Source organism: Bradyrhizobium sp. RT6a (assembly GCF_040547675.1).
Lineage (GTDB): Bacteria > Pseudomonadota > Alphaproteobacteria > Rhizobiales > Xanthobacteraceae > Bradyrhizobium.
On the sequence record NZ_JBEPQC010000004.1, the window covers coordinates 245,779 to 301,882 of the forward strand.

Annotated in this window: 50 protein-coding genes and 1 tRNA gene (2 of these 51 running past the window's edge); 26 read left to right on the top strand and 25 right to left on the bottom strand. The window is 64.2% G+C overall.

Annotation, left to right across the window (positions count from 1 at the left end; translation table 11 throughout):
• Nucleotides 1–190, bottom strand: the start of a protein-coding gene (locus ABIC03_RS22945; protein WP_354061277.1) for an MAPEG family protein. 209 nt of this gene lie to the left of the window's left edge; only the first 190 of its 399 coding nucleotides appear in the window; it begins with the start codon at nt 188–190; the stop codon falls past the left edge of the window.
• Nucleotides 191–270: 80 nt separating this feature from the next.
• Between ABIC03_RS22945 and hemH the strand changes: the two genes are divergently transcribed.
• From hemH to ABIC03_RS22965, 4 genes are all read left to right on the top strand, one after another.
• Nucleotides 271–1,308, top strand: a complete 1,038-nt coding sequence (gene hemH / locus ABIC03_RS22950; protein ID WP_354061279.1) for a ferrochelatase — start codon at nt 271–273, stop codon at nt 1,306–1,308.
• A 25-nt stretch (nt 1,309–1,333) separates the two neighbouring features.
• The gene (locus tag ABIC03_RS22955) at nt 1,334–2,308 is read left to right on the top strand and encodes an ABC transporter substrate-binding protein (RefSeq protein WP_354061281.1); all 975 of its coding nucleotides are present in this window, start codon (nt 1,334–1,336) and stop codon (nt 2,306–2,308) included.
• A 274-nt stretch (nt 2,309–2,582) separates the two neighbouring features.
• Nucleotides 2,583–3,584, top strand: a complete 1,002-nt coding sequence (locus ABIC03_RS22960) for an SPFH domain-containing protein (RefSeq protein ID WP_354061283.1) — start codon at nt 2,583–2,585, stop codon at nt 3,582–3,584.
• Nucleotides 3,585–3,654: 70 nt separating this feature from the next.
• The gene (locus ABIC03_RS22965; RefSeq protein ID WP_354061285.1) at nt 3,655–4,098 is read left to right on the top strand and encodes an NfeD family protein; all 444 of its coding nucleotides are present in this window, start codon (nt 3,655–3,657) and stop codon (nt 4,096–4,098) included.
• A 29-nt stretch (nt 4,099–4,127) separates the two neighbouring features.
• Here ABIC03_RS22965 and ABIC03_RS22970 read toward each other — a convergent pair whose 3' ends face one another.
• Nucleotides 4,128–4,466 carry a winged helix-turn-helix transcriptional regulator gene (locus ABIC03_RS22970; RefSeq protein WP_354061287.1) on the bottom strand — a complete coding sequence of 113 codons (339 nt, stop codon included), beginning with the start codon at nt 4,464–4,466 and terminating at the stop codon, nt 4,128–4,130.
• Nucleotides 4,467–4,538: 72 nt separating this feature from the next.
• Here ABIC03_RS22970 and ABIC03_RS22975 point away from each other — a divergent pair, with 72 nt between their 5' ends.
• Complete coding sequence (locus ABIC03_RS22975) at nt 4,539–5,096, top strand: carboxymuconolactone decarboxylase family protein (RefSeq protein WP_275171004.1); 558 nt, start codon at nt 4,539–4,541, stop codon at nt 5,094–5,096.
• 101 nt (nt 5,097–5,197) lie between these two features.
• On the opposite strand, the gene ABIC03_RS22980 is transcribed toward ABIC03_RS22975, so the two are convergent.
• Complete coding sequence (locus ABIC03_RS22980; RefSeq protein ID WP_354061289.1) at nt 5,198–6,205, bottom strand: KpsF/GutQ family sugar-phosphate isomerase; 1,008 nt, start codon at nt 6,203–6,205, stop codon at nt 5,198–5,200.
• Nucleotides 6,206–6,395: 190 nt separating this feature from the next.
• On the opposite strand from ABIC03_RS22980, the gene ABIC03_RS22985 reads away from it, so the two are divergent.
• The gene (locus tag ABIC03_RS22985) at nt 6,396–8,165 is read left to right on the top strand and encodes an outer membrane beta-barrel protein (protein ID WP_354061291.1); all 1,770 of its coding nucleotides are present in this window, start codon (nt 6,396–6,398) and stop codon (nt 8,163–8,165) included.
• 213 nt (nt 8,166–8,378) lie between these two features.
• Here ABIC03_RS22985 and ABIC03_RS22990 read toward each other — a convergent pair whose 3' ends face one another.
• Together ABIC03_RS22990 and gltB are read right to left on the bottom strand one after the other, a co-directional pair.
• Nucleotides 8,379–9,830: a glutamate synthase subunit beta gene (locus ABIC03_RS22990; RefSeq protein ID WP_354061293.1), complete on the bottom strand. Its 1,452-nt coding sequence runs from the start codon at nt 9,828–9,830 to the stop codon at nt 8,379–8,381.
• A gap of 143 nt (nt 9,831–9,973) precedes the next feature.
• Nucleotides 9,974–14,707, bottom strand: coding sequence for a glutamate synthase large subunit (gene gltB, locus ABIC03_RS22995; protein WP_354061295.1), 4,734 nt, complete (start codon nt 14,705–14,707; stop codon nt 9,974–9,976).
• Between the two features lie 492 nt (nt 14,708–15,199).
• Between gltB and ABIC03_RS23000 the strand changes: the two genes are divergently transcribed.
• A complete protein-coding gene (locus ABIC03_RS23000) occupies nt 15,200–15,955 on the top strand; it encodes a hypothetical protein (RefSeq protein ID WP_354061297.1) in 756 nt (251 codons plus the stop codon).
• Between the two features lie 241 nt (nt 15,956–16,196).
• Here the strand turns inward: ABIC03_RS23000 and ABIC03_RS23005 are convergent, their stop codons facing one another.
• Together ABIC03_RS23005 and ABIC03_RS23010 are read right to left on the bottom strand one after the other, a co-directional pair.
• Nucleotides 16,197–16,967, bottom strand: a complete 771-nt coding sequence (locus ABIC03_RS23005; protein ID WP_354061299.1) for an alpha/beta fold hydrolase — start codon at nt 16,965–16,967, stop codon at nt 16,197–16,199.
• A 319-nt stretch (nt 16,968–17,286) separates the two neighbouring features.
• Nucleotides 17,287–17,748, bottom strand: a complete 462-nt coding sequence (locus ABIC03_RS23010) for an Hsp20 family protein (protein ID WP_007597127.1) — start codon at nt 17,746–17,748, stop codon at nt 17,287–17,289.
• Between the two features lie 220 nt (nt 17,749–17,968).
• Here ABIC03_RS23010 and ABIC03_RS23015 point away from each other — a divergent pair, with 220 nt between their 5' ends.
• A complete protein-coding gene (locus ABIC03_RS23015) occupies nt 17,969–18,916 on the top strand; it encodes an alpha/beta fold hydrolase (protein ID WP_354061301.1) in 948 nt (315 codons plus the stop codon).
• A gap of 135 nt (nt 18,917–19,051) precedes the next feature.
• Here ABIC03_RS23015 and ABIC03_RS23020 read toward each other — a convergent pair whose 3' ends face one another.
• Together ABIC03_RS23020 and ABIC03_RS23025 are read right to left on the bottom strand one after the other, a co-directional pair.
• Nucleotides 19,052–21,817, bottom strand: a complete 2,766-nt coding sequence (locus tag ABIC03_RS23020) for a di-heme-cytochrome C peroxidase (RefSeq protein ID WP_354061303.1) — start codon at nt 21,815–21,817, stop codon at nt 19,052–19,054.
• A 175-nt stretch (nt 21,818–21,992) separates the two neighbouring features.
• Nucleotides 21,993–23,789: an adenylate/guanylate cyclase domain-containing protein gene (locus ABIC03_RS23025; protein ID WP_354061305.1), complete on the bottom strand. Its 1,797-nt coding sequence runs from the start codon at nt 23,787–23,789 to the stop codon at nt 21,993–21,995.
• A gap of 244 nt (nt 23,790–24,033) precedes the next feature.
• On the opposite strand from ABIC03_RS23025, the gene ABIC03_RS23030 reads away from it, so the two are divergent.
• Complete coding sequence (locus tag ABIC03_RS23030) at nt 24,034–24,666, top strand: LysE family translocator (protein ID WP_354061307.1); 633 nt, start codon at nt 24,034–24,036, stop codon at nt 24,664–24,666.
• Between the two features lie 6 nt (nt 24,667–24,672).
• On the opposite strand, the gene ABIC03_RS23035 is transcribed toward ABIC03_RS23030, so the two are convergent.
• A complete protein-coding gene (locus ABIC03_RS23035; RefSeq protein ID WP_354061309.1) occupies nt 24,673–25,425 on the bottom strand; it encodes a sulfite exporter TauE/SafE family protein in 753 nt (250 codons plus the stop codon).
• An 88-nt stretch (nt 25,426–25,513) separates the two neighbouring features.
• Here ABIC03_RS23035 and ABIC03_RS23040 point away from each other — a divergent pair, with 88 nt between their 5' ends.
• Nucleotides 25,514–26,404, top strand: coding sequence for a LysR substrate-binding domain-containing protein (locus ABIC03_RS23040; RefSeq protein ID WP_018453344.1), 891 nt, complete (start codon nt 25,514–25,516; stop codon nt 26,402–26,404).
• A gap of 42 nt (nt 26,405–26,446) precedes the next feature.
• On the opposite strand, the gene ABIC03_RS23045 is transcribed toward ABIC03_RS23040, so the two are convergent.
• The 3 genes from ABIC03_RS23045 to ABIC03_RS23055 all read right to left on the bottom strand — a co-directional run bounded on the left by ABIC03_RS23045 (nt 26,447) and on the right by ABIC03_RS23055 (nt 29,639).
• Nucleotides 26,447–27,412: a Bug family tripartite tricarboxylate transporter substrate binding protein gene (locus ABIC03_RS23045; protein ID WP_354061312.1), complete on the bottom strand. Its 966-nt coding sequence runs from the start codon at nt 27,410–27,412 to the stop codon at nt 26,447–26,449.
• A gap of 17 nt (nt 27,413–27,429) precedes the next feature.
• Entirely contained in the window at nt 27,430–28,212 is a 783-nt protein-coding gene (hisN, locus tag ABIC03_RS23050; RefSeq protein WP_354061314.1) for a histidinol-phosphatase, read from the bottom strand.
• 536 nt (nt 28,213–28,748) lie between these two features.
• Nucleotides 28,749–29,639: an N-formylglutamate amidohydrolase gene (locus ABIC03_RS23055; protein WP_354061316.1), complete on the bottom strand. Its 891-nt coding sequence runs from the start codon at nt 29,637–29,639 to the stop codon at nt 28,749–28,751.
• Nucleotides 29,640–30,038: 399 nt separating this feature from the next.
• On the opposite strand from ABIC03_RS23055, the gene cpdR reads away from it, so the two are divergent.
• From cpdR to ABIC03_RS23080, 5 genes are all read left to right on the top strand, one after another.
• Nucleotides 30,039–30,398 (top strand): cell cycle two-component system response regulator CpdR, encoded by a 360-nt coding sequence (gene cpdR / locus ABIC03_RS23060; protein ID WP_007597092.1) that lies wholly within the window; start codon nt 30,039–30,041, stop codon nt 30,396–30,398.
• A gap of 74 nt (nt 30,399–30,472) precedes the next feature.
• Nucleotides 30,473–30,547: transfer RNA gene (locus ABIC03_RS23065), tRNA-Val, on the top strand.
• Between the two features lie 226 nt (nt 30,548–30,773).
• Nucleotides 30,774–31,247: an L-2-amino-thiazoline-4-carboxylic acid hydrolase gene (locus ABIC03_RS23070; protein WP_354061318.1), complete on the top strand. Its 474-nt coding sequence runs from the start codon at nt 30,774–30,776 to the stop codon at nt 31,245–31,247.
• A gap of 10 nt (nt 31,248–31,257) precedes the next feature.
• On the top strand, nt 31,258–31,503 hold the full coding sequence (locus tag ABIC03_RS23075) for a hypothetical protein (RefSeq protein ID WP_354061320.1): 246 nt from the start codon (nt 31,258–31,260) through the stop codon (nt 31,501–31,503).
• Between the two features lie 232 nt (nt 31,504–31,735).
• Nucleotides 31,736–32,158, top strand: a complete 423-nt coding sequence (locus tag ABIC03_RS23080; protein WP_354061322.1) for a RidA family protein — start codon at nt 31,736–31,738, stop codon at nt 32,156–32,158.
• A 69-nt stretch (nt 32,159–32,227) separates the two neighbouring features.
• Here the strand turns inward: ABIC03_RS23080 and ABIC03_RS23085 are convergent, their stop codons facing one another.
• The gene (locus ABIC03_RS23085; protein ID WP_354061324.1) at nt 32,228–33,319 is read right to left on the bottom strand and encodes an enolase C-terminal domain-like protein; all 1,092 of its coding nucleotides are present in this window, start codon (nt 33,317–33,319) and stop codon (nt 32,228–32,230) included.
• 178 nt (nt 33,320–33,497) lie between these two features.
• On the opposite strand from ABIC03_RS23085, the gene ABIC03_RS23090 reads away from it, so the two are divergent.
• Entirely contained in the window at nt 33,498–35,060 is a 1,563-nt protein-coding gene (locus ABIC03_RS23090; protein WP_354061326.1) for an adenylate/guanylate cyclase domain-containing protein, read from the top strand.
• A 218-nt stretch (nt 35,061–35,278) separates the two neighbouring features.
• Here the strand turns inward: ABIC03_RS23090 and ABIC03_RS23095 are convergent, their stop codons facing one another.
• The 4 genes from ABIC03_RS23095 to ABIC03_RS23110 all read right to left on the bottom strand — a co-directional run bounded on the left by ABIC03_RS23095 (nt 35,279) and on the right by ABIC03_RS23110 (nt 39,270).
• On the bottom strand, nt 35,279–36,502 hold the full coding sequence (locus ABIC03_RS23095) for an ABC transporter substrate-binding protein (protein WP_354062007.1): 1,224 nt from the start codon (nt 36,500–36,502) through the stop codon (nt 35,279–35,281).
• 406 nt (nt 36,503–36,908) lie between these two features.
• Nucleotides 36,909–37,838, bottom strand: a complete 930-nt coding sequence (locus ABIC03_RS23100; protein WP_275171027.1) for an alpha/beta hydrolase — start codon at nt 37,836–37,838, stop codon at nt 36,909–36,911.
• 136 nt (nt 37,839–37,974) lie between these two features.
• Nucleotides 37,975–38,469 (bottom strand): hypothetical protein, encoded by a 495-nt coding sequence (locus ABIC03_RS23105; RefSeq protein ID WP_354061328.1) that lies wholly within the window; start codon nt 38,467–38,469, stop codon nt 37,975–37,977.
• A 231-nt stretch (nt 38,470–38,700) separates the two neighbouring features.
• On the bottom strand, nt 38,701–39,270 hold the full coding sequence (locus ABIC03_RS23110; protein ID WP_354061330.1) for an alpha-ketoglutarate-dependent dioxygenase AlkB: 570 nt from the start codon (nt 39,268–39,270) through the stop codon (nt 38,701–38,703).
• A 78-nt stretch (nt 39,271–39,348) separates the two neighbouring features.
• On the opposite strand from ABIC03_RS23110, the gene ABIC03_RS23115 reads away from it, so the two are divergent.
• Nucleotides 39,349–39,489, top strand: a complete 141-nt coding sequence (locus ABIC03_RS23115; protein ID WP_007597071.1) for a hypothetical protein — start codon at nt 39,349–39,351, stop codon at nt 39,487–39,489.
• Here ABIC03_RS23115 and ABIC03_RS23120 read toward each other — a convergent pair.
• Genes ABIC03_RS23120 through ABIC03_RS23130 form a run of 3 tightly spaced genes read right to left on the bottom strand, consistent with a single transcriptional unit; the run spans nt 39,486 to nt 43,283 of the window.
• The gene (locus ABIC03_RS23120) at nt 39,486–41,072 is read right to left on the bottom strand and encodes an ATP-binding protein (protein ID WP_354061333.1); all 1,587 of its coding nucleotides are present in this window, start codon (nt 41,070–41,072) and stop codon (nt 39,486–39,488) included. The genes ABIC03_RS23115 and ABIC03_RS23120 overlap by 4 nt on opposite strands.
• Complete coding sequence (locus tag ABIC03_RS23125; RefSeq protein ID WP_354061335.1) at nt 41,069–41,773, bottom strand: response regulator; 705 nt, start codon at nt 41,771–41,773, stop codon at nt 41,069–41,071. Before ABIC03_RS23125 ends, ABIC03_RS23120 begins: the two co-directional genes overlap by 4 nt.
• Before the next feature lie 19 nt (nt 41,774–41,792).
• Entirely contained in the window at nt 41,793–43,283 is a 1,491-nt protein-coding gene (locus ABIC03_RS23130; RefSeq protein WP_354061337.1) for a DUF4153 domain-containing protein, read from the bottom strand.
• Between the two features lie 187 nt (nt 43,284–43,470).
• Between ABIC03_RS23130 and ABIC03_RS23135 the strand changes: the two genes are divergently transcribed.
• Entirely contained in the window at nt 43,471–44,814 is a 1,344-nt protein-coding gene (locus ABIC03_RS23135; protein ID WP_354061339.1) for a glycoside hydrolase family 3 N-terminal domain-containing protein, read from the top strand.
• Here ABIC03_RS23135 and ABIC03_RS23140 read toward each other — a convergent pair.
• From ABIC03_RS23140 to ABIC03_RS23150, 3 genes are all read right to left on the bottom strand, one after another.
• Complete coding sequence (locus ABIC03_RS23140; RefSeq protein WP_354061341.1) at nt 44,811–46,430, bottom strand: ABC transporter substrate-binding protein; 1,620 nt, start codon at nt 46,428–46,430, stop codon at nt 44,811–44,813. The two genes, ABIC03_RS23135 and ABIC03_RS23140, sit on opposite strands and share 4 nt — an antisense overlap.
• Nucleotides 46,431–46,525: 95 nt before the next feature.
• Complete coding sequence (gene hydA / locus ABIC03_RS23145; protein WP_354061343.1) at nt 46,526–47,980, bottom strand: dihydropyrimidinase; 1,455 nt, start codon at nt 47,978–47,980, stop codon at nt 46,526–46,528.
• A 111-nt stretch (nt 47,981–48,091) separates the two neighbouring features.
• Nucleotides 48,092–48,697: a TetR/AcrR family transcriptional regulator gene (locus ABIC03_RS23150; RefSeq protein WP_354061345.1), complete on the bottom strand. Its 606-nt coding sequence runs from the start codon at nt 48,695–48,697 to the stop codon at nt 48,092–48,094.
• A 102-nt stretch (nt 48,698–48,799) separates the two neighbouring features.
• On the opposite strand from ABIC03_RS23150, the gene ABIC03_RS23155 reads away from it, so the two are divergent.
• From ABIC03_RS23155 to ABIC03_RS23180, 6 genes are all read left to right on the top strand, one after another.
• Nucleotides 48,800–49,495, top strand: coding sequence for a PspA/IM30 family protein (locus tag ABIC03_RS23155; RefSeq protein WP_354061347.1), 696 nt, complete (start codon nt 48,800–48,802; stop codon nt 49,493–49,495).
• A gap of 36 nt (nt 49,496–49,531) precedes the next feature.
• Entirely contained in the window at nt 49,532–49,807 is a 276-nt protein-coding gene (locus tag ABIC03_RS23160) for a YiaA/YiaB family inner membrane protein (RefSeq protein WP_007615098.1), read from the top strand.
• Nucleotides 49,808–50,034: 227 nt separating this feature from the next.
• Nucleotides 50,035–51,099 (top strand): amidohydrolase family protein, encoded by a 1,065-nt coding sequence (locus ABIC03_RS23165; protein ID WP_354061349.1) that lies wholly within the window; start codon nt 50,035–50,037, stop codon nt 51,097–51,099.
• A 15-nt stretch (nt 51,100–51,114) separates the two neighbouring features.
• A complete protein-coding gene (locus ABIC03_RS23170) occupies nt 51,115–52,227 on the top strand; it encodes an amidohydrolase family protein (RefSeq protein ID WP_354061351.1) in 1,113 nt (370 codons plus the stop codon).
• Between the two features lie 15 nt (nt 52,228–52,242).
• Nucleotides 52,243–52,656: a Rieske (2Fe-2S) protein gene (locus ABIC03_RS23175; RefSeq protein WP_354061353.1), complete on the top strand. Its 414-nt coding sequence runs from the start codon at nt 52,243–52,245 to the stop codon at nt 52,654–52,656.
• A 71-nt stretch (nt 52,657–52,727) separates the two neighbouring features.
• On the top strand, nt 52,728–52,934 hold the full coding sequence (locus ABIC03_RS23180) for a hypothetical protein (RefSeq protein WP_007615092.1): 207 nt from the start codon (nt 52,728–52,730) through the stop codon (nt 52,932–52,934).
• A gap of 41 nt (nt 52,935–52,975) precedes the next feature.
• Here ABIC03_RS23180 and ABIC03_RS23185 read toward each other — a convergent pair whose 3' ends face one another.
• Entirely contained in the window at nt 52,976–53,821 is an 846-nt protein-coding gene (locus ABIC03_RS23185; RefSeq protein ID WP_354061355.1) for an SDR family NAD(P)-dependent oxidoreductase, read from the bottom strand.
• Nucleotides 53,822–54,016: 195 nt separating this feature from the next.
• Here ABIC03_RS23185 and ABIC03_RS23190 point away from each other — a divergent pair, with 195 nt between their 5' ends.
• Nucleotides 54,017–55,513 (top strand): aldehyde dehydrogenase family protein, encoded by a 1,497-nt coding sequence (locus tag ABIC03_RS23190; protein ID WP_354061357.1) that lies wholly within the window; start codon nt 54,017–54,019, stop codon nt 55,511–55,513.
• A gap of 204 nt (nt 55,514–55,717) precedes the next feature.
• A protein-coding gene (locus ABIC03_RS23195) for an outer membrane protein (protein ID WP_354061359.1) crosses the window boundary here: on the top strand, nt 55,718–56,104 show its start. It continues 477 nt past the right edge of the window; only the first 387 of its 864 coding nucleotides appear in the window; the start codon lies at nt 55,718–55,720; its stop codon lies beyond the right edge, outside the window.

Sequence of the window (56,104 nt, forward strand, 5' to 3'; positions counted from 1 at the left end):
CGAAGAACGGAAAGGTCTCGATGCCGTTCTGGTGCGCGCCGAGCGCGCGCTGCGCGATGGCGTCTTCGAAGAAGACGGGGTCGCGCGGCCGCGAATTGTCGAAGCCGCGAAATCTGATCCATTTGATCGAGACGATCGTTAAGAGATAGAGCAGCAGTGCCCCGAAAACGCACCATTCCGCCAGCGTCATGGTTCTTCCCCCTGCGCACGGACCCTAGCGAAACCGGCCCAATCTTGACAAGTTCGGAACAACGCGCGACGCAACGGATCATGATGACAACCGCCCCCACCCAGACCGCGATGCCGGCCACGCAGCCCGCCCCCTCGCGCGTCGGCGTGCTCCTGGTCAATCTCGGCACGCCCGATACCGCCGACGCGCGCGGCGTGCGGGTCTATTTGAAGGAATTCCTCTCGGACGCCCGCGTCATCGAGGATCAGGGCTTGATCTGGAAGGTGGTGCTGAACGGCATCATCCTGCGCACCCGCCCCCGCGCCAAGGCGCGCGACTATCTCAAGATCTGGAACACCCAGAAGAACGAGTCGCCGCTCAAGACCATCACGCGCTCGCAGAGCGACAAGCTTGCGGCCGCATTGTCGGACCGCGACCAGGTCGTAGTGGATTGGGCGATGCGCTACGGTAATCCATCGATCAAATCGGGCATCGATGCCCTGATTGCGAAGGGCTGTGATCGCATCCTTGCCGTACCCCTCTATCCGCAATATTCCGCCGCGACGTCGGCCACCGTCTGCGACGAGGTGTTTCGCGTGTTTGCGCGGCTGCGCGCGCAGCCGACGCTGCGGGTGACGCCGCCTTATTACGAGGACGAAGCCTATATCGAGGCGCTCGCCACCTCGATCGAGACGCATCTGGCGAGCCTGCCGTTCAAGCCGGAGCTGATCGTCGCCTCCTTCCACGGCATGCCGAAGGCCTACGTCGACAAGGGGGACCCGTATCAGAGCCAGTGCGTCGCGACCACCGAGGCGCTGCGGCGCCGGCTCGGCATGGACGAGACGAAACTGCTGCTGACCTTCCAGTCGCGCTTCGGATTCGACGAGTGGCTGCAGCCCTACACCGACAAGACCATGGAGCGTCTGGCGAAAGAGGGCGTGCGCCGCATCGCGGTGATCACGCCGGGCTTTTCCGCCGACTGCCTCGAGACGCTGGAGGAGATCGCGCAGGAGAATGCCGAGATCTTCGAGCACAATGGCGGCGAGCAGTTTTCCGCGATCCCCTGCCTCAACGACAGCGACCCCGGCATGAACGTGATCCGAACGCTGGTGCTCCGCGAGCTCCGGGGCTGGATATAGTGGGCCTGGATCTGAGGAGCGCCCCTTGAACCGCCGCGAGGTTCTGGCGCTTCTTGGGGTGACCGCGGCGCTGCCGGCCTCAGTGCTGGCGCAAACGAATGCGACGCGCCGGCTCGGCGTGCTCTCGGTCACTGCGGCCGACGACGCGATCGGTCAGACGCGTAGCGCGATCTTGGTCGAGGAGCTTGCCGGCCACGGCTGGAAGGAGCACGACAACCTCAAGATCGATTGGCGTAATGGAGGCGGCGATCGCGCACGAATCGCGCAATTCGCCGATGAGCTGATCGCGCTCAAGCCCGACATCTTGCTCGCGGTCGGCACGCCCTCGGTGGAAGAGCTGCGCCGGCGCACGACGACGATCCCGATCGTTTTCGCCGTCGTCACCGATCCTGTCAGCCAGGGCTTTGTCCAGAATCTCGCTCATCCCGGCGGCAATGTCACCGGCTTCACCGATTACGACGGCCCGCTGGCCGGCAAATGGCTGGAGATGCTGACGCAGGTCACGCCAAGACCGTCCCGTGTGTTCGTGGTCTACAATCCCGCCACCGCCCCGTTCGCGCCCCTGATGCTGGGTACGATTGAGGACGCTGGCCGCGCGCTCGATGTGACGGTAGAGTCCGCGCCGGTGCATGACACGGCCTCGATCGTCGCCCTGGCTTCGCGGAAAGACGGCGGCCTGCTGGTGCTGCCGGACTTTTTCACCATGTCCAACCGTGCGCTTCTCCTGGCGGCCATCAATGAAGCGCGTGTGCCGGCAGTGTTCTGGAGCCGTACCTTCGTCGACGAGGGTGGCTTGATGTCCTACAGCACCGACAGCGCCGAGCAGCTCCGCCGCGCCGCCTCCTATATCGATCGCATTCTGAAGGGTGCGCGGGCGGCCGACTTGCCGGTCCAGAATCCGACCACGTTCGAGCTGACGATCAACTTGAAGACGGCCAAGGCGATCGGCGTCACGCTTCCGCCAAGCCTGCTCGCAACCGCGAACGAGGTCATCGAGTAGGATTTGGCTGCGACCGCCGGCATGGACGGATTCGTTAACGTCGTCGCTAGGTCTGCGCCGGCACGCTTTCAAGAGCGCGTCGCAAATACATAATCGCGACCATTCCTTCTCCCGGCGTCTTGTGTAGAATCCTGCCGATGCCGAAATCATCCACGACCGCTGAACACTGAATCCTTTACTGAACCCTTTACTGAACCCTTGGGGTCGTGATCCCGACCAATGACAGCGCGGAAAAGGGTCTTTTCCCGGCAATCTTTTCCGCCTTGGAGGAAATATGAGCGGTTTCGACATTTTCGCGATTGTGCTGGTTTTGCTCGTCATCGTCACGTTGGTTGCCGGCGTGAAAACGGTGCCGCAGGGCTATGACTGGACCATCGAGCGGTTCGGCAAATACACCCAGACGCTGAGCCCCGGGCTCAATCTGATCGTGCCCTATTTCGATCGCGTCGGACGCAAGATCAACATGATGGAGCAGGTCATCGACATTCCCGAGCAGGAGGTGATCACCAAGGACAACGCCACCGTGACGGTCGACGGCGTCGCCTTCTTTCAGGTGTTCGACGCCGCCAAGGCGAGCTACGAGGTCTCCAACCTGACCCAGGCCGTCACCGTGTTGACCATGACCAACATCCGTTCGGTGATGGGCTCGATGGATCTCGATCAGGTGTTGTCGCACCGTGACGAAATCAACGAGCGCCTGCTGCGTGTGGTCGATGCCGCCGTCTCGCCCTGGGGCCTCAAGGTCAATCGTATCGAGATCAAGGATATCGTGCCGCCGGCGGACCTCGTCGAAGCCATGGGCCGACAGATGAAGGCCGAGCGCGTCAAACGCGCCGACATCCTTCAGGCCGAAGGTGCACGCCAGTCCGAGATCCTGCGCGCCGAGGGTGCCAAGCAGGGCCAAATTCTCCAGGCGGAAGGTCGCCGCGAGGCCGCCTTCCGCGACGCCGAAGCACGCGAGCGGTCGGCGGAAGCCGAGGCCAAGGCGACGCAGATGGTCAGCGAAGCGATCTCCAAGGGCGACGTCGCGGCGCTGAACTATTTTATCGCCGACAAATATATCAAGGCGTTCGGGCAACTGGCTGAGTCGCCGAACCAGAAGGTCATCATGCTTCCGGTCGAAGCGATGAGCATGCTGGGCTCGCTCGCCGGCATCGGCGAGATCGCCAAGGCGACGTTCGGCGAAAGCGCAGCGTCCGCGGCCGCTGCCGCCCGCCGCGGCTCGGTGCCGTCGTCCAGTCCGACGCCGCCGGCGGTGCCGCCGCGGCAGGGGTAAAGCGCATGCCCCGGAAAAGTGGACACCGGTTTTCCGACAAGGGCATGCGTCATTTCAAAGAGGTCGTGTCATGACCGACATGTTCGTATCGCTCGGCACCTGGAACTGGCTGATCTTCGGCTTCGTCCTGATGGCGCTGGAGGTGCTGGCGCCGGGAATCTTCCTGTTCTGGCTCGGGCTCGCCGCGTTGCTGGTCGGGCTGATCTCGTTCGGAGTAGCGATATCCTGGCAGATCCAGCTCGTGATGTTCGCGATCTTCGCTGCCGCCGCGGTGCCGGTGTGGCGCCGCCTCGCCCGTCCGAAGTCTGATGCGAGCGCGAGCCCATTCCTCAACAAGCGCGCGGATGCGCTGCTCGGCCGCGAGTTCACGCTGGAGAAGCCGATCGTCGACGGCAACGGCACCATGCGTATCGGCGACACGGTCTGGCGCGTCGCTGGTCCGGATACGCCGGCGGGCACGCGTGTGAAGGTGGTGCAGGTGGACGGTGCGAATCTGACGGTTGCGGCGGCGTAGACGAGCTTGCCGGGACGGCATCGCCAGACTTACGCGCCGCTCTTGCTGCGCCACCTCTCCGCAAACCGGTGCAGCGGCATGAACGTCTCGCACAATTCTCGCCCGAGCGCCGTCAGCCCGTAACCGCTGGCTTCGCCGAGTTCCACGAATCCGGCCTCGCGCAAATCGTCCAACCGCGCCTGCAGCACCGTCGGCGAGGCCTCGTCGCAGGCGGTTCGCAATGCGCGCGAGGTGAGGGGGGCGTCGCGCAATTCCCACAGGATTCGCAGGCTCCAGCGTCGCCCCAGGATGTCGAGCAGCGCCATGATCGGTCGCCCGGAGCGCGAGCCACGGACGTTGCGCGATCTGGGGGAGGTCTGTTTCGCCATCGCGGCCCTCTTGCACACTGCTACAAATAATGTAGCGTATTGCTACAATAAATGTAGCAAAGGAGACGGCCAATGTCCCAGGCCCCGCCGCGCATTGCCCCGCTCACCCCGCCTTATCCCCCGGAGATTCAGGCGCAGTTCGACCGCATCATGCGCGGTGCGCCGCCGCTGCTGCTGTTCCGGGTAATGGCGGGCCATACCCGCGCCTGGAACAAGTTTCGCGCCGGCGGCCTGCTCGATCCCGGCCCGCTGTCGTTGCGCCAGCGCGAGATCGTCATCGACCGCACCTGCGCGCTGAACAAATGCGAATATGAATGGGGCGTGCACGTCGCGATCTTTGCCGTGCCGGCGGGGCTCAGCGAGCCGGAGGTGCGTGCGACGGTGCAGGGCGATGCGACGTCGCCGTGCTGGTCCCCGGCCGAGCAGGCGCTGATCGCCGCCGTCGACGCGCTGCATCACCGTGCGACGTTTGACGACGCCGAGTTCGCCGCGCTGTCGGCGCATTACGACGAGGCGCAGATCCTTGAGATTATGCTGCTGTGCGGCTTCTACCGCACGGTCTCGTACCTGGCGAACGGGCTGAGATTGCCGCTGGAGGAGACGGCGGCGCGGTTTCCGGCGCCGCTCTAGCCGCCGTCATTGCGAGCGTAGCGAAGCAATCCAGAATCTTTCCGCGGAGGCAGTCTGGATTGCTTCGCTGCGCTCGCAACGACGAAAGAGAAAGGGACGCGCTACGCCACGCCCGCCCGCAGCAGATCGTGCAGATGCACGATGCCAACCACCTTGTCCGCCTCGGTCACGACCAGCGTCGTGATCTTGCGGGTGTTGAGCACCTCGATCATCTCGGTGGCGAGCATCGAGGGCGGCACTGTCTTCGGCTGCCTGGTCATGACGTCGTCGACCGACGCCGTCAGCAGGTCCGGCCGCATGTGGCGGCGCAGGTCACCGTCGGTGATGATGCCGACAGCCTCGGCCGCATCGTTGACGATGCAGACGCAGCCGAGGCCCTTGGCCGACATCTCCATCACCGCATCCGACATCTTGGTGCCGAGCGGCTTGATGGGAATCTCCGCGCCGGTGCGCATGTAGTCGCGGACGAACTTCAGCATCGCCCCTAACTTGCCGCCGGGGTGGAAATGCGCGAACTCCAGCGCGGTGAAGCCGCGGCCTTCGAGCAGCGCGATCGCGATGGCATCGCCGATCGCGACCTGCATCATCGTCGAGGTCGTCGGTGCCAGATTGTGCGGGCAGGCCTCGCGCGCCTTCGGCAGCTCGAGGACGATGTCGGCCGCTTGTCCAAGCGAGGACGCCGCGTTCGACGTCACCGCGATCATCGGGATCGCGAACCGCGCGGAATAGTTCACCAGAGTCTTCATCTCCGGCTGCTCGCCGGACCAGGACAGCGCCATGATGACGTCGTCGGTGGTGATCATGCCGAGATCGCCATGGGCGGCTTCGGCGGTGTGGACGAAGAAGGCGGGCGTGCCGGTCGAGGCCAGCGTCGCCGCGATCTTCCGGCCCATATGGCCCGACTTGCCGAGCCCGGTGACGATGACGCGGCCCTTCGCGTTGCGGATCAGATCGACCGCCTGGGCGAAGCTGGCGCCAAGCGGGCCGCGCAGGGCGGCGGCGAGCGCGTTGATGCCGCCGCTCTCCGTTTCCAGCGTGCGGAGTGCGGATTCGACGCTGTCGGGAATGGGGCCGGATGATTGGGTCATCAGCGGTTTCGAACTCGGCATGTTCTGGTCCAGGGAGGAGGGGCGTTCGCCCGTTGCGCCTGCTTAGCACGCCACGGTCTTGCATGCGACGAGGGCGGCCCGACCCTCAACCGGTCGTTAACCATAATTGTTTTAACTCCATTAACGATGGTTCCCGCCGATCGGTGGGGGCAATCGCGAAAGTGTTTGATTTCGTTGGAGTTCTTCCATCGTGGGGTCGTCTCCAGGCAGGAGCCGGAGCAAACGCGCGCATTTCCTGCGCGCGGCTTTGCCGTGCTTTGCGCTGATGGTCCTTGGAAGCGCCCCCGTGGCGGCCCAGAGCCTCACCCCCGACCTGTTCAGTCCCAACCGGGGTGGCTTCGCCTCGCCCGACACGCTGCCGACGCGCCGCACCGCGGGCGTGCCGCAGGCGCCGTCGGATGCGCTGCCGGCGCTGCCCGATCCCAACGCCGAGTTGCGCAAGCGCCAGCAGACGCCGGCGCGCCCTGGCCAAAACCCGACCAACCAGAACCCGACCGGCCAGGTCCCGACCTATGGCCTGCCTGCCGCCAATGGTGCGAGCAGCTCCGGCTACGACTCGCTGAACCGAAAGCGGCAGCAGCCGAAGCTCTATCCGGGTCAGCCCAAGCCGAAGCGCCCTGCCGGTCCCGGCTCGCGGGCACCGACTACAACGCCGGCGCCATCCACGCTCGGCCCGCCGAAGATCGCGCCGCCGCCGTCCGCCTCCGCAAACAAGGCGCCGGTGCCGCCGGCGCTGGCCGGCAACGTGCCCGGCCAGCCGCTGCGCCGCCGCCTCAAGCTCGACGAGGATGCGTTCGGCGCGGTCGGCGACTATGCCGGCAGCTTCCTGATCAAGGGCGGGCTCGAGCTCTCCACCGGCTACGACACCAACCCGGCGCGCCTAAACAAGCCAGTCGGCTCGCCGGCCTATGTCGTCGCGCCCGATCTGCTCGTGGCGTCCGACTGGGAGCGCCACGCACTGGTCGCGGATCTGCGCGGCTCGTTCTCCGGCTACACCAACAACATGCCGGCGACGATCGACGGCTTTGCCTCGCCTTCGCCGGTCGAGGTTGACCGCCCCGACTTCACCGGCCATGTCGACGGCCGCATCGACGTCAATCGCGATCTCAAGCTGACCACGCAGCTGCGCCTGCGGCTCGCCACGGACAATCCCGGCAGCCCGAACGTGCAGGCCGGCCTGCAAAAATATCCTGTTTACGCCGCCTATGGCACGACCGTCGGCTTCGACCAGAGCTTCAACCGCTTCCAGGTCGCGGCCGGCGCCACCGTGGACCGCACTGCCTATACCAACTCAAAGCTGACCGACGGATCGACCTTCAGCAACGACGATCGCGACTTCAACCAGTATGGCGGCGTCGGACGGTTCTCCTACGATCTCAAGCCGGGCCTGAAGCCGTTCGTCGAGATCCAGGGCGACACCCGCGTGCACGACCGGGCCGCCGACCGCAACGGCTATTTCCGCGATTCGAACGGCGGCTACGCCAAGGTCGGCACGTCCTTCGAGTTCTCGCGCATTCTCATCGGCGAGGTCTCGGTCGGCTACTCCGCGCGCAACTATGTCGATCCGCGCCTCAGCCAGCTCGCGGGCTTCCTGACCTCGGGCTCACTGATCTGGAATGCAAGCGGCCTGACCACCGTGAAATTCGCCACCGACACGCAGATCGCCGAGACCACCGTCCCCGGCTCCTCCGGCGTGCTGGTGCACACCTACGCCGCCGAAGTCGATCACGATTTCCGTCGCTGGCTAACGGCAGTGGGCAAATTCACCTACGGCACCTACGACTACCAGGGCCAGAATCGCAACGACAAGACCTACTCGTTCGAAAGCAATCTGATCTACAAGCTCAACCGCAACATCTGGATCAAGGGCACGCTCCGCCACGACATCCTGGATTCGAACCAGCCGGGGTCAAGCTCGCAGGGCACGGTGGTGATGCTGGGGGTGAGGCTGCAGAATTAGCGCGCATGGTCGTTGCGATTGGCGAAGCCAAGCCCGAGGTGTCGTCCTGGCGAAAGCCAGGACCCATTACCCCAGGGAGTAGTTTGGCGAAGACTCGTCGTTTGGTATTGCGACCGGCCAACGATCGAGGGATCACGCGGTATGGGTCCTGGCTTTCGCCAGGACGACAGCGGATTTATTGTCTGCCTTCGAGCTTGGGCGGCTCGCGCCGACTCAGCGCGGCAGATCCGTCTTTCCCATCAGGAACGTATCGATCGACCGGGCGCACAGCCGGCCCTCGCGGATGGCCCAGACCACCAGTGATTGGCCGCGGCGCATGTCGCCTGCCGTGAACACGTTCGGGCGCGAGGTCTGGTAGTCGAGCGTGTTGGCCTTGACGTTGCCGCGCGGGTCGAGCTCGACCGAGAGCATCTTGAGCAGGCCTTCGTGCACGGGATGGACGAAGCCCATCGCGAGCAGGACGAGATCGGCGTCGAGCTCGAACTCGGTGCCGGCGATCGCCTTGAACTTGTCGTCGACGCGCACGCAGTGCAGCTTCTTGACCTTGCCGTTCTCGCCCGTGAACTTCTGCGTCAACACGGCGAATTCGCGGATCGCGCCTTCGGCCTGGCTCGAGGACGTCCGCATCTTCAGCGGCCAGTTCGGCCAGGTCAGTCCCTTGTTCTCGTGCTCCGGCGGTGCGGGCATGATCTCGAGCTGGGTCACCGAGAGCGCGCCCTGGCGCAGCGAGGTGCCGATGCAGTCGGATCCGGTGTCGCCGCCGCCGATGACGACGACATGCTTGCCGCCGGCCAAAATCTCCTGGACGCCGTTCAACGGTTCATTGGACACGCGGCGGTTCTGCTGCGGCAGGAAGTCCATGGCGTAGTGGATGCCGGCAAGGTCGCGGCCGGGGATCGGCAGGTCGCGCGGGGCTTCGGCGCCGCCGGTCAGCGCCACGGCGTCGTACTCGTTGAGCATCTCGCGCGGATCGACATTGCCGTCAGCGCCGACATGGCTGTTGTAGTGGAAGGTGACGCCTTCGCCTTCCATCTGCGTGACGCGGCGGTCGATGACGTTCTTTTCCATCTTGAAGTCGGGGATCCCGTAGCGCAGCAGGCCGCCGGCCTTGGCGAACTTCTCGAACAGATGCACGTCGTGGCCGGCGCGCGCGAGCTGCTGCGCGCAGGCCATGCCGGCCGGACCCGAGCCGATCACCGCGACCTTCTTACCGGTCTTCACGGCCGCCACTTCCGGCTTCAGCCAGCCATTGTCCCAGGCGCGGTCGACGATCGCGCATTCGATGGTCTTGATGGTGACGGGGTTGTCGTCGATGTTGAGCGTGCAGGAGGCTTCGCATGGCGCCGGACAGATGCGCCCCGTGAACTCCGGGAAATTGTTGGTCGAGTGCAGATTGCGCGAGGCTTCTTCCCAGTTGCCCTGATAGACGAGGTCGTTCCAGTCCGGGATCTGGTTGTTGACCGGGCAGCCCGGCGTGCCGGGCGCGACCGAGCCGGTGCCGTGGCAATAGGGAATGCCGCAGTTCATGCAGCGCGCGGCCTGGTCGCGCGTTTCCTTCTCGGAGAGGGGAACGACGAACTCGTGGAAATGCTTCACGCGCTCGGCGACCGGGGTGTACTTGCGGTCATGCCGTTCGATTTCGAGAAAACCCGTGATCTTGCCCATTAAACCCGAAGTCCCTGCCGTCTAATCGTTTGTTGTTTCCTCACCGTCATTGCGAGGAGCTCTTGCGACGAAGCAATCCAGTCTGCTTCCGAGTAGAAAGTCTGGATTGCTTCGCTGCGCTCGCAATGACGGGCGCTGATGTCCTACGCCCCGATCGCGATTTTCGGCTCGGCGTCCGCGTTGGCGGCCATCTCGCGCAGCGCGCGCCGGTATTCGACCGGCATCACCTTGCGGAATTTGGGCAGCCAGTCCTTCCAGTTGGCCAGGATGTCGGCGGCGCGCCTGGAGCCGGTCGCTTTGGCATGGCGCGTGATCAGGACGTGGAGGCGCTCGACGTCGGAGGCGAGCAGGTCCTTGAACACGTCGACCCGGCCGTGCGCCTCGAGGTCACCGGAGTGGTGATAGGTGCCGGCGTTGATCAGCTCTTCCGACAGCACCGGCTCGAGCTCAACCATCGCCATGTTGCACAGCCTGTCGAAGTCGCCGGTCTCGTCCAGCACATAGGCGATGCCGCCGGACATGCCGGCCGCGAAGTTGCGCCCGGTCTTGCCGAGCACGACCACGATGCCGCCTGTCATGTATTCGCAGCAATGGTCGCCCGCGCCCTCGACCACCGCCACGGCGCCGGAATTGCGCACGGCAAAACGCTCGCCGGCGATGCCGCGGAAGTAGCACTCGCCTTGAATGGCGCCGTACATCACGGTGTTGCCGACGATAATGCTCTCTTCCGGCACGATGCCGCTGTTGGCCGGCGGCTTGACGATGATCTTGCCGCCCGAGAGGCCCTTGCCGACATAGTCGTTGGCTTCGCCTTCGAGCTCGAAGGTGACGCCTTGCGCCAGCCAGGCGCCGAAAGCCTGGCCGGCAGTGCCCTTGAGGCTGACATGGATGGTCTCATGCGGCAGGCCGGCATGGCCGTAGATCTTGGCGACCGCACCCGACAGCATCGCGCCCGCGGAGCGGTTGGTGCTGTTGATCTTGGCCTCGATCTTCACCGGCGCACCGCGGTCGAGCGCAGGCGTCGCCTGCTCGATCAGCGTACGGTCGAGCACGGCTTCCAGATGATGGTTCTGGCGCTCGGAGTGATAGATCTTCTGGCCCTTCTCTTCCTTCTGCTTGACGAACAGCTTCGAGAAGTCGAGGCCCTTGGCCTTCCAGTGCGCGACCAGCTTGGTCTGGTCGAGCAGCTGCACCTGGCCGATCATCTCGTTGAAGCTGCGGAAGCCGAGCGAGGCCATGATCTCGCGGACCTCCTCGGCGACGAAGAAGAAGTAGTTGATCACATGCTCGGGCTGGCCGGTGAAGCGCTTGCGCAGGACCGGGTCCTGGGTCGCGACGCCGACCGGGCAGGTGTTGAGATGGCACTTGCGCATCATGATGCAGCCGGCCGCGATCAGCGGCGCAGTGGCGAAGCCGAACTCGTCGGCGCCGAGCAGCGCGCCGATCACGACGTCACGGCCGGTGCGGAAGCCGCCGTCGACCTGGACCACGATGCGGCTGCGCAGCCGCTCGCGCACCAGCGTCTGGTGAGTTTCGGCGAGACCGATCTCCCACGGTGACCCCGCGTGCTTGATCGAGGTCAGCGGCGAAGCGCCGGTGCCGCCCTCGAAGCCCGCGATGGTGACATGGTCGGCGCGCGCCTTGGCGACGCCCGCGGCCACCGTGCCGACCCCGATCTCGGAGACCAGCTTGACCGAGACCGCGCCGTCCGGGTTGACGTTCTTGAGGTCGTAGATGAGCTGCGCCAGATCCTCGATCGAGTAGATGTCGTGGTGCGGCGGCGGCGAGATCAGGCCGACGCCGGGCGTGGAGTGACGCACCTTGGCAATGGTGGCGTCGACCTTGTGGCCGGGCAGCTGGCCGCCTTCGCCGGGCTTGGCACCCTGCGCCATCTTGATCTGCATCATGTCGGAGTTGACGAGATACTCGGTGGTGACGCCGAAGCGGCCGGAGGCGACCTGCTTGATCGCCGAGCGCATGCTGTCGCCGTTCGGCATCGGCTTGAAGCGGTCGGCTTCCTCGCCGCCTTCGCCGGTGTTCGACTTGCCGCCGATCCGGTTCATGGCAATCGCGAGCGTGGTGTGCGCCTCGCGCGAGATCGAGCCGAAGCTCATCGCGCCGGTGGCGAAACGCTTGACGATGTCCTTGGCCGGCTCGACCTGGTCGAGCGGCACCGGCTTGCGCTTCTCCTCGTCCGCGTTCTTGATCCGGAACAGGCCGCGCAGCGTCAGGAGACGCTCCGACTGCTCGTTGAGGATCTTCGCGAATGCGCGGTAGCGCTCCAGCGAATTGCCGCGCGCGGCGTGCTGAAGCAGCCCCACCGACTCGGCGGTCCATGCATGGTCCTCGCCGCGGCTGCGATAGGCGTATTCGCCGCCGACATCGAGCGAGGTCTTGTAAACGAGAGCCTCGCCGAACGCGTCGGCATGACGGCGCACCGCCTCTTCGGCGATCTCGCCAAGGCCGACGCCCTCGACGCGGGTGTGCGTACCGGCGAAGAATTTTCCGACGAATTCCGCCCTCAGGCCGATGGCGTCGAAGATCTGCGCGCCGCAATAGGACTGGTAGGTCGAGATGCCCATCTTGGACATCACCTTGAGCAGGCCCTTGCCGATCGACTTGATGTAGCGCTTGACGATCTCGTAGTCGTCGAGCGAGCCGGGCAGGCGGTCCTTCATCGCGATGATGGTTTCGAACGCCAGATACGGATTGATCGCTTCCGCGCCGTAGCCGGCCAGGCAGGCGAAGTGATGCACTTCGCGCGGCTCGCCAGACTCGACGACGAGGCCGACCGAGGTGCGCAATCCCGTACGGATCAAATGATGATGCACGGCGGCGCACGCCAGCAGCGACGGGATCGGAACCCGGTCGGTGCCGACCATGCGGTCAGACAGGATGATGATGTTGACGCCCTCGCGCACAGCGCTCTCGGCGCGCGCGCAGAGCTCGTCCAGCACCTGGTCCATGCCGGCCGCGCCGAGGCCGGCGTGGAAGGTGGTGTCCAGCGTGCGCGACTTGAAGTGCGACTCGGCGACCTCGGAGATCGAGCGGATCTTTTCGAGGTCCGCGTCGGTCAGGATCGGCTGGCGCGCTTCGAGGCGCTTGGTGGTGGCAAGGCCTTGCAGGTCGAACAGGTTCGGCCGCGGTCCGATGATGGAGACGAGGCTCATCACCAGCTCCTCGCGGATCGGGTCGATCGGCGGATTGGTGACCTGCGCAAAGTTCTGCTTGAAGTAGGTGAACAGCGGCTTGGCCTTGGCCGACAGCGCCGAGATCGGCGTGTCGTTGCCCATCGAGCCTGCGGCTTCCTCGCCGGTGGAGGCCATCGGCGTCATCAGGATGGTGATGTCTTCCTGGCTGTAGCCGAACGCCTGCTGGCGATCGAGCAGCGACAGGTTGGAGCGCACGCCGGTGGTCGGCACCTTCGGCAGCTCTTCCAGCACGATCTGTGTCCGCTCCAGCCACTCCGTGTAGGGATGGCTCCTGGCGAGCTCGGCCTTGATCTCGTCGTCGGGGATGAGGCGGCCCTGCTCGAGGTCGACCAGCAGCATCTTGCCGGGCTGCAAGCGCCACTTGGTGATGATCTGGTCCTCGGGAATCGTCAACACGCCCATCTCGGACGCCATCACGATGCGGTCGTCCTTGGTGACGAGATAGCGCGCGGGACGAAGGCCGTTGCGGTCCAGCGTGGCACCGATCTGGCGGCCGTCGGTGAAGGCGATCGCGGCGGGGCCGTCCCACGGCTCCATCAGGGCTGCATGATATTCGTAGAAGGCGCGGCGCTTCTCATCCATCAAGGGATTGCCCGCCCACGCCTCCGGAATCATCATCATGACGGCGTGCGGCAGCGAGTAGCCGCCCTGCACCAGGAATTCGAGCGCGTTGTCGAAGCAGGCGGTGTCCGACTGGCCTTCGTAGGAGATCGGCCAGAGCCGGTTGATGTCCTTGCCATAAAGCTCGGAGCTCACCGATGCCTGGCGCGCCGCCATCCAGTTGACGTTGCCGCGCAGGGTGTTGATCTCGCCGTTATGCGCGATCATGCGGTAGGGATGCGCCAGCGACCACGCCGGGAAGGTGTTGGTCGAGAAACGCTGGTGAACGAGCGCCAACGCGCTCTCGAAGTCCGCCTCGTGCAAATCGGGATAGTACTTGCCGAGTTGGTCGGCGAGGAACATGCCCTTGTAGATCACGGTGCGGCAGGACATCGAGCACGGATAATAGCCGGCGAGGCCGCGGTCGCGGCGCTGATAGATCGCTTGCGAGATCGACTTGCGCAGAATGTAGAGCCGGCGCTCGAAATCGTCCTCGGTCTTGGCGGTGCCGTTGCGGCCGATGAACACCTGCATGCAGGCGGGCTCGGTCGGCTTCACGGTGACGCCGAGCGAGGAATTGTCGGTTGGCACGTCGCGCCAGCCGAGCAGCGTCAGGCCCTCTTCCTTGATCTGATCGGCGATGATGCTCTTGATGACGTTGCGCCATGCGGTGTCGCGCGGCATGAACAGCGCGCCGATGGCGTATTCGCCGGGATTGGGCAGCGCGAAGCCGAGCTCCTTCGCCTTGCGGCTGAAGAAAGCATGCGGGATCTGCACCAGAATGCCGGCGCCGTCACCGGCGCGCGGGTCGGCGCCGACGGCGCCGCGGTGCTCGAGATTGCAGAGGATGCTCAACGCGTCCGCGACGATCTCGTGGGACTTCTGGCCCTTGATGTTGGCGATGAAGCCGACGCCACAGGAATCCTTTTCCAGGCTCGGATCATAAAGACCTACGGCCGGCGGGCGTGAATTGTGTTCCCGAATCGGATCGGTCGTTTTCGAGGCGACCGTCGCCGACAGTTGCTCTGCCACGATGTTTCCGCGCTCGACTTGCGACCCGTTCATGTCCTCGTCCTCTCCATGCGGCAAGCTGCCTCACCGCCACCTTCGGCGCACCTTGGGCGTCCCGCGGCACCCGCTTCTGGGTCACCGCTCGTCCGCTCGCGAGCCGCATTTTCTTAAATTCAGGCCAAGGCGTTCTTCGTCCCCGAGAACGGCTTTGCCTGTTGCCTTCTTGGCGCTCGAAAGCACCGACTTTCGTTGCAATCCCTATGCCGGAACCGCAAGCAAAATTGAGACAGTCTTCCTGTCCTAACCATCACCTTGCCAAATTTTTGTCTATCACACAAGCGCGCGCAAGTCCCGATTCCCCATCTGTCAATCAATCGCTTTCCAAAAGTTGCGCGGCCCCGGTTTTGAAGCAAACGCGCCCTGATCCGGCCCCGCCGACGCCGAAATCCCCAATGATGCTTCGGATCGACCCTTCGGAGGGCGCGCCACGCCGCAAGAAGCGAAAGAGCGCGATCCGTCCGGGGGCCTGACAGGAGCGTCTCGACCATGAAGTTTTTCACAGGATGTGTGGCCGCCGCCGCGCTGGTGCTGGCCGCGACCGCGGCTCAAGCGCAAGTTCCAGTGCGAGGGGCGATGATCGCGGTCTCGGATTTCGACGGACCCTATGCGCCATCGGACGCCGCGCCGCCCCCGCCGCCGCGCTATGGCTACGGCTCGGGCTACGAGGAACGCGGGCCGGCCCCGGTGCTGCTGCCATCGACCGAGGTCTACGCGGTGCTGCGCGAAAACGGGTTTTCTCCGCTGGGCATCCCGCGCCTGCGCGGCAGCGTCTACACCATCGCGGTGATCGACCGCCGCGGCGAGGACGGCCGGCTGGTGATCGACGCCCGCGACGGAAGGATTTTGCGCTTCATGCCAGCTGCTGACGCTTACGGCATGGCGCCGGGCTACGAGCAGCCTGCGGTTGCACCTTACCGCCCGCAAAGCGCGCTGCCGCCGCCGACCATGGTCCGCAGTGGTCCGCCCCGCCCACCGGCCCCGATCCCGCATGTCGCCAGCCGCACCGTCCCGCTCCCGAAGGCCGCCCCGCCGCGCGAGGCGCCGGTCGCCGCGGCGAAGCCGGCCGAGCCTGCGACGGCACAGGCAGCGCAGGCTCAACCTGCCACGCAGACCGTGGCAGTCGTGCCGGCAAAGCCCGCCGAGGCCGCGCCGCAGGTCATTGCTCCAACCGTCGGTCTGGCCAAACCTGCTCCAACGATCCTGCCGACACAGGACATGCCGGCAGCGCAGGGGCTGGACTAAACGTGAGCGTTTGATGCAATGGCCCGCATCACACCAACGGTGTCGTCCTTGGCGAAAGCCAAGACCCATACCGCGAGGTCTGTCGATTGTGCGTGGTGTGAGTACCGGATGACTAATCTTCGCCAAACATCCCCTTGTGGTAATGGGTCCTGGCCTTCGCCAGGACGACATTGGGGAGAGAGCGGAGCAAAACAAAAGGCGCCTGAGCACTTAAGCGCCTTTGCACCATGACAAGCGCCGCTCAGCTCCGGCCATACCCCGCCGCTTCCAGGATCAAATTCGCCACCTCCTTCGGGTGCGACACCAGCGAGAGGTGGCCGGCGTCGAGCTCGATCGTGGTGGCGTTCATGCGCTTGGCGAGGAAGCGTTCGAGATCGGGATTGATGGTGTAGTCGTTCTTCGACACCGCGTACCAGTTCGGCTTGGAGTGCCATGCCGCCTCGGTGGTGCGACCGGCGAAGATCGAGGCGGCGGTCGGCCATTGCACGGCGTAGAGCTCCTTGGCCTGCTCGGGCTTCACGCCATTGGCGAAGTACTTCAGAAAGGCGTCTTCCGAGAGTTTTGTGTAACCGTCGCGCTCGACGATGCCGGCACGCACGGGGCCGGTCGGGAATTGCTTCGACAGCGCGACGAAATCCTCGTTGGCATCGGGCGCACGTGCGGCGACATAGACGAGGCCGGTGACCTTCGGGTCGGTGCCGACCTGGCTGATGACGGTGCCGCCCCAGGAATGCGCGACCAGCACGGTCGGACCGTCCTGTTCGGCCAGCACGCGCTTGGTGGCTTCGACGGAATCCGCAAGCGACGACAGCGGATTCTGCACGGCGGTTACGTTGAGCCCTGCGGCCTGGAGGATCGGGATCACTTCCGACCAGCTCGAGCCGTCGGCCCAGGCGCCGTGCACCAGCACGACGTTCTTGGCCTTTACGGTCTGCGGTGTCTGCGCATGAGCGAGGCTGAGAGGGGCCGCCAGCAGGCTCGCGGCGACGAAAAAGCTGCGCCAGAAAGTCATGATCGTTCTCCGTCTTGTTTTTGGTTCGATAGCCAAAGGACGACGCGCGGGGCGACGGCGTTACGCCAATTCACCGCTCTGTGATGCGGCGGAACACTCCAGCAACGCAGTCCAACAATCGCTGACGTCCTGGCAAAGGCCGAGACCATCATCGCAGGGAAGGTATGGCGGATCCCTCGTTCGGTATTCCCTCCGCGCACGATTCTCGGTCTCGCGGTAGGATTTTCCTGGTTTCGCGGGGACGAGGAGAGCCGAACAAAACAAAAAAACGCCCCGGGGCACCGGGGCGTTTTCGCAACCTGGAAGTGACGTCCGTGATTTACGCGGCTACCGAGTTCTCGATCACCTGCGCGCCTTGCGCACCGGTGTTGATCGCGATCTGGCGCGGCTTCTTAGCTTCGGGAATCTCACGGACGAGGTCGACGTGAAGCAGCCCGTTCTCGAGCGAGGCGTTCTTCACTTGCACGAAGTCGGCAAGCTGGAAGGCGCGCTCGAAGGCACGCGCGGCGATGCCGCGGTACAGCACTTCGGCCTTCGAGTTCTCGTTGGCGACTTTCTCGCCCTTGATCGTCAGCGTGTTTTCCTTCGCGACGATGGAGAGCTCATCCTTGGCGAAGCCCGAGACCGCAACGGTGATGCGGTAGTCATTCTCGCCGGTGCGCTCGATATTGTAGGGGGGATAACCGGGGCTGCCGTCCGAACCGGCCTGGTCGAGCAGGTTGAAGAGGCGGTCGAAGCCGACGGTCGAACGGTAGAAGGGGGTCAGGTCGTAGGTACGCATGGTCAAGTCCTCCATTGAGCGACTGTTTGAGTAACCCGCCCGCCAATCGGGCCGGGCTTTCTCTGTGTGCAGCCTGATGTTCCGGTTCCGAAACACTGGTAGCGGCCTGCACCAAAGTGATATGGGTTGAGGAGAACGGCGTTCAAGAGGGCGGATACTTGGCCTTTTCGGCGCTCCCGCCCCCTGATTTGCAGCACTTCGTGCCCAAGCCTTCCCCATCATGACGCTGGTGTCGATACCATCCAATCCCGTTCCCGAAGACGTCGTCAGCGGCACCGTCAAAACCCCTGATGGCGTCGAGCTGCGCTTTGCGCGCTGGGCGCCGCCGGCGAACCGCAAGGGCACCGTCTGCGTCTTCACCGGACGCAGTGAGCAGATCGAAAAGTATTTCGAGACCGTGCGCGATTTGCGCGACCGCGGCTTTGCCGTGGCGATGATCGACTGGCGCGGGCAGGGCCACTCCTCGCGCCGCCTGCGCGATCCGCGCAAGGGCTATGTCCGCGACTTCGCCGATTTCGAGATCGACGTCGAGACCTTCGTGCAGCAGGTGGTGCTGCCGGATTGCCCGCCGCCTTTCTTTGCGCTCGCCCACTCCATGGGCGGCACGGTGATGCTGCGGGTGGCGCATGCGGGCAAGCGCTGGTTCGACCGTATGGTGCTGTCTGCGCCGATGATCGACCTGCCCGGCCGCGCCACCTCGTTTCCGGCGCGGGCTCTGCTGAAGACGATGCGGGTGTTAGGGATGGGCGGCCGCTATGTCCCCGGCGGCAGCGACCAGATCACCGGGCTCAATCCCTTCATTAACAATCCGCTGACCAGCGATCCCGTGCGCTATGCGCGCAATGCCGCGATCCTGGAGGAGGATCCGACCCTCGGGCTCGCGTCACCGACGATCGCCTGGGCCGATACCGCCTTCCGCGCGATGCACACTTTCAGGGGCAAAAACTACCCGTCCGAGATCCGTCAGCCGATCCTGATGCTGGCGGCCTCCAGCGACACCGTGGTCTCGATCGCGGCGATCGAGGAGTTCGCCTATCATTTACGCGCCGGCTCCCATCTCGTGATCGCCGGCGCCAAGCACGAGATTCTCCAGGAGCAGGACCGCTACCGTTCCCAATTCTGGGCAGCCTTCGACGCCTTCGTACCGGGCACGCCGCTGTTCAAGTGAGGGGGAGCGATGCTTCCCTGCGACCACACGCCGTCATGCCCGGGCTTGTCCCGGGCATCCACGTTCTTCGCGCCGTGACGAAGATCGCGGATGGCCGGGACAAGCCCGGCCATGACGAGGAAGTAGCATCACCCACTACAGCGTCTTCAGATACTCGATCAGATCGTAGCGCTCGTTATCGTCCTTGAACACGCGACCGATCACGCCCGGACGTTTTTCCTCGCCCGGCTTGCGTTCGAAGGAATGGCCGAGCACGCTGTTGCCTTGGATTGGATCCTTCTCCGACCCTGCCGAAAACTCGGTTTCACCCGTCTTGCACTTCTCGTCGGCGGTGACCGCAAAGCCGACGGTCACGGGATCATAGTCGCGGCGGCCCATGCAGAATTTTTGCGGGCGCTCGCTTGCAGGCTTCAGCAGCCAGTAGAGAGACGGCACCGAACCGTTGTGCAGATAGGGCGCCGTTGCCCAGATGCCGTTCAGCGGCCGTGCCCGATAGCGCGCTCCCCCCACCGGATTGAGGCAGTTCTTGCGCGCGAGATTCCACAATTTCGCCCGCTCGGCGTCCGGAGTCTTCTCGTCGTCCATCCATTTGCGGGCGACGAGATCCACCACAGTCATGAGTCCGAGCGCATACACCATCTCGGTCGGCGAGCTCGCGGTCGAGACGTCGCATTGCCACCATTTCTGGAGGTCGGCCGTATCCACCTTGAGGAAGCCGGGCACATCGACGATCCTGTTGCTGAGCACGAGCGACTGTTCGGGATCCGTCTTGATCTCGTCGAGGGGGATCGTCACCGCGTTCAGCACCTTGCTGTCGCCGCTCGGCTCCCAATGTCTCGACGACCAGAAAGCCGGAGTGTCGATCGCCGGCAGATGGCAGCCTGAACACATTTCGGCGTAAATCTTGCGGCCATTGTCGACCTTCTTCTGATCGAGCCTCCAATTGTCGCCAAGGATCTGCGAGGGCCATTTCGGCGCAAGCAGGCCGCCGAACTTCGGACCGGTGGAGGGATCTGCCGTCGTGAACGGATCTGGCCCCCTGAGCATGTCCTCGATCCAGCCGAGCGTGTTGATATGGACCGAGGAGCGCCACAGCCTGTCCTCCGGATAGGCGTCGGACAGGTTGAGCAGCGCTGTCACGCCGAGGGCTTCGCCGGCGTTGCGGATCAGCGGCTGCTCGATCGAGGCGTCGTACTGGGCGAACTTGAACCAGGGCACGGTCCAGATCGGGGGATAGCTGACCGGGGCGTCCTGGGCGTGCAGGTTCTTCTCGAATCCCTTGATCCCGCTCAGCGCGAGATCCTGCGAAAACACCTGATTGCCGATGCGATTGAGAGCGTCGAGGCGACCGAACCCTTCCTCGGTGTCACTCTGCTGCCTGCCGTTCCAGGTCTTCTTGCCTTCAATCGTCTTTTGCTGGGTTTGCGCCCAGTCGATCAGGAAGTTGCCGATCGCGCTGAGCTTCTGCTTGAGCGCGGCGCGGTCAGCCTTGCTGGCATCGGGGCCGAGCACGCGATCGGCGAAGCGCTGGAAGCGGAACGGCACGTAAAGCGTGTAGGCGATCGACAGGCCGGTGGAGAGCTCGAGCTTCTTCAGGTCGGTCATGGCCGGGCCGCCGTCGAAACGCACGTTCACGCCCTGGTAGTGGATCTGGCCGGTATGGCAGGCCGCGCAGGTCAGCCCGATCTTGTCCTCTTCGCGCCGGCCCGTCGCGGGATCGCTGACACCGGTCATCCGTGCGAAGCCGACCGGCAGGCCGTCGACGTTCTCCGCCGGCGTCCACCTAGTCGACCAGTCCGGCACCTGCGTCGTCTCGTAGACATTGGCGTAACCGAAGCGGCGTAGTGACGTCGCATCGGTCTGGATCGACTGCGGGCTCGGGATGAACCCGAAGCGCTCGAGATAGGCGCTGTCCGTCATCATGCCCGGCCGCGAGAACAGATGCAGGCGCGGCTGCTCCAGGGCCATGAACCATTCATAGGGCACCGGGAAGGTCGCGGTGCCCTGGCTGGCATGGTGAAACCAGTGCCTGTCCTTCAGCGACCAGTTTTGCTCGAGCCAATAGGCCGCTTTCGTCTCAGGGGCCGTGGGCAAGGGGGGCGGCAGGAGATTCACGAGAATTCCCTTTTGCGGTAGCATGGCGCGCACCTGGTCGGGGAATTCGGCGACCGCAACGAGCAAGGCAAGACCGAGGGCGACGAGCAGGGCCGCAATTTTGAGGGCGCCCCGCACCACGCGCTGGCAGGTCGACAGCACCGGCTGCGATACGAGCCGCTGGTTGATGCGAGCAGGGAATTGCCGCTCGTTGAACAGAGTGCGCACGTCGGCCACGCTGAGATAGCGGTCCTCACCCGCGCCCTTGCCCACGATCTTCAGGAGGATCGGCCACTCGAACTTCATCAGCAGGGGGTAGTACCAGCGCGCGGCGCCGCCGGCGCGCTTGAGGTTGTCGCGCATGAAGACGCCGATTTCCGAGGCGTTGAGACCCGGCTCGGAGCCGCCGCCGTTCGGATCCTGGTAGTTCCGCCCGAAGCTCGCAAACCGCGCGAGCTCGTCCTCATCGACCGTGCCGTCGACGCCGAGGACGCGCGAGCCGGCACCGCGCTTGTCGAGAGGGCCGCCACGCAACGCATCGAGCTGCGCGCCCGAAAATATGCTCTTCAGGATGTGACCGAGACCGTTGGCGATGAGCGCGACGCCGCGGACCTGGATGCGGGCCGAGACCTTCTTCAGCCCGGTCTCGCCGCTCGCATTCGCGATCGTTTGCGACAGCGTGCCGAGCGGGACGGTTCCGCCGTCAACAAACCCCTCGCCGACGAGGCCGCGCAGGAATGGACAGGGATTGTTCGGCGAGACCTGGATCGAGGGGTCGAAGGGGGGCTTCGGAGCGGAGTCATGCATGGCCCAAGATCCTGAAAACGGCGAATCGTGAAATAAAGACGCGGCGATAGAGCGCGGAAAGTCCTGACAAACCGACAACACGTTATACTACTTCAGCGTGTAGTGGAGTGTGGCTGAAGTCACTGTCGTGTCAATAAGGGCAGAGGGGACATTGCCGCGTGGCCGCGGCTGGCCCTCAGGATTCGGCGATGCGTTTGACGTCGCTCGAGACCAGGGTGAGTTTGCCGAGCGGCACGCCCGCATTCAAGAGTCCGGCGCGGTAATGGGCGAGGTCCTCGGGCCGCTTCCAGTGGAAATTGCGCAAATGGCGGTCGACATTGAGAGTCGGGTAGTTACCCATGAGCACGCGGGTCGCCTCGACCGCCTCGTCGGCCCGCCCCAATTGCGCCAGCGCCGCGGCGCGGATCGCCAGCGCCTGCAAATGGTTCGGGTTGATGTAGAGCTGTTCTCGAGCCCATGACAGGGTCGCGTCATATTGGCCCAGCAGATAATGGCTGAAGGCGTTCAGTGCGGCCCATTGGTAGCGCGGATCGCTGTTGTCGCGCTGTGCGGCCATCGAGAACAGCTCGATCGCCTCGCGGTGCTCGCCAATGGCGAAATGGCAGATGCCGAGCACGCCGCGCGCGCCGTTGTCGTAGGGGTTGAGCGCGACGGCGCGCTTGGCGGCGTCCATCGCGGCCTCGTAATGGCCCTCCAGCGCGTGGGTCCAGGACAGAATCGAGAACGCAAATGACGAGCGTGGGTCGAGCCGGACACTGGTTTCGGCAAGCTTCATCGCTTCGGCCCACATCTCGCGCGTGCCCTTGACCCAGCCGAACTGGATGCTCTGGATCTGGATCGTGGCGAGATAGGCATGCGCAATCGACAGCTTGGGCTCGAGTCTGATGGCCTCCCGGAACAGGTCGACGGCGATGGCCAGGTCTTCCTTGGTTTGCCGATAATAGTGCGACAGCCCTTTGAGGAAGCGGTCCCAGGCGGTGACGTCGGTCGAGAGCCGCGCCGGCGCCGAGGCCTCGGCCCGGACGATCTCGGTAGCGATGGCGGCGGACAGGTTGGTGGTGATCTCGTCCTGCATCGCGAAGAGATCGCCGATGTCGCGGTCGTAGCGGCCGGTCCAGAGCTGCTCGCCGGTCTCCGGCGCGATCAGTTCGGCGGTGACGCGGATCTTGGCTCCGGCACGCCGCACCGAACCCTGGATCAGATAGCTAGCGTCGATCTCCCGCGCGATCAGACGGGTGCTGACGTTGTTGCCCTTGAACACGAAGGTCGAGTTGCGGCTAAGCACGCGATAGAAGGATTGCAGCGACAGCGCGTGAATCAAATCCTCGGTCAGGCCGTCGGAGAAATACTCGTCCTGTGCGTCGCTGAGATTGGCGAAAGGCAGCACGCCGACGATCGCGGTGCGATACTGCTGCGAGAGGGCGGATGCCTCCCTCAGCGCGGGCGCAAGCGCCGGTGCACCCTCAGGCGTCCAGGTCCAGACCCCGATCGGATCCTTGATGTTCTTGAAGCGGTGGTTGCCGGCATCGACCAGCGGCACGGTGAGATGCTTGCTGGCCTCCTTGTAGGCCTTGGCCGAGATCGCGAAGCCGCCGGGGCTCGCCACGGCTTCGAGGCGGACGGCAATGTTGACATCGTCACCAAAGACCTCGTCCTCGTCGGCGATGACGTCACCCATGTGGATGCCGAGGCGGAACTGCATGGCGCGATCGGCGGGCAGATGGTGATTGCGCTCCGCCATCAGCGTCTGCATCGCGATCGCGGCCTCGGTGGCGCCGACGATCGAGGGGAACTCCAGCAAGAAGCCGTCGCCGGTGTTTTTGACGACGCGGCCGCCGTGATTGAGGATGATGGGGTGGATCGCGCTGCGATGGGCCTTGAAGGCGGCATGGGTGCCGGCCTCATCGGTGCCCATCATGCGCGAATAGCCGGCGACATCGGCGCAGACAATGGCAGCCAGACGTCTTTCCATTCCGGAGCTCCAAGAGACTTGCAAGAGACTTGGAAGAGACCGAGGACCGGCCACGGCGTGGCCGTCGCCTCGAATCCCCGCATTCAAGAAGCATTCCTTATAGAGCAGATGAGGCCGAGCGAAAGTATGATCCGCATTGCAAATTCGAGGTAAATCCTCGGCAATCCCGGCGGTGGACGGCGACGAGCGAACCCACTAAGCCGCCTTCTAGGGACGACGGTTGGGCGGCGGAGGCACGTCACACATGCTGGGCATTCACGAAATCTGGCTTTTCGTCCTGTCGGGCGTGCTGCTCAACATCACGCCGGGGCCAGATACGGTCTATGTGATCGGCCGCAGCATGCAGCTGGGCTGGCGAGGTGGTGCTGCGGCGGCGCTGGGCATCAGTTGCGGCTGCTTTTTCCACGTCGCGGGCGCCGCGATCGGCCTTTCGGCCCTGCTGATGGCTTCATCGACCGCGTTCTCGATCCTGAAGTTGGTCGGCGCGGCCTATCTCGTCGTGACCGGGCTTCAGATGCTGTGGTCGCGCCCGGTCCTGGCCTCAACCATCGACGAGCCGGTGCAGAGCTCGCTGCGGCGGGTTTTCCTCCAGGGCGTGTTCACCAACGCGCTCAATCCCAAGGTCGCGCTGTTCTTCCTGGCCTTCCTGCCGCAATTCGTCGCAGCCGACTCGGCGCACAAGCCGCTCGCCTTCCTGACGCTCGGCCTGATCTTCATCTGCACGGGAACGCTGTGGTGCCTGGTGCTGGCGGCGTTCGCGGCAAAGGCCGCCCACCGCTTGCGGAGCTCCGAAGGCGCGGTCGCCTGGGTCAACCGTGCCCTCGGCGGCCTCTTCATCTATCTCGGCATCCGCGTCGCCATGCTGGAGACGCGGTAACGTCTTTCACGCGAATTCCTTCAGCAGCGCACTCCCGGCGAGATAGAGGCCGAGCAGGATCATGGCGATCAGGAACCAGCGGCGAAACGCTTCCGCCGGCATCCGCGCCCGCACCGTTTGGCCGATGTACATGCCGGCAAACGCGCAAGCCATGCCCACAGCGCCCGGCACTGCATTGGCCGGCGTCAGCAATCCGCCCGCGGTGAGGTTGAAGGCGAGCGCCAGTGTCGCTGTCGTGAAGAACACGCCGAGCGCCTGCACCAGCTCGTCCTTCTCCATGCCGATCGCCTGCATGAACGGCATTGAGGGGATCACCTGCACGCCGGTCGAGGCCGAGATCACGCCGGTGACCACGCCGACCACGCCGCCAACCCATTTCTCGTTCTTTGGCGCAACGTGAAACTGGAATTTGTTCAGCCCGATGATCGCGTAGATGACGAGCAGGATACCGAGCACGATCGTGCCGTAGCGCGCATGCGGGCCAGTGAGCGCGCCGGCATTGAGCCAGCACCCGATGACGGTGCCGATCATCAGCGGCCACAGCCGCCTCAGGATGTCGCGCAAGTGGGGGCCGACGAAAGTCTGCCAGATGTTGGTGACGATGGCAGGCACGATCACGATGGCGATCGCGCGGCTGGGCGCCATGCTCACCGCGAGCAGGCCCATGGACACCGTCGGCAGGCCGAGCCCGACCACGCCCTTGACGAATCCGGCGAGCAGGAAAACGGCGGCGATGAGAACGAGGAGCGGGTCGATCATATCTGCACATTGACCGATGCCGCGCGCCGGCACAATCTGTAGGTTACGGAGATAGCCTTCGTTCGGAGCGAAGGCTGAAGGGACCCGGATGCGCTTCGACCTCGTCGACCTCCAACTGTTCATCGCGGTCGCCGACCAGCGCAGTATCACCCGCGGCGCGGAGCGGTCGCATCTGGCCCTGGCCTCGGCCAGCGCGCGCATCAAGGGGCTGGAGGATGCGCTCGGCGTCGCGCTGCTCAAGCGCGGGCGCCGCGGCGTCGAGTTGACCTCGGCCGGCGAGAGCCTGCTCGATCACGCCCGTCTCGTCATCCACCAGATCGACGCCATGCGCGGCGATCTCGCGGGCTTTGCCAGCGGCGTGCGCGCGAGCGTGCATTTCCTCGCCAATACCTCCGGCCTTTCGGAGCATCTGCCGAAGGCGCTCGCCGGCTTCCTGCGCGAGCATCGCGACGTCGCCATCGACATCGAGGAGCGCGAAAGCACCGACATCGCGGCCGCGATCACCGCCGGTGCCGCCGATCTCGGATTCGCCGCCGAGCACGCGCTGCCCGATCATATCGAGCGCTTCGCCTTCAGCGAGGATCGCCTGACGCTGGTGACGTCCAGGCGCGGCCCGTTCGCCGGCCGCCGCGCAATCGATTTCCAGGAGGCGGGCGCTTGCGACTTCGTCGGGCTGACCAGCGCCACCGCGCTCCAGGTTCATATTTCGAAGCACGCCGCCCGGCTCGGCATGCGGCCGCATTACCGCGCACGCTTGCGCGACTTCGATGCGATCTGCCAGATGGTCGCCGCCGATGTCGGCGTCGCGCTGGTGCCCGAAGCTGCCGCCCGTCGCTGCGCAAAACTGATGCCGCTCGCCATGGTCCGCCTGCGCGATAGCTGGGCCAACCGCAAACTCGTGATCTGCGCGCGAAGCTTCAAGACGCTGCCGCGCCCGGCGAAGATGCTGGTGGAGCATTTGCGGTCTGCGGCAGTGTGAGCTCTGAGATTTCCCCGCCCTTCAGCGAGGGGTAAGACGCAGCTACTTCGCGGTCTCCACGCCAGCGTCCTTGATCACCTTCGCCCATTTCCTGGTCTCGTCGGCGATAAAGGCGCGAAAATGCTCCGGCTCGTCGCCGATCAGCGTCGCGCCCTGGGCGGCGAGCTTTTCCTTCACCGCGGGATCCGCCATCGCCTTCGTGGTCAGATCATGCAGCGCGGTGACGATCTCCTTCGGCGTGCCCTTCGGCGCGACCATGCCGTACCAGTTCTCGATGCGCAGATCGGCAAAGCCGGCTTCCGCGGTGGTCGGCACGTCAGGCGCGGTCGGCGAACGCTCGGCCGAGCCGACCGCGATCGGCCGCAAGGCGCCCGCCTTGACCTGCGGTAGCAGCACGGGGAGATCCAGGAACGTCATCTGCACCTGCTGGCCCAGCAGATCGTTCACGGCCGGCGCCGCGCCGCGATAGGGCACGTGCACGATGTCGATCTTCGCCGTCAGCTTGAACAATTCACCGGCGAGATGCGGCAGGCTACCGGGTCCGGAGGACGCAAAGTTGAGTTTTCCCGGCTGCGCCTTGGCGAGCGCGATCAATTCCGCGATGTCTTTTGCGGGGACGTTGGTGGCGACAACGAGCATTTCCGGCACGGTCGCAACCAGAGTCACCGGCGTGAGGTCGTTCAGCGTATCGTACGCGACCCGCTCCATGCTCGGGCTGATCGCCAGCGCGCCGGCGCTGGAGATCGCGATGGTGTAGCCGTCAGGTGCAGCCTTGGAGACGGCATCGGTCCCGAGCACGCCGCCCTGGCCGCCGCGATTGTCGATCAGCACCGGCTGCCCTGATAGCTCCGACATGCGCTGGCCGATCACTCGCGCGATGATGTCGTTGGGGCCGCCAGCCGGGAACGGCACGATCAGCTTGATTGGCTTGGTCGGGAAATTCTGGGCGGAGGCGAGCGTCGGAAACAGAAGCAAGGCCGCGAGAAGGAGCGTGCGCGGGTTGGTCATGCAGGCTCCTGTATCGCTTATCCGTTGAGCAGTTTCAGTGCTTCTTCGTGAACCCTGGCGTCGCCGGCCGCGATGATGCGGCCGCCGCCCTGCGCCGGCTTGCCTTCCCAGGTGGTGACGACGCCGCCGGCGCCGGTCACGATCGGGATCAGGGCTGCGATGTCGTAAGGCTTCAGCTCGGTCTCGACCACGAGATCGACGTGACCTGCCGCCAGCATGCAATAGGAATAGCAGTCGCCGCCATAGCGCGACAGCCGCGCGCCCTTCTCGATGCGGCCGAAGATGGCGCGGTCGCGATCGTTCATCAGCAGCGGGCTGGTGGTGTAGGTTGTCGCCTCCGACAGCGAAGCACAGCGCCGGACCTGGAGCCGGCGCTCGCCGGAGGGGCCCTTATAATGAGCCGAGCCGCTGTCGCCGGAAAAGCGTTCGCCGATGAAGGGTTGGTGCATCATGCCGTACACCGGCGTGCCCTTGTGCAGGAGCGCGATCAGCGTGCCCCAGATCGGAAAGCCGCCGATGAAGGATTTGGTGCCGTCGATGGGATCGAGCACCCAGACATAGTCCGAATCCTCGCGCTCGTTGCCGAATTCCTCGCCGACGATGCCGTGCTGGGGAAAGTTGGCCTTGATCAGACGCCGCATCACCGCCTCCGCGGCGCGGTCGGCCTCGGTCACGGGGTCGAAATCCTTGGTCTTGCTCTTGTCCTCGATCGACAGCGAGGTGCGGAAGAACGGCAGGATGGTTTCGCCGGAGGCGGTGGCGAGCCGTCCGATGAAGGCGGAGAAATCGATCACCGTCACGGCGTATCCTCAAAAGCGAAAGTCGGGTGAAGCTCGCTCCTGCCTAGCTCAAATCGGAAGGATCGTGCAGCGCTGTCTTGCTTTTGCACCCTGGTATTTTGGATGCGGGAAGCGTTCGCCTCGTCAAAGACACCCGCTGGGCAAATATCGATCATTGAGTTGAAACCTTAGTTCCGGATCTGCCTCGTTCGTATGCAAATGACTATCAACCCATTGAATTTCCTTATCAAAGGAACTGAATCTGGGTTTCTCTGGAAGCAACCGAGCTATGTCCTCATTGCATGGGAAACTGCTCGAAAGCCCTTGCACTTTGTGCGTCGCGGCCGCATATTGTTGCGGTGCGGTAGCGCTTCTCGCGTTACTGCTGCCCTCCTTGGGCGTTTCCTCCCTAGACTTGGGCCGCTTCTTCATTAGAAGCGGCCCTTTTTTCTTTCAGCCTCTCATTTCTTTCAGCGTCGGCTTTCATTTCAATGCGCGCCGCGAAACGCGCTCGCGCTGATCGCACTCAGCCCAATCGTTCGAAGGAAACGTCGCGCCTATTCCGCCGCGGCCTGGAACGGGCCGAGATCGCCGAACGGGACCGTGGTCGCGAGCACGTCGGCGAGCACGCCGAAGTCCGACGCCACTTGCGCAAAGCGCGGAGTGCGCTCGCGCCGCCGCTCGTCCATGTAGATCGCGCGGTTGAGCTCGAGCTGCACGGCATGCAGGCCACTGGCCGGGTTGCCGTAATGCTCGGTGATGAAGCCGCCGGCATAGGGCTTGTTACGGCCGATCGAATAGCCGAGCCCGGCCATGGTCTCCTCGACCCGGTCGGGCAATAGCGGCGTGCAGCTGGTGCCGTAGCGGTCGCCGATCACGATGTCGGGCCGGCGCGGCTCGTCGCGGGAGACGCCGACCGAGGGCATCGAATGGCAGTCGACCAGCACGACGGTGCCGAACATCTGGTGCACCTTGTTGATCAGCCGGCGCAGCGCGCGATGATAGGGCTTGTACAGCGTCTCGATCCGTCCCAGCGCATCGTCGACCAGGATACGTTCGCGATAGATCTCCTGGCCGTCGCCGACCACGCGCGGAATGGTGCCGAGCCCGCCGGCAACCCGCATCGAGCGGGTGTTGGCGAAGCTCGGCAGGCGCCCGGTGAACATCCGGGGATCGAGCTCATAGGGCTCACGATTGACGTCGACATAGGAGCGCGGAAAGTTGACCCGCACGGTCGGAAAGCCGCGCTCGCTGAGATGGCCGATCAGCTCGTCCATGAAGGAATCTTCGGAACGCCGCAGCGTCGGCAGGTCGATCCTGGAGGCGCTGAGGAATTCGTCCGGATAGGTCGAGCCGGAATGGGGCGAGTTGAAGATAAGCGGCGCGCGCCATTGCGCGGGCTCAACGATCTCGAAGGCTGGCGACTTGTCGCCGTCAAACCGGGTCATCTTCTCAGGCTTCGTCCCTTGGTGTCAGGCTTCGTCCCTTGGTAATCAGGCTTCGCCTCTCGGTATCAGGCTTCGCCCTCGGCGCCGCACGATCCAACAAGCCCGGCACAGGCCTCAACACATTGATTCGGCCGATCGGGCGGCTCTTATGTGTCGTCATTGTCCGGAATCGCAACCATCCTGCCAAGCGAAAAGATGAGATCTGCTCTGGAACATGTCTTAACCCTGCGGGCAGCGAGGTGGGGACCGGCAGGTCCGGCTCGATTGCTTCGTACCGTATTCCGGTTCACAAGAGTCCGGCAGCGCGAGCTGCGGAGGGTAAAGATTTTCACCCCAAATTTACCCTCCGTCGGGCTTAGTGACCTCTGCTGATATCCTCTGGGGATTCGACTTTCCGCCATGCCAAAGATCCTGCTCGCCGAAGACGACAACGACATGCGCCGTTTCCTGGTCAAGGCGCTGGAAAACGCCGGTTTTCAGGTCTCGTCCCATGATAACGGCATGGCCGCCTATCAGCGGCTGCGGGAAGAGCCGTTCGAGATGCTCCTCACCGACATCGTGATGCCGGAGATGGACGGCATCGAGCTCGCCCGCCGGGCCTCGGAACTCGACCCCGACATCAAGATCATGTTCATCACCGGCTTTGCCGCGGTCGCGCTGAACTCGGATTCGGACGCCCCCAAGAACGCCAAGGTGCTGTCCAAGCCCGTGCATTTGCGCGAATTGGTCAGCGAAGTGAACAAGATGCTGGCGGCCTAAATCGGCCCCCTTCCGTCCTTGCACCGGCTCCCCTGAGCCGTTATAGGGACCCGACCCGATCTAGACGACATCTAGGGCGCGTAGCTCAGCGGGAGAGCACTACCTTGACATGGTAGGGGTCACAGGTTCGATCCCTGTCGCGCCCACCATCCTTCGCTCGCGAAGCGAGTGAAGGATGCCACGCCGAAGCCCAAAGGGCGCAGGCGGGCTGCCGCCGCGAGCTTCGGCTCGGCAAGCCACCAATCTCGTTGAGAAGCGTGTCCGGCGTAGCTCGAAGAGCGTAGACGGACTTTTCGTCGGGACCTCGGTCCGGCAAGCCACGATCTCCTATAGCAACACTGATGTGCTACCGTCGTCTCGGACGCGGGGCCGCCCATGAGCATTTCCGTCATCGAGCAAGCAAAGATCCAGGCGCAGGTGCTCGTGCCCCTCGTCAAGGCGCTTCAGGCCGAGCTCGGCGAGGTGCGCGCCAACGCGCTGGTGCGCAAGGCGCTCGGCGATCTCTATCGCGGTTTCGGCGAGGAATTCTGGAAAGCCAAGAACGAGAGCGATCTCGGCAAGGCGGTGTCGTCGGCATTCAAAACCTACGCCCGCGACGATGCGCTCGCCTATGAAGTCATCGAACAGTCGCAGGATTCATTCGCGTTTGACGTCACGCGCTGCGCCTATGCCGAGTTCTACAAGGCGCTCGGCGAGCCCGAACTCGGCTTTCTCCTGATCTGCGCCGCCGACTTCGCGACCGCGGAAGGTTTCGGCTCCGACATCAAGCTCACGCGGACGCAAACGATCATGCAAGGAGCCGGTCATTGCGACTTCCGCTACCGGCGCGATGGAGAGGGGTCACAGTGAGGAACTCCAGATGATGCGGGTGGGCTGTCTTGCGGTGGCCGCGCTGGCGCTGATTACGTCGCGCGCTGATGCCGCGACCATCGACTGGCAGGCCGAGCTCCAGCGCTGCCGCGCGCTGCGCGAAAACGTGGCGCCACTGCTGCAGGCCGGCCAAGGAATATCCGCGGTCGGCCGCTCCAACAGATCCGTGCGTCGCTGCATCTGGATCCAGCGCCGGGCGGTGCGCAAGAAAATCCCGGACGCGGAGACGTGGTAGCGCGGGCACCTCTCAGGGGACGCCTTCTTCGGCCCGCGTAGCAGGTCCTTCCATGACCTCGCGGGAGCGTATCTTGTCGGGCTGAATCCGCACCGCCGCCTACTGCGAAGCTGCGCAGCCTTGATCCGTGACTCGCCGCCTGCCATTGTCCGATCCTTCACCGCGGCGACGAACCTGGCATTCGGCGAAACTCTATCGCTTAGCGAGATGTGGAAGAAGGCAGGTTACCGAAATGAGTAGTGTGAACAAGCCCGGCGGCAACTACCTGCCGGTGATCATCCATAGTGGAATTGCGTATGTCAGTGGTCAGCTGCCGCGTCGCGGCGAAGACCTGCTGTACTCAGGCAAGGTCGGCGCAGGCGTCGATGTCGCCGCCGCACAGGAGGCTGCTGCACTCTGCGCTGATCTCTGCATTTCGGCCATCAACCACGCAACAGGCGGAGAGGACAAGATCGTCCAGGTCTTGCAGCTCGTTGGATACATCGCCTCGGCGCCTGGATTTACGCAGCAATCGCAAGTCATGAACGGCGCCTCCGACCGGCTGATCGAGCGCCTAGGTGATCGCGGTCGTCACACGCGTACATCCGTCGGCGTCGCCGAGTTGCCGCGGGGCGCACCGGTCGAGCTCAGTATGATTGCCGCTGTTCGGTCGTAGCGGGCATATTCGCTCGCTGATCGTCAGGTTCCGAAGTCCGCACTTTGATGCGTCGCGACGAAACACGGTCTATTCGACCAGATACTTCTTTACCGCCGCCTCGTCCCACGCAATCCCGTTGCCGGGTTCCTCGCCCGGCAGCGCAAAGCCGTCCTTGATCTGCAAACGTGTCGCGAGCACCGCATCGGCCCAGTCGACATATTCTAGCCAGTGCGCGGTCGGCGTTACGCAGAGCAGATGGGCGCTGACTTCCGAGAACAGATGCGTCGACATCTCGATCCCGGCGGCGTGCGCCAGCGCGGCGGCGCGCAGCCAGCCGGTGACGCCGCCGATGCGCTGCACGTCGGGCATCACGTAGTCGCAGGCCTCAGCGGAGAGCGCGGATTGCATCGCGAACGCGCTGTCAAAATTCTCGCCGATCTGGACCGGGGTGCGCAACGCATCCGCGATACGGGCGTTGCCCTCATAATCGTCGTGACGGATCGGCTCCTCGATCCAGGTCAGCCCCTCATCGTCGAGCATCTCGCCGCGGCGGATCGCCTCGCTGACCGTCAGCGCCTGGTTGTAGTCGCACATCAGCGTCACGTCGTCGCCGACGGCCTTGCGCACCGCGCGCACCACCTTCAGGTCTTCCCGCGCATCGGGGCGGCCGACGCGGATCTTTGCGGCCTGAAAGCCCTCGGCCAGCAGCTTGTGGGCTTCCTCCACCGCAGCACCAGCCGGCATGATGCCGAGCCCCTTCGAATTGTAAGCCCTGACCGGCTTCGGCGCGCCGCCGAGCAGGCGCGCCAGCGGCAGGCTTCGAGCGCGTGCCAGCGCGTCCCATGCCGCCATGTCGATGCCGGATTGCGCCAGCCGCTGCAGGCCGGCCAAACCCAGGAGCGTGAAGCGCTGGGTCAGCTTGCGCTCGATCTCGAACGGCAGCAGCTCGTCGCCCGCAAGCAGCTCCGACATTTCCGCGACCATCGCCGTCAGCGGCTTCAAGGCCGCGGGCGTGATCGAGAACAGATACGCGTGCCCGGTTGCGCCGAGGTCAGTCTCGCAGTCGATCAGCACCAGCGGCGCCTTTGCGACAGCCCCGGTCGAGGTTTTGAGCGGGAGGTTCATCGGCACGATGACGGCGCGCGCATTGAAGCGCTTGATACGGATGGTCTCGGTCATTTGGTGGATCTCCCGGCGAAGTGAATGGAAGTCAATGCCGATCTTAAACATTCGCCATGAAACGAAAAGCCGCTTGGCGCGACCACCATAAAATGGGGTTGCGCGGGAGCGCGTTTATTGGCTCTGTGCCGCAAATCCCCCGAGATCAAGACAAGAACGCTCATCACGGAGCCAAAGAGTGAAGCAAGAGATCTCCGAAGAACAGCGCAAGAGCGGTATCTTGACCGGTGCCGCGATCGTCTTCCTGCTGCTCGCCCTGCCGCTGGCCGTATGGCTGGATCTGACGGAGCTGAGCAAGACGGGGCTGCGCCGGCAGGCCCTCGATCTCAATTCGGTCATTACCAGCGTGCGCAGCTACTACGCGTCCAACGTGGTCGGTCGCATCCTCGCCAATCAAAATGGCTCGACAAAGGTCGCTCACAACTACGAATCCGTTCCCGGCGCGATCCCGATCCCGGCGACATTGTCGCTGGAACTCGGGCGGGTGATCGGGGCGCAGCAGGAAAACATCACCTACCGTTTCGTCTCGGATTTCCCGTTCCAGAACCGCGCCCCGCACCAGCTCGACAAGTTCGAGAAGGATGCGCTCGAATCGCTTCGCAACGATCCCGAGCAGAAGATCGTCGAGACCGAGACCTCGCTGTTCAACGACAAGGTCCGGCTGATCGCTCCGGTGACGATGGGCCCGGCCTGCGTTAGCTGCCACAACAGCCACCCCGAGAGCCCGAAGAAGGACTGGAAGGTCGGGGACGTCAGAGGCATCCAGGAGGTGATCATCGCCCAGCCGATCGCCGCCAACATCTTCTCGTTCAAGTTTTTGCTCGCCTATTTTCTGATCGCCGCCGGCAGCGGCCTGTCGTTCCTCTCGCTGCAGCGCCGCCAGGCGAGCCGCATCAAGGGCATGAACAAGGAACTCGAATCCGCCAACGACTTCCTCGCCTCGCTCTCGATGAAGATCTCGCGCTACATTCCGCCGCAGGTCTACCGGAGCATCTTCTCCGGCCAGAAGGACGTCACTATCCACACCGAACGCAAGAAGCTCACCATCTTCTTCTCCGACATCCAGAACTTCACCGCGACGGCGGAGCGACTCCAGCCGGAGTTACTGACGCAGCTCCTCAACGAATATTTCACCGAGATGTCGGCGGTCGCCCACGAATATGGCGGCACCGTCGACAAGTTCATCGGCGATGCCATGCTGATCTTCTTCGGCGATCCCGAGACCAAGGGCGACCGGGCCGACGCGCAGGCTTGCCTCCAGATGGCCTGGCGCATGCAGCACCGCCTCACTGAGCTCAATGCGAAATGGCGCGCCTCCGGCATCGAGTTGCCGTTCAAGGCCCGCATGGGCATCAATTCCGGCTATTGCAATGTCGGCAATTTCGGCAGCAGCGACCGCATGGACTACACCATCATCGGTGCCGAGGCGAACCTCGCCGCGCGCCTGCAATCGATCGCCGAGCCCGGCGGCATCGTGCTGAGCTACGAAACCTTCGCGCTGGTCAGCGACGTCGTCCGCGCCCACGCGCTGCCCGCGATCACGATGAAGGGCATCAGCCGCGAAGTGATTCCCTATTCGGTCGACGCGCTGAACGACGCGGCGGCCGAAAGGAGCGGGATCATCACCGAGCGTGCGCCCGGGCTGGAGCTATATCTCGACCCCGCGGTGGTGAAATCCGGCGACGCGGCGCGGGTACGCTCGCTGCTGGAGAACGCGCTGGCCTCGCTGAAACCGGCGTGAGGACGAACAGGCTTTCCTGATTGAGCCCCCGTTGTGGCCGCGAGGAAGGTCTGCCACCTCTCCCGCTTGCGGGAGAGGGCTGGGGAGAGGGTGTCTCCTCAATGGGAGAGCCCCCAAGCGGAGAGAGCCCTCACCCGGCGCTTCGCGCCGACCTCTCCCGCAAGCGGGAGAGGTTTTAGCCGCGGCGCTGTTGCTTCACTCACGCGCCTCACGTCAACTCACCGCGCCGCGCCTTCCGTAAACGCCGTCTCGATCACGTCGCCGAAGGGTTGCCAGGAACGGCCGTCGAACTGGACCAGCCGCATCTGCCTGATCGGCAAATAGCTGGTTGGCGAGGTGTTCATCCTGATGTCGGGCAGGGCGACCGAGGGCTGATAATTCTTCAGCGAAGCAGCCTGACGCATGATGTTCTCGCGCGAGAAATCGTCGCCGCATTGCTTCAGCACCTGTGTCAACGCCTCGGCTGCGGCATAGCCATAGAGCGCCGCGCTGTTGTTGGTGCTTTCGACGTGATGGTACTTGTCCATGAAGGCGAACCAGTCCTTCATGGCGGGATCGTCCTTCCATGCGGGATCGCTCGGGTCCTTCAGGAAGGCCGCCGAGATCACGCCGGAGGAATTCTCCAGGCCTGCGGGCGCCATCGCGTTCGCGATCGAGGCGGAGGCGTCATTGACGATGAAGACCGGGCGCCATTTCATTGACGCTGCCAGCTTGATCACCTTGGATGCCGTCGACGGCACGCCGAGAAAGACGAAAATATCGGCGCCGGCGCGCTTGAGGATCGACACGTGTCCGTCGAGATGCTCGTCGGCAATGTCGAAAGCGATGTCGACGAGGACGAGACGGTTCAGATCGCCAAGACCTTCCTCCATGCCCTTGAGAAGCGCACGCCCGAACTGATCGTTCTGCCAGAGCACCACGATCTTCTTCCTGGGATAATAGGCTTGGAGATAGTTGGCGTAGATGCGCCCCTCCGACCGGTACGACGGCTGCCAGCCCATGGTCCAGGGAAACGCCTTGGCCTGGCTCAGCTCCTCGTCGCCGGAGGCGACGAACAGCTGCGGGATCTTCTTCGCGTTCAGATACCAGCGCGCGGCGAGATTGCCCGGTGTGCCGAACGAGCCGAACATCAAATGCACGTCGTCCGTCTCGACCAGGTTGCGGGTCAGCTCCAGCGCGGTCGTCGGATCGGAATTGTCGTCGCGGGTGATGAAGCGGATCTTGCGCCCGTTGATGCCGCCGCGCGCGTTGACCATGTCGAAATAGGCCGCTTCCGCCTGTCCGATGGCGCCGAACTCCGAGAGCGGCCCCGAATAAGGCATGACATTGCCGATGCGGATTTCGTTGTCGGCGGTGGGTTGATCGGCACGTTGCTCGGACATCGCGCCGAGCGACGCGAACGCGATCATCGAAACGAACAGCATCCTGCCGGTGACGCCCATGCTCAACACCTTGTCGTTGGCCCCCAACGAGGTCGGCTCACTCCGCAGCAAGACGAGTTGATCTACGTCAAGCGTTTGTCAAAGCTGTGGCTGGATGGCGCGCTTCGACGCGGCGCCTGTTGAGTCCGACGGAAAGCGGCAGGCGTGCTGACGCGCCGACGATCGAGAGAGTCCCCGTGTGGCACCCCTCTCCCTAAGCCTCCCACAAGGGGGGAGGGAACGCAGTTGTGCGTATCGCTGCTTCAGGTGATCACAATTGGCTTTGGCTCTGTGAGCTCATCGAGCTGGTGAGCCCTATTTTCACCCGGGGCACACTGCGCTCCCTCCCCCCTTGTGGGGGAGGGCGGGGGAGAGGGGTAGCCCAGCAAAAGGAGTGTGTCTTAGCGTACGGCTGGCAGGCAAACCTCTATGGCAGCCCGCGCGCCTCGAGCTGATGCACCAGCAGCAGCGTCGGCTCGGCGAGGCTGTCGCCGGAGCCGTCGAGGCCGAAGGCGCTTGCGATGCCGTCGCGGCTGCGCAGCAGCGCGCTACGCGGACAATGGCCGGCGCCGCAGAGCGTCTTCTTCAAGGTTTCGCCCTGCGCCGTGATGCCGGCGGAATCATCCGCAGCCCAGGCCAGCACGATCGGGACGTCGACATTGAGGATGCCGGGGAAGACCGAACGCTTGTTGTATTGGCTGGCGTCGCTGCCGAGATAGGCCTTCTCGCTGTCGCTCGCGTCCTTGCCGGCGCGGTAGACCCCGGACACCAGCACGACCGCCGCGACGTCGGCGCGGTCGGTCTGGAGCTCGGGATGAGCCAGCAGGGTGGCGACATGGAAGGCGCCGGCGCCGTAGCCGACGGCGACGATCTCGCGGGCATCGCCGTTGAACAGGTCGATATTGCCGTGGACCCAGGACAGCGCCGCCGCCACGTCGGTCGCACCCGCCGGCCACGTCGCCGAGGGCGCCAGCCGGTAGTTGACTCGCACGCCGATCATGTCGTTGCGCGCGGCAAAGCACATGGCCTGATCCTGGATCTGGCGCGACAGCTCCGGCGCAGCGCGATCGCCGGTGAAGGTGTCGCCGGTCACGAACAGCAGCACCGGCCGCGGCGTATCCGCCTTGGTCGTGGCGGTGGCGACATCGAGCACATTGGCTTCGCTCTCGCCGTAGCGCAGGCCGCGCGAGAAGGTGACCTGCTCGCACAGCCGCGCGGTGCCGCCCGCGGCGGTGTCGTTGTCGGTGAGGCCGACCCGGACGAGATCGGACGGCGCGGCCGGCAGCATCGGTAGGGGACCGTGTGCGGAGGCTGCCGTGATGCCCAGAATTAGAAAAAATGCGAGAAAATTCTTCATGTCGGTGTCGGCCCTGCGTGCCCGATATGGGCTCGCGCGTTTGGCCCGTCTTTTCAATTCGCCTTATTAGTTAGTTGGTCATGAGGCGATTTCACGGCACCGCGGTTCTCTCCCGGCTCCGTCCGCCGCGCCTGGTTCAATTGCCCGGCTGGAAGGTGCAATCCGCCCCGCTGCCGTCCTTCCGGCGGATGGCATTGGGGTCGATCGTGCAGCTCAGCTTCGTCAGGCTCTCGAAATTCGATCCCGCGGCGCCGTCGGACGGAATGCCGGCCAGGGCTTCGGTGGCGAAGATCTCGTTGGCCGTGGAGCCGTTCACGGTCCTGGTCTTCTTGCCGAATGTGACTTCGCAGTTCCGGACGGTAATGTCGACATTGCCGGCGCGACAGACGATTCGATCGGCGGTCACCACGATCGGCTTCTTGTAGGGAATGTCGCTGTTGGCGGCGAACAGCATCGCCATTGCCTTCTTCTCGGCGCCGGACAGGTCAGAGGACAGCGGCGCGATCACCCCTGCGAGCGCCAGCGCCGTCGAGCCCGAGACTTTTGCGGGCGTCGCGTCGGAGGCATCGGCGACGCCGGAGGCGGTTGCGACGACGAGGGCGCAGGCGAGGATCAATCGACCGGCTTTCATCTTGCCTCCCTGGACCTGCAATCGCGGCTTCCCTCCCGCGCGGCGCGTGGAACCAGTTTAGCATGTAAACACGAATTGGAAGGCAAGTTCGCCGGGCCTTGCGCCCTTGCGCGGTGCGGCTGTTTTGCCCCGAGGTGTCAAACGGTTATGGCGCGCGGCCGAGCCTCGCTACAACATGGCCGTTCTACTGTGCATGGGGTTATTTTCGCGTTTTTTTGTTTGGCCGGCCGGTCAGGCCTGCTTCATCGTCCGGAAGGTGATGGAATAGCGGCGCGCCTCGACCGGTGGGATGCTGTGCTCCCATCGCGACCGCGCCTCGCCGTCCATCATGTAAAGCGAGCGCGGCCGGGCTTCGAGCGTGTGGCGCTCCCATTTGTCGCCGCTACGGCGGCGGAAGCGGAATTTGCAGGACGAGCCGAGCGACAGGCCGAGGATTTTGTCGAAATGCGGCTTGTCGCGATGCCAGCCGATGCCGACGCCGGCCTCGTATTCGGTGCAGAGCACCTGCCGCACGCTGCCGCCGGCGAGCCCCGCCCATGCCTCGACTTGCCGCGCGACGGAGAGGACCCAGTCCGGGATCGGCTCGGCCTCGGCCAGCCGCTGCGCTGTGTAGTCATAGCCATAACCGAAGGACGCCACCCGGCGGTTGCCCTCGAAGGCGCCGAACTGGAAGCGCTGGAGCGGCAATGCTGCGATGCGGCCGATCAGCGCCTGCTCGACGGCGGCCTCGACGAAGTCATCGGTGTAGCGAAGGCCGGCAGGCCCTGCTTGCGGATCGGCGAACAAACCAAGCTGCGTCATCCTCGCATTTCCGTGATGGAACCTAATAGTGGCTGATGCGACTTACATATGACGCGGAAAGTAACGTGCGAGGCTGTCATGGCAGAGAAGCATACCGCCGATCCGGCAGAGATCATGCGGGCGACCGGTCATCCTGAGCTGGAATACGCCGCCGGCTGGACCATCGCCGGTCTGGTCACCATCGGCACCATCGTCGCCGCCTGGGTGTTCGCGATCTAGCCCATTGGAAACTGCAGCTCGAACGCCGCGCCCCGATCGGTCGGCTTGAGCCTGATCGAGCCGCCATGGCTCGCCATCACCGCGCGCGCAATCGCGAGCCCCATCCCGGTGCCGCCCTGATCGCGGCGGGTGGTGAAGAACGCATCGAAGATCCTGTCGCGGTTCGGCGCCGAGATCGGCTCGCCGTCATTACTCACAGTCAGAAGCAGGGTCGTACGCTCATCGATCGCCTCCAGCCTGATTGTCCCGGCCTTGTGCCGCATCGCATTGTCCGCGAGATGCGACAGCACGATCAGCGCCTTCTCCGCCGACATGCCGATCATCAGGTCGAGGCTGCCGCTGGCCTTGATTGAGCTCACCGGAAACCGGCTCCTGAGTTCGGCAATCACGGGCGCCAATTCGGTGCGCTCGTTTTGCGGCAGGCTTTCGGCACGCGCGAGTTCGCGCAGCCGCTGCGCCATCGCTTCCAGCCGCTTTGTGTCGGACAGGATGTTGGCGATGAACGTCTCCTGCTCGGCCGGAGTCAGGCTGCCTGCTTTGCCCTGAGCCGAATCCTGCAATAGCTCCGCGGCGCCCTTGATCGAGGTCAGCGGCGATTTCAGCTCGTGGGTGAGGTGGGCCGAGAACGTCGCGATATAGTCCGAGCGCCGCGCCAGCTGCTCGGCCATGCCGAGGAAGCTGTGCGAGAGCTGCGCGAACTCGCGTGTGCCGTAATGTCGGAGCGGCCTGAACGCCTCGCGGTCGCCGCGGCCTATTCTGGTGGCGCGATCGATCAGCTCGCGCATCGGCAGCGTGATGGTGCGCGAGAATACGAGGCCGATGGCGATCGTGCCGAGAATTACGGCAAGCCCCGCCAGCACGAACTTGGCCCGCTCCTGGTAGAGATGGTCGAAGATGTTGCTCGGCGTCCGCGTCGTGTAGATCACCCCGGCAACGCGGTTGTTGACGATGACAGGCATTGCCGAAAACACGTGGACGCCGAGGCCGCGGCTAAAGGAATAGATCGATGGCGGCGGCTTGTCGGGCACGCGGTTGCGCAGGGTGGCGCGATATTGCCCATGCAGCGCGTCCGCGACCTCCTCGATATGGGCGAGCGATTGCCCGATCTCCTGCCGCCCGGCGATCACCACGCCTTGGGGATCGAGGATGCGAAAGCCTGCCAGCGTCACCTTCTGGGTCTCACGGATGATCGGCGTCAGTCTCGCGCCAATATCGACATAGGCTGGCTGCGCCGGCCGGATTGCTGCTTGCGCCTCGGGTCGCCGCCGCAACAAATCGTTGGCGGTGAGGTCGAGCGCGGGGCGGATCGGGGTGACCTGGTCGCCGGGATCAGGCAGCACGTTCGGCGGCACCTCGGCGCCGAGCGTCAGGCCGCTGTCGAGCCGCGTTGTGACCTCCTGCGCGTAGATCGTCGCGAGCACGCGGCTCTGTGCGATCAGCTCGGCCTGGGTCTGGCGGATCAGCTGGTTGTCGTAGAGGCGGAAGAAGAACAGCCCGACCAGAGGCAGCACGCCGACGGTCGCCAGCACCGTGAAGATCACCAGGGTAAGCGACGGCCGCCATTTGTCGGGCGCGGCGCTCATGCCTCCTTCTCGCAGCGGCCGAGCTTGAAACCGACGCCGTGGATGGTCTCGATGACGTTGTCACAGGCCAGTGCCGCGAGCTTGGCACGGATGTTGCGGATGTGGCTGTCGATGGTGCGGTCGGAGACCTGGATGTTGAGCTGGTAGGCGGCCCGCATCAGTTGCTCGCGATTGAACACGGAAGTCGGCCGGGTCAGGAACGCGCGCAAGATGCCGAACTCGATCGCAGTCAGCTTCAGCGGCGTGCCGGCGAACGACGCGACATGCTGCTCGGCATCGATCAGCAGGCCGCCTTGCGCGAGTGACGACGGCCCCGCCTTGGCTTCGCCATTGCGCGGGCCGAGCCGGCGCAGGATGACGTTGACCCGCGCCACCAGCTCGCGCGGGCTGAAGGGCTTTGTCACATAGTCGTCGCCGCCGATCTCGAGGCCGAGGATGCGGTCGATCTCCTCGTCGCGGGCCGACAGGAACAGGATTGGAACGTCGGAGCTCTTGCGCACCTCGCGGCAGACGTCGAGGCCGTCGAATTCGGGCATGCCGATGTCGAGTACGATCAGATCAGGCTTGTCGGCGGCAAAGCGGGTCAGCGCCTCCTTGCCGTCGCGGGCCTCGATCACGTCCATGCCGGCTTTCTTCAAAGCGACGCGGATGACCTCGCGGATATGGCCTTCGTCGTCGACGATGAGAATGCGATGCGCCAAGAACCTCTCCGCTGCCTCGTCAGCCCGCCGGCCGAGCTTTCGCCAGCGCGTCCAGCCTGCGCTGGAGCCGCCAATTCCGGAAGCCCCAGCTCCGCCAGGCCAGATCCTGACGCTGGACTTCTACAAGCCGATCGCGCCGCGACACAAGGCAGTTGTCGTCCGGGCGATGAGCGATGACCTTGTCGAGGGCAGGCAGCGCCTGCGGCCCGAGTGTGAGGAGATAGTCGGCGTCGATGTTCAAGCCCTTACCGGACATTTCGTTGCTGTGGCTCAGATTATAGTCGGCGATGAAGGCATCGAAGTTCACCAGCGAGCAGCCATACAGCGCGATCGTTAACGCGATCAGATTGGCGCCGACGAGCCATTGGTTGGGCTTGTCGAGCACGATACGGGCGACGATCAGGATCAGCCCGAGCGCCACCAGCCCCATCCAGATGAAGGCTGCGATGCGCCAGTAGGTCAGCATGTAGATGTCGACGTAAAGGTCGAGGCGAAGGATGGAGGAGGCGACCAGCAGGACGTTCTGTCCCACCCAGAGATAGACCAGCGGCCGGATGATCTTCGATTTCTCCGCCGGGCCGCCCGGACGCATCGCCACCAGCACGAAGGCGGCGGCGAGCAGGGCGGTGGCGATCAGTGGGTAGGCGCCGCGATGGGCATAGGCGGCATAAGTCATGTTGGCCGGCAGCGCGACATGGCCCCAGAGGTAGATGCCGTCGAGAATGGACTGTGCCGCGAACAGCAGATTGAACAGGATCAGCGAACGCAGGATGGTGGACGGGCCCAGGAACTCAGCTGAGACTTGCGACTGTAGCGGCGGCGGCACGGGGATATCTGCGATGGTCGTGGTGACAATCTTTCTGCGCCGCCAGCGCACATGGATGAACGGCCAGACCAGCGACAGCATCATGGTCCAGAACAGCACGCGCGGGATGCTGACATAGTCGAGAATGAGCTTTGGATTGAGCAGGAACACCCACTGCTCAATCAGCGGATTGGCTGCGGCGAACAGTGCTATGAAGACAGTGCTCAGCGCTGCAGGCAGAAGCCAGAGTGCGATGCTCCGAGTGAGTGCCGACATGTTGAAGATTTGAAGTGCTTCGGGGAAGACCCTGAAGGGCCCGAACAGGACAAAGTTTCGTATCGCCCGGGCACGGTCCGCGAAGCCCGTCGTCTCCGAATTGGTCGCGAGCAGCAGTGCCATGAGCAGCGCCGCGACGAGGATCAGGAAGGACAGCGCATTGAGCTCCTCTGTCGCCGGCACGAGACCGGCGACGAGAATGGCCGCGCTGGTGATGCCGCGTCGCAGGTCCAGCGCCGCATGATTGAACAGCATCGACACGCAAGCCGTCGCGATCGCAAAGAGCGTCAGCGATAGTCCGATCCGTGGGCCATAGAACAGCCAGTCGGCGGCCGCGGCCAGTGCCAGTGCGAGACCAAGCTTGGCAGGAATGGAGGAAGGCCTGATCGGCTGGAGGTCCGCTGCTATCGTCGTAGCCAGGCTCGTCATGTCCAGAAGACCTTTCGTGAATGGTGGCATCACGAAGTCTGAACGTCGTTCGTGCAGAAGGTGAGATCGTCGTCTGCACGGTTTCAGGAGTCTTTTGCAGATTTCGTGCAGGCGCGCTTTTGGTCCTTACGCGGCGCAAATCGCTTTGATAGGTGCGATGCGTTCATCACATTGGGCGTGACGCATCATGCAATCCCTCAACCGCATTGGTCTCATTCTGCTCTGGCTTGCCGCGCCTCTCGTCGCATTTGCGGCCGCGAACAAGAACGATCCCTATCTGCTCGTGCTGCGCGGCGCTGGAAACATCGCGGTTGTCGTCACAAGCATCGTGATCGTCATCGTGCTGCTGCGCCGCGGGCGTTGGCGCAGCACCGCGGGCAAGCTGCTCGTCATGCTCTGGTGCGCTCCGCCGCTCCTGATGTCGGCGGCGCATCTGAAATTCGAACTGCGCAAGCACGATGTGCTTGCCGCCAGTACGGCCGAGGCGCGTCAGCTCGGGCCTCACTTCATGGTCGGTTATTCCTCCTTCCCGGAGGTCGCGCGCCTTGCCGAGCAGGGTTTGATCGGCGGTGTCTACGTCACCCGGCACAACATCCGGGGCCTGACCGCCGAGGCGCTGCGTGCCGAGATCGCGGCGCTCCAGGACAAGCGGCGAGCCGCCGGGTTGCCGCCGCTGGTGGTCGCCGCGGACCAGGAGGGCGGCATCGTCGGGCACCTTGCGCCGCCGTTGACGAAGCTGCCGGCGCTGGCGACGCTTGCCGGGCTTGCCCCCGATGACCAGCAGGCCAAAGCAGCAGAGTTCGGCCGCATCCACGGACGTGAACTCGCCGGGCTCGGCGTCAACCTCAATCTCGCACCGGTGCTCGATCTCAAGCCGCCGGTCCGGCGCAATCGCCTCGATTTCCACACGTTGATCGGCCAGCGCGCGATTGCGTCCGATCCAGCTGTCGTCGGCGCGATCGCGAGCGCTTATGTGCGCGGGCTGGAAGAATCCGGCGTCGGCGCCACGCTCAAGCATTTTCCCGGCATCGGGCGCGTGCGCACCGACACGCACCATTTCAGCGCCAACCTCGACGCGCCGGTGAAGGAGTTGGAGGCAACCGACTGGCTTCCGTTCCGCGAGGTGCTGTCGCATTCGCGCAGCGCGCTCATGGTCGGACATGTCACGCTCACGGCCGTCGATCCCGACCGAGCCGCCTCGCATTCGAAGCGCGTCGTCGAGGGGATCATCCGAGACAAATGGGGCTATCAGGGTATCGTCATGACCGACGATCTCGTGATGGGCGCGATCTACCAGCACGACGTCTGCCAAGCCGTCGTGGAAGCCATCAACGCAGGCGTCGACCTGCTGCTGGTCGCCTATGACGGCGCGCAATTCTACCGGATTTTCGCTTGTGCCCTGGATGGATCGCGGCAAGGCAAGCTCGACACGGCGATGCTGCGCGCGAGCGAGGCGCGGCTCGCGCGGGGTTTCCCGTCCGAGCAGGCGCGAGCCGCCTCACGCCCTGTGAGCATCGCGGGTCAAAACTAGCCCTTTGCGAACTGCCGGTAGTCAGGCTCGCGATGAAACCAGAACTCGTAACCGGTGATGGCCTTTTGCATCGCGACGTCGTGGATCGGCTGATTGAGCGGAATGACGGGAACGTCGCGCATGCAGAGCGCGATGAAATCCTTCACGGCCTTGTCGTACTCGGCGGCATCCGTGGTGAACCGCGCCTTGTCGATCAGCGCGTCCATCTCTTTGTTCTGGTACGAGGAGATGTTGAAGATCGAGTTGTTGCCATGAAAATTCCAGTAGAAGTAGTATTCGGGGTAATCGAGCCAGCCGCTGAAACGGTTCAGCGCGAGGGGGAGCTCCTTCTTGTTCAGCGTGGTGCGCCAGTTCGCGCCGGGAATCTTTTCGATTGCCGCCTTGATTCCGATCTTGGCGAGGCTCTCCTGGATCAGGATCGCGGTCGGCTCGCCGACCGTGGCCGTGCCGGTGTCGAGCGACAACGTCGTCTCCAGCCCTGACTCGAAGCCTGCCTCCTTCATCAAGGCTTTGGCCTTGTCGAGATCGGTGACATAGGGAAACGCCTGTGGCCAGACCGGCTTGGAGACGTCTGCTGCTCCGCCATACATGGGAACGGCACGTCCGAAGAACGCGCTGTTCTGGATCTGCTCATAGGGCATCGCCCAGGCGACGGCCTGGCGCAGCTTTACATTGTCGAACGGCGGCTTTGCGGTGTTGAGCGCGACGGACCAGAGCGCATTCGGGATCGGCACGCCCGAGACCTTGACCTTGCCCTCCTTGATGATCTGCTCGAAGTCACGCGGCGCGAAGCCGCTGGAGATATCCGCATCACCCCGCTCCAGCATGGCGCGGCGGGTGCCGGCGGAGGGGACGTCGCGCGCGATCACGCGTTTGAGCTTCGGGAGAGGTCCGCTCTTCCAATCGTCGAAGCGCGCCAGCACGGTCTCGCTGCCCGGCTTCCAGCTTTCGATCCTGTAAGCGCCGCCGCCGGCCTCGTTGTTCCTGAGCCAGGCCAGTGCCCATGGGTCTTCCGCCGTCGCGTTCTTTTTCGCGAGCTCCGAGTTGATGATGAAGGGCACGACCACCGCGACGTTGAACAGCAGCATCTTGTCCTTGCGCACATAGTCGATGCGGAAGGTGTGGTCGTCGACCATGACGAACTGCTCGGGCTTCTCCAGCGATCCCGCCGACATCTGGAAGGTCGGAAAGCCTCCAACCTTCACCGCGCGGTCGAACGACCATTTGACGTCTTTCGCCGTGACCGGCGTACCGTCGTGAAATTTTGCGTCCTTTCGCAATTTGAAAGTGCAGGACATGCCGTCGGCCGCAACCTCCCAGCTCTCGGCGAGTTCAGGTGCGAGCTTTTCGCGGTCATAAGACAGCGTGCCGTCGGGGAGCGTCTTGGAGGCGTAGCTCAGCAGGCGATCGTAGCAATTCCAGGACAGTCCGTTCACGGTCTGATTGGAGCCGACGCCCTGCATATCGAGCGAGTTTGGCCCGAGCTCCTGCACCACCAGCAGCGTCTCTGCGCGCCCTTGCGCCGAGGCGAAGCGCGGAGCGAGGGCGGACATTCCGGCGAGGCCGAGGCCGCCGAGCACTCTGCGGCGGTTCAGGTCGAAAGATGATGCGCTCATGGGTGCCTCACTCTTGAGAGATTTGCACCCTAAAGAGGCAAGGCGCATGCCACCGGCCGCGCTTCACGGCGCCGCATCCTGTGCGCATCTCAGCTCTACGGCGACACCGCTCCGCGGCTCACGGCCCGCGGGGCAGTCAGGTCTTTACAGGTGGAATTGGCGACATGCACCGGCGAGAACGCCGGGCGCTCGACATAATGGCCGTCGCCGGCCTCGGCGCGCAGATCGCCATCCTTCCAGACCATTCGGCCGCGCGACAGCGTCGCCGCCGGTCCGCCGGTGCAGGAAAAGCCCTCGAACACATTGTAGTCGATCCGGCTCATCTGCCGCTTCGCGCTGATAGTCCTGCTCGCCTTGGGATCCCAAACCACGACATCCGCGTCCGAGCCGGCGGCGACCGCGCCCTTGCGCGGATAGATGTTGAGGATGCGGGCGATGTTCGCCGAGGTCACTGCGACGAATTCCTCCTTCGTCAGCCGTCCCGTGGTGACGCCCGCGGTCCACAGCAGCGCGAGGCGATCTTCGAGGCCGCCGGTGCCGTTCGGGATCTTTCTGAAATCGCCGCGCCCGAACCGCTTCTGCTCGGTGGTGAAGGCGCAGTGGTCGGTCGCGACCACCTGCAGCGAGCCGGCTTGCAGACCGGCCCAAAGACTATCCTGATGCGACCTGTCGCGGAACGGCGGCGACATCACGCGCTGCGCGGAATGATCCCAGTCCTTGTTCTGATATTCACCGGCGTCCAGCAGCAAGTGCTGGATCAGCGGCTCGCCGTACACGCGCTTGCCCGCCGCACGTGCGCGCGCGATCGCCTCATGCGCTTCGCGGCAGCTCGTGTGCACGATGTAGACCGGCGTCCCTGTCATGTCGGCGATCATGATGGCGCGGTTGGTGGCTTCGCCCTCGACCTCCGGCGGCCGTGAATAAGCGTGTCCTTCGGGGCCGGTGACACCGCGCGCGATCAGCGCCTCCTGCATCAGGGCGACGACGTCGCCGTTCTCCGCATGCACGACCGGCATGGCGCCGAGATGGGCGCAGCGGGCGAACGAGTTGTAGAGCTCGTCGTCGTTCACCATCAGTGCGCCTTTGTAGGCCATGAAGTGCTTGAAGGTGTTGATGCCGTAGGTTTTGACCACGGTCTCCATCTCGTCGTGGATCTGCTTCGACCACGACGTCACCGCCATGTGGAAGCCGTAGTCGGAGGCCGCCTTCTCGGATTTGTGCCGCCACTCCTGATAGGCCGCGAGCATCGACTGGCCGGGATCGGGCAGGCAGAAATCCACCACCATGGTGGTGCCGCCGACCAGTGCCGCCTTGGTCCCCGATTCGAAATCGTCGGCGGTGACCGTGCCCATGAACGGCATTTCGAGATGGGTGTGCGGATCGATGCCGCCGGGGATGACGTAGGCGCCGCCGGCATCGATGGTCTCGCTGCCGACGGGCGCATCGAGCGACTGCCCGACCGCGACGATGGTCGCGCCGTCGATCAGCACGTCCGCGCGGCGCGAATGATCATGATTGACGACGGTGCCGCCGCGGATGAGGAGGGGCATTGGAGGCTCCGGAGTGAGGCGTGAACCTCGCGAAGCTAAGCGCGCTGCATGCGACGCGACAGGTGAAATTTTAGTCAGCCATCGCCGACAGTTGAGCTGTGCTCTCCGCCTCTACGCCGCCCGCGCGATCAGCCCGTCAATCATCGCGCGCACCAGGCCCGCGATTTCCTTCCGGAGCGCCGGTAGCGGTACCGCGACCAGCTTCTGCTCCAGTCCCAGCGCCACCATGCCATGCACCGCCGAGAACAGGCTGCGCGCGGTGATGCCGAGCTCCTCCCGACTGCGTTGTGGAAACAGCGCGGCCAGCGGCTGGTAGACGTGGCGGAACAGCTGGAGCTGGTCGTCGATGGACCAGTCGGGGAGGGGCTTGTCGGGGTCCATGCGGTGCTCGAACAGCGCGCGCCACAGTTCGAGATTTTCCGCGGCGAAATCGCAATAGGCGAGGGCGATGCGGACCAGAGTCGCCTGCGGCGACGGCTCGCCGCTTTCCACCGCGCTCAGGGCCTGGTCGAGCCGATGCAAGGTGCGCGAGCCCACGCGCAGGATCAGCTCGTCCACATCGGCGACGAGATTGTAGACGGCGCCGTTGGCGCAGCCGATCTCGCGGGCGAGATCGCGGGTTTTCAGGCCCGCCAATCCCCTGTCGGCGATCATTCGTTCCGCTGCCAGGATCAGATCGGATCGAAGTTTCTCTCGGCGTTCCAATGCCTTAGTCATCTGCGACCAAATTTCTGAGCGTTGCTCAAATATTTATTGAACGATGTTCAAGTTTGATGCTACAAACCATCTGTGAGCAACGCTCATAATAGGGAGCTTCAGATGTTCAAGACCGTAGTGACACTCTTCCGCGGCAGCGTGGCCGCCGCCGGCGAAGAACTGGAAGACCGGACGGCCCTTCTGATCCTCGATCAACAGATGCGCGACGCCGCAGCCGCCGTCGAGCGCGGCAAACGGACCCTGGCGCTCGCGATCGCACAGGACCAGCAAGAAGGTCGCAAGCTCGAGGCGACTGTCGCCCGCATCGCCGATCTCGAGACCCGCGCCGTGGCGGCGCTCGACGGCGGCCGCGAGGATCTCGCCAACGATGCCGCCGAAGCCATCGCGGGCCTGGAGGCCGATCGCGACGCGGCGCTGACGGCACGCGCGCTGTTCGCAACCGAGATCGCCCGGCTGAAGCGGCACGTCGCAAGCGCGCAAGCCCGCATCACCGAACTCGACCGCGGCCGCCGCGTCGCCCGTGCCTCGGAAGCGGTGCGCTCGCTTCGCCGCAGCGGCATCGAGGCGGCACGCCCCTACGAATCCACGCTGCCGGAGGCGGAGGGCACTTTGAGGCGTCTTCGTGAGCGGCAGATGGAAGCCCAGGCCGCCGACGACGCGCTGGTCGAGCTCGATGCAGCCACCGGTCCGCTCGCCACCGCCGAAAAACTCGCCGAGCAGGGTTTTGGCCCCCGGCTCAAGACGACCGCGGACGACGTGCTGGCGCGGTTGAAGTCCAAGCGCACGCCGACTGCCTGATCCCAACCCAATCATTCGAACCAACAGGAGACCATCATGAACCAGAATGGCCAGCCCCACAGCGGCGCCTGGGTGACTTTCACTTACGTGTCCTTCGCAGCCTCCGCCTTCCTCATCGCCATCGGCATCTTCTTCCTGCCGATCGACCTCTGGATGAAGGGTTATCTCACCATGGGCATCGTCATGCTGATCCAGACTTGCATCACCCTGACCAAAACGGTTCGCGACAACCATGAAAGCAGCCGGATGGTGAACCGCATCGAGGATGCCAAGGCGGAACGTCTGCTGATGGAAGTCTCGAAGGCGGCTTGAGAAGCATAGGCAATACGCAAGAAAGCAGCGGAGCAATTCGCTCCGCTGCATTGGCGCTGGAACACATTCCGCCAACTTTATATCGCGCTTGCGAAATGCAACCGAGCCATGACGGATCGCGCGGGTGTGCGCTCTTGCGCAACCGCACGGGCAGGGGCAGTCTTCACAGGCGGCGCACAAGAACGCCGCCAATAAGATGTGATTACAAGATCTCGGCGAGGAACCTCATGGCAGCGATGCGGATCGACTGCGACATCCACCCGGCGGTCGGTGGCACGCGCACGACGCTACTGCCGTACCTCAGCGATCACTGGAAAGAGCAGGTCGTGAGCCGAGCCATCGACGGGCTCGATCTCACCTCCTATCCGCCCGGCATGCCGCTCACCGGCCGCGCCGACTGGCGTCCGGCGAATGGCGCCAAGCCTGGTTCCGATCTTGCGATGGTGCAGAAGGGCGCATTCGGGCAGTTGGGTGCCAGCCACGCGATTCTCAACGTGCTCTATGGTGCGCAGGCCGTGTTTGACCCCTACATGGCGGCCGACTTCTGCAAGGCGATCAACGACTGGATCGCCACTGAGTGGCTGTCGCGCGATCCGCGCTTGCGTGCCTCGATTGTGGTGCCGATGCAGGACCCGGATCTGGCGGTCGAGGAGATCGAGCGCCGCGCGGGCGATCACCGCTTCGTCTCGATCCTCGTGCTGGCGCAGGGCGAGACGCTGCTGGGACGGCGGCATTTCTGGCCGGTCTATCGACTCGCCGAGAAATACAAGCTGCCGCTCGCGATCCACGCCGGCACGCAATATCGGCAGGCGCCGAGCTCGGCCGGCTGGCCGTCGCACCGCTACGAATATTACTTCGTCGAGGCGCAGGCGTTTCAGGCGCAGATCTTGAGCCTGATTTATGAGGGCGTGTTCGGCAAGTTTCCGAACCTCAAGGTCGTGCTGATGGAATCCGGCGTGAGCTGGCTGCCGGCCTTCATGTGGCGCGCCAACAAGACCTGGCGGGGGGTGCGCGTCGAGGTGCCCTGGGTCGAGCGCGAGCCGGCAGCGATCATTCGCGAGAATTTCCGCGTCACCATGCAGCCGTTCGATGCGCCGGGCGACGCCAAAAGCGTCGAGGACATCATCGACCAGATCGGCTCCGAAAAGATGTTCCTGTTCGCGTCCGACTATCCGCACTGGCAGTTCGACGGCGACGATCCGATCCCGCCGAACCTGCCGAACAGCATCATCTCGAAGATGTGCGTCGACAACCCGCTGGAGACGTTTCCGCGGCTGTCGCTCGCCAACTGACTTTGGAGGTTTCGCATGAGTGAGGTCATCGACCGCCCGCTGCGGGAAGACGAGAAGCCCGCCGCTTCGCGTTTGCGCATCGTCGATTGCGACGTCCATCCGAGCCTGCATTCGTCCGACGATCTCAACGAGTTCCTGCCGAAGCGCTGGCAGCAGCATCTGAAGGAATATGGCAGCCATCTGCGCACGCCCTATCTGTTCACCACGCCCTATCCGCGCTCCTCGCCGCTGATCGCGCGGCGAGATGCCTGGCCGCCGACGGGCGGGCCGCCCGGCTCGGATCTCGCTTTCATGCAGAAGCAGCATCTCGATCCGCTCGACGTCGAGTTCGGGATCTTGCAGGTGCTCGATCTCTTCATCTTCTCGCAGCAGAACCTTGAATTCGGCGCCGCGATCCAGCGCGCCATCAACGACTGGCAACTGGCGTTCTGGTCGCATCGCGACCCGCGCCTGAAGGCTTCGATCCTGGTCGGTCAGGATGGTGTTGATCTCGCCATTGCCGAGATCGAACGCTGCGCGAAAATCGGCGAATACGTCCAGATCAACGTCTCGCCGCGCGCCAACGAGCCGCTGGGTCGTCGCCGCTACTGGCCGATCTACGAGCGTGCCCAAGAACTGGGTCTGCCGCTCGGCATCCATGTCGGCGGCTATGGCGGGCATGCGCCGACCGGTGGCGGCTGGCCGTCCTATTATGTCGAGGAGCACCAGTCCAACGCGCACACTATTGCGGCACAGCTTGCCAGTCTCGTGATCGAAGGCGTGCCGGAGCGCTTTCCAAAATTGAAGTTCGTCTTCATCGAGGGCGGCTTCGGCTGGATCCCGTCCGCGGTGTGGCGGATGGACCAGCATTTTGAGCGCTTCCGCAGCGAGGTGCCCCATCTCAAGCGCAAACCGTCGGAATACGTCCGCGAGCATTTCTGGTTCACGACGCAACCGATCGACGAGCCTGACGAAGCCCGGCACCTGCGCTCGCTGATCGAATGGGTCGGAATCGATCGTCTCTTGTTTTCGTCGGACTATCCGCACTGGGATTTCGACGATCCGCGCTTTGCCTTCAAGACGCCGCTGACAGAAGCCGAGCGAAAGAAGATCTTCAGCACCAATGCCCGCGCCGTCTACAAGTTCTGAGAAGGTCTCCACGGTATGGCCCGTCACATCGTCGCGTCCGCCTCGGAGATCCCGCCTGGTGGCAACAAGGTCGTCGATGTCGACGGCCGCGACATTGTCGTGTTCCACGTCAATGGCGAGTTCTTCGCGCTGCTGAACCGCTGCCCGCATGAAGGCGCGCCGCTGGAGAAAGCGGCCTGCGTGGCGCGGCTGACCTCGCCCGAGCCCGGCATTTATCAACGCTCGCGCGTCGGCGAGATGCTGCGCTGTCCTTGGCATGGCTGGGAGTTCGACATGCGCAACGGCCAATCCTGGTTCGATCCGAAGCGCGTCAAGATAAGGTCATATCCGGTCGCTGTGGAGCGCGGCGAGGAACTCCGGAAAGGGCCGTATGTTGCCGAGACGTTTCCGGTGCATGTCGAGGACAGCTACGTGATTGTGGAGGTCTGAGCAGCCGTTTCGGATTGTGATTTCGCCGCAGGTGGGATAAGCCTCGCCCGCATTTATGGCGGAGACGAGCTTTGTCGAAACAATCCCTGCGTGAGGAGGCCGAGCGCCTGATCCGCGAATCGATGGAAAAGAAAACCGTCGTCGTCAAGCAGGGCGATACCCGCATCGAGGCCGTCTGCGGTAAATGCGGCGCCCCGAACCGGGTGCAGGCGCCAAAGGGCCAGACCCGCATCAAGTTCGCCTGCAAGAATTGCGGGCACCAGCAAGAGACGCTGTAGGTTTCTTCACCCTCTCCCGCAAGGGGAGAAGGAAAAAACGCCTACTCCCCCTTCACGAACCTCGCGAATGCATCCGCATGGTTCGGATGCCAGCGTGACAGCGGCGGGCGGTTCTCGACGATGTCGCCGGCGGCCCACAGCATGCGCTTTTCGTCGAGCGCGCGCGCGACGTCGTTGTCGGGGCACAGGATGTAGAAATCGCCGGCCTCCAGCCGCGCCATCATGAAGTCCACGGTCTGCTCGGCCGTCCAGGCGCCGGCCGGTTTCTCCGTCCGGCCCTTCGCGGTAAGGCCCGTAAAGACGAAGCCTGGAATCAGCAGATGCGCGGTGATGCGGCAACCCGCAGTGTTGCGCAGCTCGTGCTGGAGCGCTTCGGTAAAAGCCTTCACGCCGGCCTTGGAGACGTTGTAGGCGGGATCGCCGGGCGGGGTGGTGATGCCCTGCTTCGAGCCAGTGTTAATGATGAGGCCGGCCCTGCCGCGCGCGATCATGTTGGGAGCGAAGATGCGCGAGCCGTTGATGATGCCCCACATGTTGACGCCGATGATGCGCTGCCAATTGTCGGGTTCGCCGAACAGCGTGCTGCCGGGCTGGATACCCGCATTGTTCATGAGGATGTCGGTGCCACCGAAGCGCTCGCGCACGGCGCGCTCCAGTTCCGTCACGCTCTCGGCCTTGCTGACGTCAATCGCGAAGGTCATCACATGTGTGGCGGACGTCAGGGATGAGAGTCTTGTTGCGGCTTCCGCCAGCCGCGCCTGATCCAAATCGGCGATACACACCTTCATGCCGTCGCGTGCGAAGGCCAAAGCGGCGGCGAATCCGATGCCGGAGGCGCCGCCGGTGATCACGGCAACATTGTCTTTGACGATCGCGGGGTGCGGCATGGTTCGTCTCCGGGGGAGGGGCTCGGTCGTGCTATAACACGACACTCGCGCGACCCTGCACAAGTCGGCATGGGAGGTCTTCGTTCCGGGCCGACTTTACGCCTCTCCTTTACGCCTGTCTGGCATCGCAGTATTCTATCGACCTATCGATCCCGCCCAGATCGAACCAATCAATCATTGACAGGGAGTTCAGCCATGGCTGTGTCGCAGGCTATTCCGATCACGCGCCATCCATTCGCCAACGGGTCCTACAAGCAGATGCTGATCGACGGGAAATGGGTCGATGCTGCCTCCGGCAAGCGCTTCGAGACCCACAACCCCGCCACCGGCGAACTGCTCGCAACCGTTGCCGAGGGCGACAAGGAAGACATCGACCGTGCAGTCGCTGCCGCCCGCCGCGCCTTCGAAGGGCCGTGGAGCAAGGTCAAGCCCTTCGAGCGGCAGAACCTGCTCCTGAAGCTTGCCGACCTCGTCGAGAAAAATTTCGACGAATTGTCGCAGCTCGACACGCTCGACATGGGCGCGCCGCTCAGCCGTACCCGCGCCTATCGCCTGCGCGCCGTCGGCATGCTGCGCTACTATGCCGGCCAGACCACCGCGATCCACGGCGAGACCATCGAGAACTCGCTGCCCGGCGAAATCTTTTCCTACACGCTGAAGGAGCCGATCGGCGTCGTCGGCGCCATCATTCCCTGGAATGGACCGCTGACTGCGACGATCTGGAAGATCGGTCCGGCGATCGCGACCGGCTGCACCGTCGTGCTCAAGCCCGCCGAAGAGGCGCCGCTGACCTCGCTGCGCATCGCCGAGCTCGCGATGGAAGCGGGCGTGCCGCCCGGCGTCATCAACGTCGTACCTGGCTATGGCGAGACCGCGGGTGCGGCGCTTGCCTTGCACCACGACGTCGACAAGGTTGCCTTCACCGGCTCGCATGTCACCGGTCAGTCGATCATCCGCGCCTCGGCCGGCAACCTCAAGCGTGTCTCGCTCGAACTCGGCGGCAAGTCGCCGGACATCGTGTTCGCGGATGCCGATCTCGATGCGGCCGTGCCGGGCGCCGCCATGGCGGTGTTCGCCAATTCGGGGCAAATCTGCAGCGCCGGCACGCGGCTGTTCGTCGAGCAGTCGATCTACGAGGAATTCGTCGGACGCGTTGCCGAGTTCGGCAAGAAGCTGCAGGTCGGCAACGGTCTCGATCCCAACACCCAGATCGGACCGCTGGTATCCGAGCAGCAGCTCGAGCGCGTCACCAGCTATCTCGATATCGGCCAAAAGGAAGGCGCGCGGGCGCTCGCCGGCGGTGGCCGCGTCACCGAAGGCGCGCTGTCAAAGGGCTTCTTCGTGTCGCCGACAGTGTTCGCGGGCGTTCAGGACAATATGCGGATCGCGCAGGAGGAGATTTTTGGTCCGGTCATCTCCGCGATCGCGTTCAAGGACATGGACGAACTGGTCAAGCGCGCCAACGCCACCACGTTCGGTCTCGGCTCGGGCCTGTGGACGCGGGACGTCAGCAAGGCGCATGCGGTCGCGAAGCGCCTGCGTGCCGGCTCGGTGTGGGTGAACTGCTACCAAGCGATGGACCCGGCCGTCCCCTTCGGCGGCTACAAGATGAGCGGCTACGGCCGCGAATCCGGCAAGCAGCACGTCGAGGAATATCTCAACGTGAAGGCGGTGTGGATCAAGACGGCCTAACGCGCCATCGCGTCCGGACTTCAGCGATCGGTCCTGCTTGCGGCGACGACAGAGCGCTTGCAGCGACCTGAGGTTGTTGCCCGGACGCTACATGCGATTTTGAAAGCGCGCGTCGTCCGCGCTTTTGCAAGACTTGCTATCCCATTCCGAACGTTGGCCGGTTAGTTCTGGTCACCGTCAATCTTCGGAATTGGAATATCGATAATGCTTCGCTTTGCTCCGATCGTGTTTGTGGCTTTGGGCGTCGCCTCGGCGCAGCCCGCGCTCGCGGCCGATATGACCGCACGCGCGCCGGCATACAAGACCTCGCCACTGCCCGTCGCCTACAACTGGTCGGGCTTCTACGCCGGCGTGAATGTCGGGTATGGGTGGGGCGATGGTGCGAACGATCTCGCGCCGCATGATCCGGTCTTCACCGCGGGCGTGCTCGACGTCGCACTGGCGGGCAGCCTTGTCCCGGCTTCGCTGGCAACAAACGCGCGTGGCGTGATGGGCGGCTTGCAGGCCGGCTACAATGTGCAGACGGGCTCGTTGGTGTGGGGCGTCGAAGCCGATATCGCGGCGGCCGACATCAAGGGTAGCTCAACGGTG

What these genes read in the sequence shown, in the direction of transcription:
- hemH (WP_354061279.1), top strand. Translation starts at nt 271, where the DNA reads ATGATGACAACCGCCCCCACCCAGACCGCGATGCCGGCCACGCAGCCC.
- ABIC03_RS22960 (WP_354061283.1), top strand. Translation starts at nt 2,583, where the DNA reads ATGAGCGGTTTCGACATTTTCGCGATTGTGCTGGTTTTGCTCGTCATC.
- ABIC03_RS22965 (WP_354061285.1), top strand. Translation starts at nt 3,655, where the DNA reads ATGACCGACATGTTCGTATCGCTCGGCACCTGGAACTGGCTGATCTTC.
- ABIC03_RS22970 (WP_354061287.1), bottom strand. Translation starts at nt 4,466, where the DNA reads ATGGCGAAACAGACCTCCCCCAGATCGCGCAACGTCCGTGGCTCGCGC.
- ABIC03_RS22975 (WP_275171004.1), top strand. Translation starts at nt 4,539, where the DNA reads ATGTCCCAGGCCCCGCCGCGCATTGCCCCGCTCACCCCGCCTTATCCC.
- ABIC03_RS22980 (WP_354061289.1), bottom strand. Translation starts at nt 6,205, where the DNA reads ATGCCGAGTTCGAAACCGCTGATGACCCAATCATCCGGCCCCATTCCC.
- ABIC03_RS22990 (WP_354061293.1), bottom strand. Translation starts at nt 9,830, where the DNA reads ATGGGCAAGATCACGGGTTTTCTCGAAATCGAACGGCATGACCGCAAG.
- gltB (WP_354061295.1), bottom strand. Translation starts at nt 14,707, where the DNA reads ATGAACGGGTCGCAAGTCGAGCGCGGAAACATCGTGGCAGAGCAACTG.
- ABIC03_RS23000 (WP_354061297.1), top strand. Translation starts at nt 15,200, where the DNA reads ATGAAGTTTTTCACAGGATGTGTGGCCGCCGCCGCGCTGGTGCTGGCC.
- ABIC03_RS23005 (WP_354061299.1), bottom strand. Translation starts at nt 16,967, where the DNA reads ATGACTTTCTGGCGCAGCTTTTTCGTCGCCGCGAGCCTGCTGGCGGCC.
- ABIC03_RS23010 (WP_007597127.1), bottom strand. Translation starts at nt 17,748, where the DNA reads ATGCGTACCTACGACCTGACCCCCTTCTACCGTTCGACCGTCGGCTTC.
- ABIC03_RS23015 (WP_354061301.1), top strand. Translation starts at nt 17,969, where the DNA reads ATGACGCTGGTGTCGATACCATCCAATCCCGTTCCCGAAGACGTCGTC.
- ABIC03_RS23020 (WP_354061303.1), bottom strand. Translation starts at nt 21,817, where the DNA reads ATGCATGACTCCGCTCCGAAGCCCCCCTTCGACCCCTCGATCCAGGTC.
- ABIC03_RS23025 (WP_354061305.1), bottom strand. Translation starts at nt 23,789, where the DNA reads ATGGAAAGACGTCTGGCTGCCATTGTCTGCGCCGATGTCGCCGGCTAT.
- ABIC03_RS23030 (WP_354061307.1), top strand. Translation starts at nt 24,034, where the DNA reads ATGCTGGGCATTCACGAAATCTGGCTTTTCGTCCTGTCGGGCGTGCTG.
- ABIC03_RS23035 (WP_354061309.1), bottom strand. Translation starts at nt 25,425, where the DNA reads ATGATCGACCCGCTCCTCGTTCTCATCGCCGCCGTTTTCCTGCTCGCC.
- ABIC03_RS23040 (WP_018453344.1), top strand. Translation starts at nt 25,514, where the DNA reads ATGCGCTTCGACCTCGTCGACCTCCAACTGTTCATCGCGGTCGCCGAC.
- ABIC03_RS23045 (WP_354061312.1), bottom strand. Translation starts at nt 27,412, where the DNA reads ATGACCAACCCGCGCACGCTCCTTCTCGCGGCCTTGCTTCTGTTTCCG.
- ABIC03_RS23055 (WP_354061316.1), bottom strand. Translation starts at nt 29,639, where the DNA reads ATGACCCGGTTTGACGGCGACAAGTCGCCAGCCTTCGAGATCGTTGAG.
- cpdR (WP_007597092.1), top strand. Translation starts at nt 30,039, where the DNA reads ATGCCAAAGATCCTGCTCGCCGAAGACGACAACGACATGCGCCGTTTC.
- ABIC03_RS23070 (WP_354061318.1), top strand. Translation starts at nt 30,774, where the DNA reads ATGAGCATTTCCGTCATCGAGCAAGCAAAGATCCAGGCGCAGGTGCTC.
- ABIC03_RS23075 (WP_354061320.1), top strand. Translation starts at nt 31,258, where the DNA reads ATGATGCGGGTGGGCTGTCTTGCGGTGGCCGCGCTGGCGCTGATTACG.
- ABIC03_RS23080 (WP_354061322.1), top strand. Translation starts at nt 31,736, where the DNA reads ATGAGTAGTGTGAACAAGCCCGGCGGCAACTACCTGCCGGTGATCATC.
- ABIC03_RS23085 (WP_354061324.1), bottom strand. Translation starts at nt 33,319, where the DNA reads ATGACCGAGACCATCCGTATCAAGCGCTTCAATGCGCGCGCCGTCATC.
- ABIC03_RS23095 (WP_354062007.1), bottom strand. Translation starts at nt 36,502, where the DNA reads ATGGGCGTCACCGGCAGGATGCTGTTCGTTTCGATGATCGCGTTCGCG.
- ABIC03_RS23100 (WP_275171027.1), bottom strand. Translation starts at nt 37,838, where the DNA reads ATGAAGAATTTTCTCGCATTTTTTCTAATTCTGGGCATCACGGCAGCC.
- ABIC03_RS23105 (WP_354061328.1), bottom strand. Translation starts at nt 38,469, where the DNA reads ATGAAAGCCGGTCGATTGATCCTCGCCTGCGCCCTCGTCGTCGCAACC.
- ABIC03_RS23110 (WP_354061330.1), bottom strand. Translation starts at nt 39,270, where the DNA reads ATGACGCAGCTTGGTTTGTTCGCCGATCCGCAAGCAGGGCCTGCCGGC.
- ABIC03_RS23115 (WP_007597071.1), top strand. Translation starts at nt 39,349, where the DNA reads ATGGCAGAGAAGCATACCGCCGATCCGGCAGAGATCATGCGGGCGACC.
- ABIC03_RS23120 (WP_354061333.1), bottom strand. Translation starts at nt 41,072, where the DNA reads ATGAGCGCCGCGCCCGACAAATGGCGGCCGTCGCTTACCCTGGTGATC.
- ABIC03_RS23130 (WP_354061337.1), bottom strand. Translation starts at nt 43,283, where the DNA reads ATGACGAGCCTGGCTACGACGATAGCAGCGGACCTCCAGCCGATCAGG.
- ABIC03_RS23135 (WP_354061339.1), top strand. Translation starts at nt 43,471, where the DNA reads ATGCAATCCCTCAACCGCATTGGTCTCATTCTGCTCTGGCTTGCCGCG.
- ABIC03_RS23140 (WP_354061341.1), bottom strand. Translation starts at nt 46,430, where the DNA reads ATGAGCGCATCATCTTTCGACCTGAACCGCCGCAGAGTGCTCGGCGGC.
- hydA (WP_354061343.1), bottom strand. Translation starts at nt 47,980, where the DNA reads ATGCCCCTCCTCATCCGCGGCGGCACCGTCGTCAATCATGATCATTCG.
- ABIC03_RS23150 (WP_354061345.1), bottom strand. Translation starts at nt 48,697, where the DNA reads ATGACTAAGGCATTGGAACGCCGAGAGAAACTTCGATCCGATCTGATC.
- ABIC03_RS23155 (WP_354061347.1), top strand. Translation starts at nt 48,800, where the DNA reads ATGTTCAAGACCGTAGTGACACTCTTCCGCGGCAGCGTGGCCGCCGCC.
- ABIC03_RS23160 (WP_007615098.1), top strand. Translation starts at nt 49,532, where the DNA reads ATGAACCAGAATGGCCAGCCCCACAGCGGCGCCTGGGTGACTTTCACT.
- ABIC03_RS23165 (WP_354061349.1), top strand. Translation starts at nt 50,035, where the DNA reads ATGGCAGCGATGCGGATCGACTGCGACATCCACCCGGCGGTCGGTGGC.
- ABIC03_RS23170 (WP_354061351.1), top strand. Translation starts at nt 51,115, where the DNA reads ATGAGTGAGGTCATCGACCGCCCGCTGCGGGAAGACGAGAAGCCCGCC.
- ABIC03_RS23175 (WP_354061353.1), top strand. Translation starts at nt 52,243, where the DNA reads ATGGCCCGTCACATCGTCGCGTCCGCCTCGGAGATCCCGCCTGGTGGC.
- ABIC03_RS23185 (WP_354061355.1), bottom strand. Translation starts at nt 53,821, where the DNA reads ATGCCGCACCCCGCGATCGTCAAAGACAATGTTGCCGTGATCACCGGC.
- ABIC03_RS23190 (WP_354061357.1), top strand. Translation starts at nt 54,017, where the DNA reads ATGGCTGTGTCGCAGGCTATTCCGATCACGCGCCATCCATTCGCCAAC.